Here is a 57671-nt window from a genome sequence, read left to right on the forward strand (position 1 = left end):
ATATTTTTCAAATTATCAGCATTTTGCTGGAAGAGAGCATTTTGCTTTTAAATTTTAATCTACAAAAATTATATATATATTTTTATTACCTATTGACTTTTTAGAGAATACATCCCAAACATATATAGAAAAGGGGTTTTGCAATGTATTATTTATTAATATTTTTTTCTTTTTTCCCTTTTATTACATTATATAATCTAGGAACTGATATACAACCATATGCGTTAATTATATCTTTTATTATTTTTATAAAAAATAAAATGATAGTATATAAGAAATTTTTAATGTTATTTAATATTTTTTTATATTCTTTTCTTTTATTAATAATTTTAAGAGATTTCTCTTTTAGTAGTATAAGGAGTTTTGCTAATTATGCAAGTCTTTTTTTTATATCTTCTGCATCATATACAATGATGAAAAAAAATAATGGGTTAAAAGAGTTTTATATAAAAATGATTTTTAATATATGGTTTGTAATTGGATTTATACAAACATATATAAAAAAAGATTTTTTGCTTTTTTTGGTATCGGGAGGTAGAACATCTTTAACAAGAGGAGTACCCGGTTTAAATTCAGAACCATCTTTTTATGCATATATGCTAATTTTCGGTATGCTTATATCTTTAGATTTTCATAAAAATAAAATATTGTATTTGATTAACTTAGGTATTCAATTGATTTTTTTTGCACGTTCTGCTATAGGAGTATTATACTTATTTATATATTTAATTTTATTAAGTATAAAATATATATCTAGTTTCAAGGTTAAAAATTATATTAAAATTTTCTTAATTTTTGGTATATTTTTAATTATATATATAGTAATATTAAAATTTATGGAAGGTACTAGAATTAATGCTTTGATGAATATGGCTATTAATAATCATGAGGTTTTATATAAAGATCAAAGTATTGAGTCAAGATTTTATCATATATATTTTTCTGTTATTAAAACAATTGAAAATTTTTTTCTTCCACATGGTTTTTCTGATTTTAGAATTATGAGTGGTTTAGGGTTAGCTTTATATGAGTTAGGATTTGGTGGCGTCTTATTAATATACAGCATATATAAAATAATTAATCAATCGATATATCATAAATTAAATAAGTTAAACAGTATTTTTGTTATTATTATTTTATTTTCAGCGATACAATTAGCTAATCCTATTTTATCATTTTATTTGGGATATACTTTATATGGTCAAAAAAACAAACCATTAAAATATTAGAATGTGTGCGACTTGCTCCCTGGATATTGGAGAAAAAATAAAGAAAACTCATTTTTTCACACAAACAATAAAATCATTAAATTTAATAGATTTAATTTCGTCTAAGTTAGAATCAATATCATGATTAAAAAAAAGATTAAAAACAAAATCAGGAGTAAAATAATTTAAAGAACCGTGAGGCTTTAAATTATTATAAAAAATGTATGAAATATAATAATTATAAACATCATCAATATAATCAAATTGGATTTAACCAAAAAAAGTGGGCACCAAAAAGTTAACAAAGAATAGTATAATAAAAATAGAAAGAAGGTGACCCATATGAGTAGAAATGGTAAAAGATATAGTGATGAATTTAAAGAGCAAATAGTAAGATTGCATGAAATGGGAAAAAAAGTATATGAATTAAGTGACGAATATGGCATAAGTGCAGTAACAATATATAATTGGATAAAAGAAACAAAACCAGTAGCAGACGGTGAATTTAGCAAAAAGGAATATGAAAAAATGAAAAAAGAATTACAACAATTAAGAATGGAAAATGAAATATTAAAAAAAGCTACAGCCATATTCGCACGAAAACAACAAGAGAAATAGTAAAATTCATAGAAAGATACAAAAAATATTATCCAATAAAAATGATATGTAAAGTATTAAAATTTGCAAGGAGCACATATTATAAAGCAAAAAATCATAAAAAAAGCAATCTAGAAAAGTTCAATGAAATACTGGATCAAAAAATATTAGAGATATATAATGATAGTAAAAAACGTTATGGAGCGCCAAAAATACAAAAAGTACTAGAAAAAAACGGTATAAAAGTTAATATAAAAACGGTTCAAAAAAGGATGAAAAAATTAGGAATCCACTCAATAGTAATAAAAAAATTCAAAAATCACAAAGCAAAAGAAGAAATCAAACAATTACCAAACATAATAAATCGAGATTTTGAAACAACAACGATAAACCAGAAATGGTGTGGAGATATAACTTATGTACATATACAAGGAACTGGCTGGACATACTTAGCAAGTGTAATGGATATGCATACAAACAAAATAATAGGATACTCATATTATAGAAAAATGGATAAAGAATTAGTAATAAAAGCAATGAAAAATGCATGTATAAATACAAAAGAAACACAAGGAATCATATTTCATAGTGATTTAGGAACACAGTATACAAGTAAAGAATTCAATGAATTATTAAAAGAAAAAGGGATTCAACATTCATACAGTAAAAAGGGAACACCATATGACAATGCAAAAATAGAATCATTTCATTCAATAATAAAAAAAGAAGAAATATATGTAAATAGTTATAAAACCTTTGAAGAAGCAAAAATAAAAATATTTGAATATATAGAATCATTTTACAACAGAAAAAGAATACATAGTTCTATCAATTACATGACCCCACAAGAAAAAGAAGATGAAGCATTAAAATTGTTAGAAAAAAGTTACATTGCTTAAAATGCTATTTTTTTAGTTAAACTTAGTCTGCCCACCGTTCTTGGGTAACACCAAATTCAATAGATTCAACAAATTCATATTGAACATAAACTGCTTTTCAAAGAAAATAATGTTTAAGAAAAATAAATGAAATCTATAAACAAAATAAATAAAAAAACTTAGAATTTTTTTGTAAAACCAAAAAGTATTCAATAATTTTAGCTTTAAATTGTGGATCGTTGTCAATTCTAGTAATAAGATTATCAGGAATAACGTCTTTAAATTCAATAGATTTTCTAACGGTAGCAATAACTTCACATAGATTTTCAATTTAGGTGAAAAGAATAAAAATAGATTTTATATATAAAAAAACTAAACCTCGCAAAGTTATTTAATCTTTAATATAATTACCCATATAAACACCAACAATAGATCTCTCAAAAGCATTGATTATACTAAGAATAGGAATATAACCATCATATTTAGTAGGAATAAATTTAATATCAGATTCCCAATATTGATTAGGTTTAGTGATATCATGATTTTTAGGTATTTTTCTTGGATGTTTAGGATGACGATGATAATATCTAACAAGATTTAATTCTTTTTCGCAAATTATAAATAATTTTTGAAAAAAGAGTGTTAAAATATAAAAATAAAATCAATATAGGGTGTCCAAAAAGTAAGATAAAAAAATAGGCACTCCTTAATTCAATGACGAAACATTGAATTGAGACAACAAACAAAGAAAGGAGTGCTTAATTCAATATTAGCACAAAAGAAGAATGTTTTCAAGTCTTCCTTTGTTAAAAAAGAGATTATTTTTGTCTTCAATATTATTGATATATTTTTTAAAGAACCTGATTATTCTTTTGGTAGAAAAAAGAAATTTTCTGATAAAGCTATTCTCAAAATATTAATTCTATTAAAGATGTTTGATAAATCATATAGAAAGTCTGAAGAGTTTTTCGAAAATAATTATGAATATTTGACTTTGATAGGAATTGATGAAATACCGTCTTTTCAAACTATTTCATATAGAGCTAATAAATTAGATTTTAGAAAAATAAACAATGATTTAATTAATTGGATATACAACAATATAAAATTATATAAAACGCACGTGGCAATTGATGCTAATATTATTAGTCCTTGTAAACCTAGTAGATGGGGTAAAGCTAAATCTTCTTTTAATAAAAATGAATTTGGTTTTACATATACTACTAAAGGTAAAAAATTTGGTAAAAAACTTTATTTATCTCTAGATGTAAATAATGATTTCATCTTTGATTTTACAGTAGCTAAAGCATCTATACATGAATCAAAATTATTTGATGAATTATTCATATCAATAAAATCTTTTTCAATAATCTTGTTAGATGCTGCATATGATTCTTATTATATTTTTTCTAAAATAAAATCTTCTGGTTCTATTCCTGCTATTGATTTGAATAATAGGAATACCAAATATTATGAATCATATAATAGATATGTTATGAAATCTTTTAGAATTGTCTTTAAAGATGATTATAAATTACGTTGGGAAATAGAGCATGTAAATGGCATTATGGATGCATATTTTGGAACTGAGTACGTTTGGTATGTTAGAAATAGAAATTATTTAACTTTTGCTGGTATTACCGTTGTTTTATTCAATTTAATCTTCCTTTTTAATCTTTTTAATAGTTATGAGTTAAAAAAGGTTTCTAATTTTTTCGGTCCTTAGACTTTTTGGACACTCTAAATCAATAGATTTTTGCGAAGCAAAAGAAAATGTTCATAATATTCAAGGTTTTTTAAAGCAGAATTATTCGAGTTATTATAATAATTTCTAATACTCCAGAAGATTCATAAATAAAAGGAGGAACTTTAGAAATATCAGAAATAATAAATTTAGGTCTTTCTTTTTTAGAATTGAAGATATTATCATTATAACCAGATTCCTCATATGTTTTAACCCATTTATGTAAAGTATGAGGCGAAAGGATACCATTCTTACTAGCAATATCAGATAAAGACATATCAGAATTAAGATTATTCTTTAACAACTTGAAGTTTAAAATCAGGAGAATATTTATATTGGATATAACCAAAAAAATAGAAAGAAAAAGATAGTATAAAAAACTAAGAAAAAACAGGATTCGGGAAGCTAATTAAGAATCTTTCTTTGAAGAGGAGGTAAATAATAATTATTCGATTAAATGTAGATAAATATTAAAAATAATAACAAGTCCTTAAAAAAATAAAAAGAAAAGATAATGTTTTCAAAAAAATAAAAAACAAAATTCAAGAGGCTAATTAAGAATGCTTCTTTGATGGGGTGAGAATATGAAAGTGTTAATTTTAGGAGACCTTGAGAGCAATCATACAAAAAGGGTTGTATCTCAAATTATAGAATCTCCAAAAATGGAAGTTGTTTCTGGAATTTCTTTTCAAGATACAATAGAATATTATAATGGAAAAGAAAAATCAAATAAAATATTCAATGAAAAATATATAGTAAATGTAACAAAGCTAGAAAGAATAAGAAAAATAGGATTTATTATTCAATTTTTAAGAAATAAAAATAAAATAAAAAAAATTATCCAAAAATATGATTTGTTAAATATTCAAGCGGTTAGTTCTAGAGGCATTTTTTTTCTAAACACTAATAAACCAATAATATCATCATTTTGGGGAAGCGAAATATGGGAAAAGCAAAAAATATATAATAAAATTATTCAACGTAAAATATTAAAACAATCAGTGTTAATTACTGTTATACATGAAAAAATGAAAGAAAAAGTGTTAAAAGAGTTTGGAATAGAATTTCAAAATAAAATACGGATTGTTAAATATTTTATGATGGATACAAAATTACTAGATTCAATTACAAATAATGATATTACAGAATTTAAAAATAATTATGGAATTCCTCTAAATAGTAAAATAATTACCGTTTCATATTCTTCAGCACCGAGACATAGACAAGATAAAATATTAGAAATTTTAGGAAGATTGGATGAAAAAGTAATATATGAAAAAAATTTTTATTTTATTTTTCCGATGACTTATGGGCATAGTGATTGGACTAATATAATTAGAAAAAAAATGTTACATAATAAGTATAAAAGTAGAATTATACTATTAGATAAATATCTTAATGATAAAGATATAGCTGTTTTAAGAAATATTTCAGATGTATTTATTAACGTACCAACACAAGATTCTTTTAGTGCAACAATGATGGAACATCTATATACAGGAAGTGTTGTTATAACAGGAGATTGGTTGCCATATGATGAAATATTCAACAGCAAAGCAAATATTATAAAAATAACAGATTTTAATTTAAATGAATTACATGAAATAGTCCATGACGTAATATTCAATTTAGATAGACATAAGAAAAAAAATATTATAAATAAGCAAATAGTAAAAGAAAAGGTTTTTTCCAGTAATTGGGTAGATATTTTTGAAGAGGGGATGGAAATATGGAAAAACAAGAACAAATGAAAGATATGATTCCAGTATATGAGCCTGATTTAACAGAATTAGAAAGAAAAATGCTATGTGATGCATATGATTCTAGCTGGATATCCTCAAAAGGAAAATATATAAATCTTTTTGAAGAAAAATTTTCTGAATTTTTAGGGGTAAATCATTCAATAACTGCTGGTAATGGAACAGTAACTTTACATTTGATTCTTAGAGCTTTAGATATTAGTGATGGTGATGAAGTAATAGTACCTAATTTTACCTATATAGCTTCTGCAAATGCAATAAAGTATGTTAATGCTGTACCTGTATTTGTAGATTGTGAAAATGATTCATGGAATTTGAATGTAAAAGATGTTGAGAAAAAAATTACAAATAAAACTAAAGCTATATTAGCAGTTCACATATATGGACAAAGTGTAGATTTAGATCCTTTACTAGAATTGTGTAATAAATATAATCTTTATTTAATCGAAGATGCTGCAGAAGCTTTAGGAACAAAGTATAAAGGTAAAATGGTTGGAAGTATTGGGATTGCTGGTTCTTTTAGTTTTTTTGGAAATAAGACAATTACAACAGGGGAAGGTGGAATGGTTGTAACAAACAATGATGAAATTGCAAAAAAAATTAGAAAATTAAAAAATCAAGGAAATTCTAGTAATGTGAGATATTGGCATGATATTATAGGATATAATTATAGATTAACAAATTTACAAGCTGCAATAGGATATGGTCAAATGTTAAGAGTAAATGAAATATTAGATAAAAAAAATAAAATTGCAAAGTGGTATAAAAAATATTTAAATCACGAATTAATATCTCATCCACCTGAAAAAAATTATAGTAAAGATACATTTTGGATGTATTCGATATTATTAGACAAAAAATTGGAATCATATAGAGACACTATAATGAAAATATTGGAGAATAAATATAGGATAGAGACAAGGCCTTTTTTTTATCCGATTACTGAAATGCCAATGTACAAGATGTATAAAGATGAAGAATTTATAAATATTGAAAAAATATACAAGAGAGGAATTAACTTACCAAGTTCCTCCACACTTTCGGAAGAAGTTGTAAAATATATTAGTAAATCAATTATTGAAGTTTTAAATGAAGTTGTTAAATATAAATAGAAAAAGAGGTGTTGAATTTGAAAAAAAAAGCATTTATAACAGGAATAACAGGACAAGATGGTTCTTATTTAGCAGAAATTCTTTTAGAAAAAGGATATGAAGTTCATGGTTTGGTAAGAAGAGCTAGTACATTTAATAGAGAAAGAATAGATCATCTACATTTTAAAGAGAAGAATCCTCTTATTTTACATTATGGTGATATGACAGATCAATCCAGTTTATTATTTGCCTTATCTCAAGTGAGACCTGATGAAGTTTATAATTTAGCAGCTCAGAGTCATGTGAAAGTTTCTTTTGAGGAACCAGAATATACAGCTAATTCAGATGCTTTGGGGACACTCAGACTTTTGGAAGCAATAAGAATATTAAAATTAGAAAATAAAACCAAGTTTTATCAAGCATCTACATCAGAATTATATGGAGGAATAGGTGAAATTCCTCAAAATGAAAATACTAAATTTAATCCAAGGAGTCCATATGCTGTAGCTAAATTATATGCATATTACATAACAAAAAATTATAGAGAAGCATATAACATATTTGCATCAAATGGCATTTTATTCAATCATGAATCTCCGCGTCGTGGAGAAAATTTTGTTACGAGAAAAATAACTTTAGGGGTTTCAAGAATTTATTATGGGATACAAGAAAATTTGGTTTTAGGAAATCTTGATGCTAAAAGAGATTGGGGATATGCACCAGATTATGTGGAAGCTATGTGGAAAATATTACAATATAATAAACCTGAAGACTTTGTAATAGCGACCGGGGAAACACATTCTGTTAGAGAATTTGTAGAAAAAGCGTTTGAATATATAAATATATCAATAATTTGGGAAGGAGAAGGTATAAATGAAGTTGGCAAAGATGCAAAAACAGGCAAAATATTAGTAAAAATAAATCCACAATATTTTAGGCCTACTGAAGTGAATATCCTAAAAGGAGATTATACAAAAGCAAAGAAATTATTGAATTGGGAACCTAAAGTTAAATTTGAAAATTTAATTGATATAATGATGAAAAGTGACTTAGAAAAAGTAAAAAACTTTATTAAAAGGAGATGATATTATAAAAATTTATTTGTTTGCAAAAAATAATGAATGGTCTTTAAGAGCATATAATTTTTTAAATTTAATTTTTAAAAATTCAGAAATTAATTTCATATATAGCAATGAAAAATATAAAAAATTTCCTAAGGAATATTTAGATATAACAGGAGATTATTTAATTAGTTTTTTATCTCCATGGATTATTCCAAGTACAGTTTTAAATAATTTCTCTCTAGCTATTAATTTTCATCCTGGTCCTCCAGAATATCCTGGTGCAGGGTGTTATAATTTTGCGCTATATGAAGGTTCGAAAGATTATGGTGTAACAGTGCATTTTATTAATGAAGAGATTGATGCTGGGGATATAATAAAAATAAAAAGATTTCCAATATTTGAAAATGATAATATAGTATCTTTACAAAAAAGAACATATGATTATATGTTAATATTATACTATGAAATAATTTTAGAATTATTTGAAAAAGGGCACTTAAAAAAAAGTAATGATAAATGGAAAAGAAAAGCTTTTAAAAGAAAAGATATAGAAGAGTTATGTAAATTAAATTTTTCAATGTCAAAAGAAGAAATTATTAGAAGAATAAGAGCAACATATTATCCTGGTATGCCAGGTCCATATTTTGAAATATACGGAAAAAGATTTATATATGATCCGCATAGATGAAAATATTAGGTGAAAATATGAAAAAATATCTGAAGCCTTTTGTATCATTTTCAATAGGAACATGGGTAAGAGCAATAATAAGCTTTTTTGCTACACCAATAATATCTTATTTAATAATTCCAGAAGAATTTGGTAGAGCTTCAATGTTTACACTTGTATATAACATAGCCCTTATCTTATCTATTATGGGATTAGATCAAAGTTATATAAGATATTATTATGAAATAAAAGAAAATGAAAGAAATAAAACATTCTGGACAGCATTAATTCCTTCAATTATTAGTGGAATAGCAATTTCTTTAATATTTATTATATTTGAAAAACAATTAAGTAATTTGATATATTCTCGTGAATACAAATATATTGGAATTATATTTTTAATAGCTCTATTAACAGGAATTATTCAAAGATATAATCAACTATCAATAAGAATGCAAAAAAAAGGATTATTTTTTTCTACTATTCAAATATTAAATGCATTAGGTAACATTGCAGGAACTATAACATATGCAATATTAATAAAACCAAATTTTTACGCCATTGTAGTGGGGCAAATAACAGGAAATATTACTTCATTAATATATGGATTTAGCAAAGACAAAGTTCTCAGAAAATATGAAAAAATTCAATTGAGTTTGATAAAAAAATATATAAAATACGGATTGCCATTTATTCCAACATTTTTAATAAGCTGGTTTTTTACATCGATAGATAGAATATCCTTAAAACAATATACAACATTTACAGAAATAGGATTATATAGTGCAGCATTTAAAATAGTATCTGTAATGAACTTAATTCAAGCAGGATTTACAACATTCTGGACACCAGTAGCATATGAAAAATATGAGAATAATAAAAATAATAAAGAATTTTTTAGAAAAGCAAATTTGGCAATAAGTTTCGTAATGTTTGTATTTGGATTTATAGTTTTAAGCTTTAAAGATATAATATTTTTAATATTAGCAAAATCATATAGAGAGGCAGCATATATAGCTCCATTTTTAATATTAACGCCTATAATGTATACAATATCAGAAACCACGGTTTTAGGTATTAATTTTAAGAAAAAAACATATTGGCATATGGTATTAATAAGCATATCAGCATTAATAAATTATATAGGAAATACAATTTTAGTTCCAATATTAGGAGCAAAAGGAGCAGCAATATCAACGGGGTTATCATATGTAGTATTTTTTATATTAAGGACACTAATAGCAGAGAGATTATATTATGTAGGATTTAAAATTTATAAAATATTTATTGGTATAATAGTAACAATTATAGTGGCATATATAGGCACATTTTACACAAATACAATATTAACAATTATTTCTGGAATAACCTCCATTTTTATAATGTTATTTATATATAAAAATGAAATAAAATGGATATTGAAAAAAATGTAGTTTATGAAAATTTCTGTCAGAAGAAATTGAGATAAATTACAATGCTAAAGAAAAATTTTTTACAGTACAATAAGTATTTTTAAAAACAATAAAATAAAAGCAGAAGAAGGAAGTTTTGATATAAATAAAAAAATCTTTTTTCAAAAATAATCACAAACAACGGAGGTAGTTTTTTCTTTGAACACTAAAAATAACAATATTGGATTATACATTCATATACCTTTTTGTAAAAGCAAATGTTTATATTGCGATTATCCATCTACTACGAATAATAGAATCCAGGACAAATATTTTGAATATCTATTAAAAGAAATAGATTTATATAATTTGGAAATTAAACAAAATTATATAAATGAAAAATATAAAAATACTTTGAAAATATCAACAGTATTTTTAGGTGGTGGAACACCAACATATGTTGATGTTAAACAAATAGATAGAGTATTTAGAAAATTAAATAATTTGAATATTGAATTTGATCCTTTTGAAATAACAATAGAATCAAATCCAGAAACTTTGAATAAAGAAAAATTGCATGAATATTATTCATTGGGTATAAACAGATTGAGTTTAGGAATACAAACATTTGATAATGATATATTAAAAATTATGAACAGATTATATGATAATGAAATAATAGAAAGAAATTATTATTTAGCTAGAAGATATTTTTCAAATATAAATTTTGATTTTATACTAGGTCTTCCTGGAGATAATATGAAAGTATTAGAAAATAATTTAAAACTAATAGAAAAATTAAAACCTGATCATGTTTCATATTATATGTTTGATGATGATCATGATACACCATTAAAAAGATTATTAGAAAAAGGAAAAATGAAATTACCAGAATATGAATATATAGAAAATGGTTTTAATTTAATTATAGAAGAATTAAATAAAATGGGGTATAAAAGATATGAAATATCTAATTGGGCAAAAGAAGGATATGAATGCAAACATAATTTAATATATTGGAATAACGAAAATTATCATGGTTTTGGATTATCTGCAGGTGGACATTATAATAATATTAGATATACAAAAACATGGGATTTTAAAGAATACTTTGAAAAAATAGATAATAATCAAATACCATATGATTATTATAATGAAAATATATTATTAGATGAATTAACAGAAGAACTGTTTATGGGTTTGAGATTAATATATGGAATAAGTGTAGAAAAATTAAAGAATAAATATGGAAAATTATATGAAGAATTTTCTAAAAATCTTTTTCAAGGCGCATCAGACTTAATTGAAGTGGATGAAAGAATTAGAATGAATGAAAAAGGCCTTGATTTATCCAAAATGGTGTTTGAAAAAATTTTAGAAGCGAGGGAAACTATGAAAGGATATGAAGGATAGATTTTAAATATTAAAAATAAATCCCGGATTTTCCGGGATTTTCATTCTTCAATTTCATAGTCACCAAAAGCATCATTGAAAGTATTATATAATTTCAACAAATCCTTTTCATTATAAAATCGCATACCTCTTGTTTCTAGATCACCAGTCATTGGTTGAATGTTTAAATGTTTTACCAGTTTTCTTAATAAGTCTGGATTGTTGAAATCATACTTTCTACAAAAATAAGGAATTGTAATTAAATCCATAATAAAACCTCCCCCGATTTTTTATTGTTTGGAATAATACGGTTATATTATACTACAAAATAGTCGAAAAATAATAGTTGTATATTTAATTTTTAGTAAAATCTTATTGAATAATAAATTTATATGTAATTTAATTTTCAATTTCTTCGATTTCATCCTTTATTTCATCTAATTTTTCATCTATTTCTGTTGATAATATTTTTATTTGTTTGTCGAGTTCATTGTTGAAATTTTCCTGTAACTCTTTTAATTCATTTATTTTTTCTTTTTTATCCTCTTCGTTTATAATCATTGTAAGCATTTTAAAGAATTGATCCATAATGTTTATTAATACCATTCTTAAGAAATCCCACATTATATACACCTCCAATATAATAATTGTTTGATTTTTTATTGAAAAGCAAGAATAAAAATGAATGTTTGAAATAGACCGGGCCTGGAGCCCGGTTTTGATTTAGATGATTAAATCAAAGAGTTCGTTTGATTTGGCTTAGGCTTGTAGTTCGTAGTTTTCAATTTTTTCAATTTCGATTAATGATTTTTCACATAATGAAGCAAAGTTATTTGCTGCTGTATATACTTGATCATCAGTTGCACCAGCGATAATGCTAAATGATTTTCTTTTTACAATTTGTTTTCCATTCCCATCTAAACCATAATCAAAAGAAATTCTTACTTTGTCACCCAAATTAACTTTAGTTGCCATAGTCTCACCTCCGTGAAAAATTTGATTTGGATAAAAAATTTCATTTTTTATCAGCGCTGACGATGGTAGTATAAAATATTATTTTTGCATGGGAATAGTTGATGAATTATTGATAAATATCGTTACTGAATTGTGATATAATTCAGTTATGGAGGTGGAAACGATGAAAAGATTACCAATAGGACGAAGTGATTTTAAAAGCATAATAGAAGATAATATGTATTATATAGATAAAAGCATGCTGATAAAAGAAATAACAGAAAGCGGAGATGTAATATTAATAACCAGGCCAAGAAGGTTTGGAAAAACATTAAATATGAGTATGATGAAATATTTTTTTAGAAATGATCAAGATAACAAGCATTTATTTGAGGAATTGAAAATTTGGGAAGAAAAAGAGATAATAGAAAAATATTTAAATAAATATCCTGTTATATATTTGACTTTTAAAGATTTAAAACAAAATAATTATGAAGATATGATTCTTTCAATAAAGAAAAAAATAAGTGATTTATATTTAGATTATGTATTTTTATGGGAAAGCGACAAATTAAATGAGTGGGAAAAAAATAATATGAAAACCATATTCGAAAGAAAAGGAGAAAATATATTATATGAAAATTCATTAATTGATTTATCAAAATATTTATATCGCTATTATAATCAAAAAGTAATATTATTAATAGACGAATATGACACACCAATACAGCAATCATATTTAAATGGATATTATAATGAATTTATAAACTTCATGGGAAATATATTAGGAAATGCATTAAAAGACAATGAGTATTTAGAAAAAGGAGTATTAACAGGAATAACAAGAGTAGCAAAAGAAAGTATATTTACAGGTGTAAATAATCTTGATGTATCAACAATACTAGGAAAACTATTCAATGATAAATTTGGATTAACATGGGAAGAAGTAGAAGAAACATTAAAATATTATGGATTAGAATATGAAAAAGAAAAAGTAATAGAATGGTATAATGGATATAATTTTGGAGGATTAGAAATATACAATCCATATTCAATAATAAACCTGGCAAGAAATAAAGGTGAAATAAAATATTATTGGATAAACAGCAGTGGAAATGAATTAATAAAACAATTAATAAGACAAAGTACAGCAGAAGTAAAAACAAAAATAGAAGAATTAATAGAAGGAAAAACAATAGAAAGCAGTATAGATGAAAATTTAGTATATGGCGACTTAGATAAAAGTACAGAAGAAAGCATATGGACATTATTTCTATTTACAGGATACCTAACCTGGGTAGAACATGTAGGAGAAGAAGGAGAACCAAGATATAGTCTTAGAATAACAAACAAAGAAACATTACAATTCTTCAAAAAAACAGTAGTGACAATAATAAAGGAAACAAAAATAGAACTTGAAAGTATAATACAGGATATAATATTGGGAAAATACAAAGAATTTGGAATAAAATTCAAAAAAATAGTAAAAGAAACATTGAGTTATTTTGATATAAGTGGAGAAGAACCAGAAAGATTTTACCATGGATTAATACTGGGAATGGTAGTAGGATTAAGTAAAAAATACATAGTAAAAAGCAACAGAGAAGCAGGGTATGGAAGAGCGGATGTAATATTAATACCCAAAGAAAAAACAGAACCAGGAATAATATTTGAATTCAAAAAATATAGTATAGATTTTGATAAAGATTTAAAAGAAAGTGCAGAAAAGGGAATAAAACAAATAGAAGAAAAAGGATATGAAGAAGAAATAAAGAGTTATGGAATAGAGAAAATAATAAAAGTTGCTATTGCTTTTGATAAGAAGAATGTTGAGATTATAGTGAAATAAAGGTAGCATGTAAAATTTTGTGTAAATGCCTCTTCTTGGAGGGTAATAATTAAATAAAATTAGATTATTATTCTCAAATTATTTTCGTATGAATTATTGTTTATATTGTAATATGCTTTAGTTGTGATTTTTAGAAGTTTTTAATATGGATTTTTGGAAATAAACACTCTTTTGTGATTTTGATTAAATAGAAATAATTTTATGATAGTTATAGGAACCGGGCCTGGAGCCCGGTTTTGATTTAGTTGATTAAATCAAAGAGTTCGTTTGATGTAGTATCTACAATAGTTGCATTGTCTTTTTCATATCCTGCTGGAACAATTACACCAACGAAAGAATCCATAGCGTTTTGTACTTCTGTGTCTGTTAGGTCTGGCCTTGGGTCATTTAAATATATAGTTTTTCTTTTGCCATCTACTGTGTTTACAAAGGACATTCTTAATTTTTTTGCCATAGTCTCACCTCCGTAAAAAAATTGATTTGGATAAAAAATTTCATTTTTTATCAGCGCTGACGATGGTAGTATAAAATATTATTTTTGCATGGAAATAGTTGATGAATTGTTGGCAAATATCGTTACTGAAATGTGATATAATTCAATTGTGGAGGTGAAAAGATGAGACGATTCTGTACAAGTGGACCTGTTGATAAGAAAACATGTTATTATGTAGAAAGGCCAGAATTAATGAAAGAAGCAATTGATTATATAGAAAATTGGAGATACTTTACAGTATCAGCACCAAGACAAACAGGAAAGACAACATTTTTAAATGAAATAGTGGAAAAAATAAAAGATAAACATTTACCTATATTCATATCTTTTGAGAGTTATATGAATAAAGATGAAAAAGATTTTCTTGAGACATTAGTAGAAGATATTAATAGATCATATAAAAAGATATATAAAGAAGAAAAATTAATTGAAAAAACACCAAAAAATATTGATGATATAAGAAATACAATAGAAAAATTGTATACAACAAAAAATAAAGAAATAGTGTTAATGATAGATGAATTTGAAAGGCTTGATGATGAAAGATTAATGAATCAATTTTTACATGTAATAAGAACAATATATCACAGCAGAGAAATATATGGATTAAGAAGTGTAATACTAATAAGCGTAGGATATTTAAGTGGAATATTAGAAGATAATGCAAGTCCATTTAATATAGCAGAACATATGGAAGTGCCATATTTTACAAAAGAACAGGTATATGACTTATTAAACCAACATGAAAAAGAAACAGGGCAGATATTTGAAGAGGAAGTAAAAGAACTCATCTGGCATAATGCAGGAGGACAACCTGGATTAACTAATGCATTAGCATATGATTTAGTAGCGAAAAAAGCTAAGAGTGAAAAGATAATAACGAAAGAATATTTTGAAAAAACATTAAATGATTTTATGTATGTATATATAGATAAAAACATAGCAAATATAATAAACAAAGCAAAAAAAGAAAAAGAATTGGTAATGAAAATATTATTTGAACCAGGAAGCGTTGAATTTAATATATATGATGAAAGGATAAACTACTTATATTTAAACGGAGTAATAGATAATTGTGAAGGGAAATGTTGTGTAAGAGTGCCGTTATACTACAAAGCATTATATGACAGATTTAAACCACAAATAAATGGTGAGAAAAAATATATGGCAACGTTAAAAGATACAGTAAGGGAATATATAAAAGAAGATGGAAACTTAGATTTAAATAAATTAATAAGAAGATATATAAAATATATAAAACAAAGAGGAGCAATAATGTTTAAAGGAAGGAATTACTATGAAGGAGTATATCAATATAATTTAGACCAATTTCTAAGCTTATATGTAGAAGCAGCAGAAGGAAAAGTATATCCAGAAACACAGGTTGGTGGAGGAAGAACAGATTTATTAATAAATTTAAATAATGGAGAATATTTAATAGAAGTAAAGGCAGATATAACAGGAAATGAATATGAAAAAGCGAAAAAACAATTAATAGAATACATAAAAAGGAAAGATTTAAATGAAGGATGGTTAATAGTATATTTAAGTTCAATAGATGATTTTGAATATATAACAGAAGAAAAAGATGGAATAAAAATTCATATATGGTTGATAAGAACAAATTTTGAAGCACCATCGAAAATTATGTGAATTATTATGTAGATAAAAAATAAAGATAGCAAAATCAGAGGTGGAAACGATGAAAAAATTGCCAATAGGAATACAGGATTATAAGGAAATAATAGAAGGAAATTATATATATGTAGATAAAACAAAATATATATTTGATTTAATAGATAATGGGAAATATTATTTTTTATCTCGCCCAAGAAGATTTGGAAAGAGTTTAACTATATCGACATTATATTACATATTCAAAGGTGAAAAAGAATTATTTAAAGGAACATATATATATGACAAATGGGAATTTAAAAAATATCCAATAATAAGAATAAATTTATTAGATGCAATAAGTGATAGTGAAAAAGAATTAAAAGAAGGGTTATTAAAAATAATACAAGAAGAAGGAAGAAAATATAATATAGAAATAGAATCAGAACATTACAAATATGCATTTGATGAATTAATAATAAAATTATCTCAAAAAGGAAAAGTAGTAATATTGGTAGATGAATATGAAAAACCGATATTAGATAATATAAATAACAAAGAAAAAGCAGAAAGGTATAGAGAAATATTAAGGAACTTCTATGTAACAATCAAATCAAGGGATGAATACATAAAATTCGTCTTTATCACAGGGATAACGAAATTCACCAAAACAGGAGTATTCTCTGCATTAAACAATCTAAATGATATATCATTAGACAATGATTATTCACAAATGTTGGGATACACACAAGAAGAACTAGAAAATTATTTTGCCGAATACATAAAAGAAACAGCAAAAAAATTAGAAATAACAGAAAAAGAACTATTACAAGAAATGAAAAAATATTATAATGGATTCTCATTTGATGGAGAACACTTTGTATATAATCCATTTTCAATATTAAAATTCTTCCAAAAAAAAGAATTTCAAAATTACTGGTTTGAAAGTGGATCCCCATCATTTATATACGAATATATAAAAGGAAAAAAAGTAACCTATGAAGAATTAACGAAATATCCAGTAAGTGCAATGGATTTTTCAACAAGAGAAATAGAAGATGCAAAAGCAAACATATTCTTTGCACAAGCAGGATATTTAACATTTAAAGGAATAAAAAGATATGGACTAAGAAAAAAATACATATTAGACTATCCAAACATAGAAGTGAAAAATAGTTTTTCAGAATTAATATTAGAAGCGAATTATGGATTAGAAGAAATAGAAGAAATAGAAAATAAAATATATGAAAAAATAGAAGCAAATAAAATAGAAGAAATAATAGAAGAAATAAAAAGGATAATAAGTGCAATACCGTATAACTTACATCAAAAAAGGGAAAGTTATTATCACTCATTAATATATACAATATTAGCCTCAGCAGGATTAAACGTAACGGTAGAAGAATTAACAAATCTCGGAAGAAGCGACTTAGTATTAGAACATAATGATAAAATATATATATTTGAAATAAAATTAGATAAAAGCGCAAAAGAAGCGATAAATCAAATAAAAGAAAAGAAATATTATGAAAAGTATAGTGGAAAAGAAATATATATAATAGGAATAAATATCAACTCAGAAAAAAGAAATATTGAGGATTATATGATTGAAAAAATATAAATACTTTAACTATAATTTGAACCGGGCAAAAGCTCGGTTTTGGTTTAGTATAAAACATTATTTTGCATGGGAATAATTGATGAATTATTGGCAAATGAAGTCACTAAATGGTAATGTGGTGGATTTTTAAGAGTGGAAATTAGTATATCGGCCGATATATTAATTTCAATTTATGATAATGTAACATTTTAAAATCAAAAAAAGAAATTTAAGCTTATTAATGGTAAAATAAATATGTGTTTTTTATAATTTTTTGAAGAAATTATAGAATATATATTTATCAAATAACAAAAATACTAAAATTTTTTATTTAATCAATAAATGTATAGTTAAAGAAGCTGCTTTTGAAAAATTATTTAATTTATATAATAAAAAAATTAAAAACAAATATAGATGATAATCATAAATTATTTTATGTTATTTATGTTTAGGGCAAAAAGGAATATAGATATTAGATATATATTTTTTAACTGATAAATAGATAAAGAATGTAAAAAATATGGAGAAGAGAATTTTATTGAAATAAATTACTAAATGTGTTAACCTGAAATTAGAAGAATTATTTAGTAGCTTTTAAATTATAAAATAGTTAATAAAGAAGATAATATATGTGAATAAGTTGGAAAAATAGGATTTTTGGAAACAAAAATTCAATATAAATTAATTAAAAATAGTTGTAAAGGAGTGATATAATGGCTATTTTTGGCTATCAATTTGTAATATTTTTTAGTATTTTGTTAATAGGTAGTATAAACAAAAAAGCGAGAATTGCTGTTACAGCTTTTTGGATTATATGGACCATAATAATGGTATATATGCCATGGTTAGCTGCTCTTCAAATAGGAACTATTTTATTTGCATTATATATATTGCAAAATTTTAAGAAATGACCTTTTTAAATTACTAGTTAAAAGTATTTGGAGTTGGAAATAGATGAGAGTGTAAATGGTAAAATAAAGAGTAACAAAAAGATGAAAAAACAAGAATAAAAGAGAAAGAGATGCCAAAAATGAAGAAGATGAAAAAACACTTGGAAATAATAAATAGGAATGAAACCAAAAACAAGAAACAAACCGAGTAAGTTGGATAAACATTTAAAAAAATACATAGTGTTTTCAAGTAGGGAAAGTGTAAAAAAGCAGTGTGTAAAAGATTAAAAGATGAGTATATAGGAAAATAATTTAATTATATATATTTTTTGTGTCGGCTTTTATAGAAACTATTTATATTTTTATAAACTATAGAGGGTAAAATGGAAATAAAAAAACATCTTTTTCCTAAAAATGGGCCAGAAATTGAACCAATAAAAAAGCATTTGGGCTGGCACTCACACTTTGCAAGAAAAATGATAAGGATATAATTTCATATGTTCTACGATGAATAATATTGAAGGGACTACTATAGAAGAAGTACTTGGGCAAGGCGTCATTAAAAAACTTAAAAAAAATAAATCGGTAGGATTAAGTAAAAATTATAAAATAGTTCTTAAAACTCAATGTACTTTCAGTGATAAATGGATTCTGATATTATTTTGGGAGTTTATGTTAATGAAAAGATGTTAGAAAAGCTTGATGATTGTAAATATGCAACAGCTATTATAGTTGTACCCTGGACTATGGAAGAAGTAAATTGGTGGATTAAAACATGAAATCCTGTAATTTATGGAGAAAGAAACCATCGAAGAAATGTAAAAAAATTAATTGATAATCCAATGGTTGAAGAGGTATTAAGATGTTAACAAATCAAATAAATTTATCAACAGGACTATCACATCCAAGTGATGAATGTAGTGCAAAAGAGCTTTTTACACTATTATATAAGAGAGGAGAATTGTTTAATCCCGAATCAATAAAAATATGACCTTTAAGAAATGGCTGAACGTCTGATGGTGCAAATCAACAAAAAAATTGCAGAGAATATATTAAAAAAGCAAAAGTTTGTACAATTAAGAATTCGCATTTGAATTCAAATATTATTAAAATTTTACGTGATAGCATACAGAAAAGATGAATAAAGCTTTTAAAACTAGTTATATAATTTTTTATCAAAGATTAGTCTAATAAAATTATTTAAATAGAAACAAGAGAGATGGATTTAAGGTTATTAAAAAGATGATTAATAATTATTAATATAAATTTTTTATTTTATATTTGTGATAAAATTAAAATATAGAAATAATTTAAAAGAATTATAATATAATATAACATAAAAAATAAATATAAACAATACAAATTATTTTTATTTTAAAATAATGAAAAATTTTATTAATAGTTATATTAGAACCAGCCTTTAGTAAATTATTGAAAGGAGAGAGATTAATGCCTAAAAGTGATTGGGATTATTTTAACTGTAGTGAAAAATATGAAATAGAATATGTATCGAATTTATATCCAGGAAATGAAAAAAAAGTTAAGGATTTTTTAATAAAAAATTGTAATAATGGAACTATAAAGAATTTCACTCATTCTCAAGTTTATGATTTGATTGAGAAGAAACTTGGATTAAAAAGAAAATAATATTATGAAATTCTGTAAGGCTGGTTCTTTTTTGTAATCGATTAGAAGGTATGTTAATATTATTTTAAAATAAAAATATTTTTAAAAGGGGGGATGGGATTTTATGATTCAAGATTTTCCAAGAGGTTCTGAATGGAGAAAGTGGGATTTGCATTTTCATACTCCAAGTTCATATGATTATAAAGATAAATCTGTTACCAATATGCAAATAATAGAGACTTTAAAAGAAAACAATATTTCTGTTGTTGCAATAACAGATCATCATACTATAGATATTGAAAGAATTTTAGAATTGCAAAGATTAGCTAGAGATGAAATAACAATATTACCAGGTATTGAATTTTGTTCTGAAAGTAGAGGTAAAGATCCCATTCATTTTATAGGAATTTTTCATACTGAATGTGATTTGGAATATATTTCAAATGAAATAATGTCAAAAACTAATATAAATAAACAGAGAAAAGAAGGAAGAAAGGAAAGTGAAATTTATTGTAAATTGGAAGAAACTTGTAATTTAATAAAAGAACTGGGTGGTGTGGTTTCTATACATGCTGGCAAAAAAAGCAATTCAATAGAAGTAATAACTAATTCTCTTCCGGTCAATATGGCTCAAAAACGGGATATTGTCAAAGTAATAGATATTTTTGAATTAGGGAAGAAAAGTGATTTAGAAGATTATAAAAATATTGTATTTAAAAGTTTAAATAAAAATTATCCAATGATTATTTGTTCAGATAATCACGATATAAAAAATTATCATTTAAAAGAAAATTGTTGGATAAAAGCGGATCCAACTTTTGAGGGATTAAAACAGATTATTTATGAACCTGAAGAAAGGATTAGAATTCAGAAAAATAATCCCGAATTTGATTTTGACAAACCTGTATTTTCAAAGATAATAGTTAAATCACCTATAGAAATTTTTAAAGATGAAAAAGTTGAATTTGAGAAAATGAAATTACCATTAAATAAAAATTTAGTGACTCTAATTGGCGGAAGAGGGAGTGGAAAAAGTTTGTTTTTAAACTATATAGCTAATACATTCAATAAAGAAATAATATCTTATAAAAATAAATCTACCGAATTTAATAACTCTAAAGACTTTATAGTTAGTTGGCAGAAAAATAATGTTCCAAAACCAGATATGATAGATTTTAATTCTTGGGAGAAAAAAACATTAGATTTTATTTTTATTGAACAGGGAAAATTGAAAAATATTTCTAATTACAAAGAGTTGAGCAAAGAAATAAATAAAATGTTAAAAATAGAAGATTTGCAATTTAATGTTCATTTAGACAATGAAATAGCTGATTTATTAAAAGAAATAAAATCACTAAAAGAGTGGTTTGAATATGAAAATGAAAAAGGTGAAAAAATAAATGATAGAATGTTTAACGAAAGTAAAATGAATAAGGCGAAGGAGTTGCTTGAAACTATAACAACTAAGGAAAATAAAGAAAAATTAGAAAAATATACCTTTAATATTAAAAGTATTAATAACGGTGAAAACATTTTATTGGAATTAGATTCTTTAAAAAAGAATTTAGAGGAATATCAGAAAAGTACAAATGAGATTATAGGAAATTTGAATTTTAAAATAATAAATGAGGGAATAAAAATCATAAATATCCCGGATATTGAATTTGAAGAACAATTTGATATAATAAACAAAATTAAAAATAGGTTAGATAACCAAATAAAAGTTAAGAAAAAAGAAAATGATGCAATAAAAAAAGAATTTGAAAACCAAGGCTATGTTGGAGATTTAAAAACACTTTTAAATAATGCAGAAAAGTATCAAAGGGAATTTCAATATGCAGAAGAAAAATTAAAAGAAATTGAAGAAAAGGAAAAACAATTAAGTAAAAAAATAGAAGAAAGAAGGCATATAGGCGGTAAATTGAAAGAAGAATACTGTGGCCAGGTAGAAAAAATTAATACGGCATGGAAAAATATTTTAAATTATTTTTCTGGTGAACAACAAAAAATTATGGAAAAGATTTTGTCTGAAAGAAATATTTCTGTAAATGGGAAATTATATTTTGATAAGAATAAATTTAGTGAAAAATTGAATAAATATATAGATAAACGAATTTATAAAAATCCCTTGATAGATCTTGGTATTTTAAACTTAGATAAATATTGGGATTTTATAGAAAATAAATTAGGAAATTTTATTGAAGGAGAAGAAGCAAAAGCTACAAAACATAATTTAGAAGATTTGTTTTTTGATATAAAGGAAAGACGCGAATATCTTTATGTAATATCTGAAATTAGATATATGAATAAAACACTTGAGCAATTATCGATCGGACAGAGAGGTACTTTATATCTCTTGCTCCAATTGGCAACAAATGCTTTTTCATCTCCTTTGATATTTGATCAACCTGAGGATGATTTAGATAATGAATTTATAACAAATGAACTTGTTGAGTTATTGAAAGAATTAAAAAGGTATAGACAGTTAATAATTGCTACGCATAATGCAAATCTAGTAGTAACAGCGGATGCTGAACAAATAATTATTGCTAAAAATGATAAAGAAAAATTATCTTACATGTCAGGCTCTCTTGAAAATCCAGAAATTATAGAAGAAGTTTGCAAAATCTTAGAAGGAGGTAAGGAAGCATTTGAAAAAAGAAAAAATAGGTATCATTTTATTTAATAGTAAACACTAAAATATTACATAAACAAATATCTTTCTTCTATGTGAATTGGGTATAGTTAATTATATGGAATTAACTATAAATACTGATGGGTAGTTTAATATTTGTAGATAGTAAATAAATTGTTTGCCTAAAAGGTAGCATACGAAATTTTATGTAAATACCTTTTCTTAGCTGGTAATGAATAAATAAAAATTATTATTATTTTTTGTATTATTATATGAAAAGAGAACTTAGTATACTATTTATATTTTGAAATTTCTATCAATATTTCATAGAGTTTGTGTAATTTGAACAAATAAATTAATATTAAGTCATAATTATTGCAATAAATATAGTTGAAAATAAAATGTATTTGTTATATAATAAAAAATAATAGGAAAGAAGCGAGATGATTATAATGGCAACATCATCTTTTAATAAAAACTTTACTTTAAAAAGTAAAAAAGAAGTAGAAAGTTTTATTAAAATAATACAGACACCTTCTAACCCAATAAAAATAGATAAAAAATTAGTATCACCAGAAAGGGAGAAAGAAGGTGTTGAAAAATTAAGAAAAACATTATCTCGTTAAAAAACCTTTATAGATAATATGGATTTGAAATGATAGATAAAGAATATAAAAAAGATGAATTGCGCTAATTTATAAAACTTTTAAATGAATATGATTTAATAAGTGAATCCGAGACGTTTTAAAATGCTATATTAAATAATGAAAAAACATCAAAAACTAATATGTAGATATTAAAAGATAAAAATAAAAATGAATGTTTGAAATAAACCGGGCTTGAGCCCGGTTTTGATTTAGTTGATTAAATCAAAGAGTTCGTTTGATGTAGTATCAACAATAGTGGCATTATCTTTTTCATATCCTGTTGGAACAATTACACCAACGAAAGAATCCATTGCGTTTTGTACTTCAGTGTCTGTTAGGTCTGGTCTTGGATCATTTAAATATATTGTTTTTCTTTTGCCATCTACTGTGTTTACAAAGGACATTCTTAATTTTTTTGCCATAGTCTCACCTCCGTGAAAAATTTGATTTGGATAAAAAATTTCATTTTTTATCAGCGCTGACAATTGTAGTATAAAATATTATTTTTGCACGGGAATAGTTGATGAATTATTGGCAAATATCGTTACTGAAATATGATATAATTCAATTGTGGAGGTGAAAATATGAGAAGATTCTGTACAAGCGGACCTGTTGATAAAAGAACGTGTTATTATGTAGAAAGACCAGATATAATGGAAGAAGCACTTGATAAAATAGAAACATGGAGATATTTTACAGTATCAGCACCAAGACAAACAGGAAAAACAACATTTTTGAATGATATAGTTGAAAAAACAAAAGATAAATATTTGCCTATGTTCATATCTTTTGAAAGCTATGGGAATAAAGATGAAAAAGATTTTCTTGAAACATTAGTTGCTGATATAATTGATGATATTAACTATAGGTATAATAAAAAAATTGAGTTAAAAATTCCAAAGAGTATAGATAAAATAAGGATATTATTAAAAGAAATATATAGTGAAATGGGAAAAGAAATAATATTGATGATAGATGAATTTGAGAAATTAGAAGAAAATTTGATTAATCAATTTTTACATGTAATAAGAAGTGTGTATCATAAAAAGGAAATATACAAACTCAGAAGTGCAATATTAATAAGTGTAAGCTATTTAAGTGGTGTATTAGAAGATAATGCAAGTCCATTTAACATAGCAGAACATATAGAAGTTCCATATTTTACAAAAGAACAGGTATATGATTTATTAAGCCAACATGAAAAAGAAACGGGGCAAACATTTGATGATAAAGTAAAAGAGCTAATTTGGGAAAACGCAGCAGGACAACCAGGGTTAACCAATGCACTGGCAAATGATTTAGTAGAAAAAAAAGCAAAAAATAAAAAGCTAATAACAGAAGAGCATTTTGAAAAAACATTATATGATTTTCTGAGGAAATATATAAATAAAAACATAGAAAATGTAATATCAAAAGCAAAAAGTGAAAAAGAATTAATAATGCAAATATTATTTGAACCGGATAAAATAGAATTTGATATAAGTGATGAAAGAATAAAATATTTATATTTAAACGGAGTAATAGATGAATGTAATGGATATTGCTGTGTGAAGGTGCCGTTATATTATAAAAAATTATACAATCATTTTAAACCACAAATAAATGGTGAGAAAAAATATATGGCAACATTAAAAGATACAGTAAGAGAATATATAAAAGAAGATGGAAGCTTAGATTTAAATAAATTATTGAAAAGGTATGTGAAATATATAAAATCAAGAGGAGCGACAATGTTTAAAGGAAGGAATTATTATGAAGGAGTATATCAATACAATTTAGACCAATTTCTGAGTTTATATGTAGAAGCAGCAGAAGGAAAAGTATATCCAGAAACACAGGTTGGTGGAGGAAGGATAGATTTATTAATAAACTTTAATAGCAAAGAATATTTAATAGAAGTAAAGGCAGATATAACAGGAAATGAATATGAAAAAGCAAAAAAACAATTATTGGAATATATAAAGAGAAGTGGATTAAAAGAGGGATGGTTGGTAGTATATTCAGATAGTGTAAAAGATTTCAAACATGAAATAGAAGAAAAAGATGGAGTAAAACTTAATATATGGTTTATAAAAACGAACTTTGAAGCACCATCGAAAATTATGTGAATTATTATATAATAAAAAAATGAAAATAATGAAACCGGGTGAGCCGGTAACATGTAAAATTTTGTGTAAATGCCTCTTTTTGGATGGTAATAAATTGATTAAATTGGATTATTATTCTTAAATCATTTTCATATGAATTATCGTCTATATTGTAATATGCTTTAGTAGTGATTTTTAGAAGTTTTTGATGTGGATTTTTGGAAATAAACACTCTTTTGTGATTTTGATTAAATAGAAATAATTTTATGATAGTTATAGGAACCGGGCATTAGCCCGGTTTTTGTTATTGAATTAAATCAAAGAGTTTGTTTGATTTGGGTTAGGCTTGTAGTTCGTAGTTTTCAATTTTTTCAATTTCGATTAATGATTTTTCACATAATGAAGCAAAGTTATTTGCTGCAGTGTATACTTGATCATCAGTTGCACCAGCGATGATGCTAAATGATTTTCTTTTTACAATTTGTTTTCCATTTCCATCTAAACCATAATCAAAAGAAATTCTTAATTTGTCACCCAAATTAACTTTAGTTGCCATAGTCTCACCTCCGTGAAAAATTTGATTTGGATAAAAAATTTCATTATTTATCAGCGCTGACGATTGTAGTATAAAATATTATTTTTGCATGGAAATAGTTGATGAATTATTGATAAATATCGTTACTGAATTGTGATATAATTCAGTTATGGAGGTGGAACTGATGAAAAAATTACCGATAGGAATACAGGATTATAAGGAAATAATAGAAGGAAATTATATATATGTAGATAAAACAAAATATATATTTGATTTAATAGATAATGAGAAATATTATTTTTTATCTCGCCCAAGAAGATTTGGAAAAAGTTTAACCATCTCGACATTATATTACATATTCAAAGGTGAAAAAGAATTATTTAAAGGAACATATATATATGACAAATGGGAATTTAAAAAATATCCAATAATAAGAATAAATTTATTAGATGCAATAAGTGATAGTGAAAAAGAATTAAAAGAAGGGTTATTAAAAATAATACAAGAAGAAGGAAGAAAATATAATATAGAAATAGAATCAGAACATTACAAATATGCATTTGATGAATTAATAATAAAATTATCTCAAAAAGGAAAAGTAGTAATATTGGTAGATGAATATGAAAAACCAATATTAGATAATATAAATAACAAAGAAAAAGCAGAAAGGTATAGAGAAATATTAAGGAACTTCTATGTAACCATAAAATCAAGGGATGAATACATAAAATTCGTCTTTATCACAGGGATAACAGAATACACACTAAAAAGTGTGTATTCGGGTTTAAATAATTTAATGAAAATTTCTTTTGATAAAAATTATTCAAATTTTTTGGGTTTTACCCAAAAAGAACTAGAAAATTACTTTAAAGAATATATAAAAGAAACAGCAGAAAAATTAGAAATAACAGAAAAAGAACTATTACAAGAAATGAAAAAATATTATAATGGATTCTCATTTGATGGAGAACACTTTGTATATAATCCATTTTCAATATTAAAATTCTTCCAAAAAAAGAAATTTCAAAATTACTGGTTTGAAAGTGGATCACCATCATTTATATATGAATATGTAAAAGGAAGAAAAATAGAATACGAAGATTTAGTAAAATACACAGTAAATTCATTAGACTTTACAACAAGAGAAATAGAAGATGCGAATGCGAATATATTCTTTGCACAAGCAGGATATTTAACCTTTAAAGGAAAAGAAAAATATGGACTTGAAGAAGAGTATATATTAGATTATCCGAACCTTGAAGTAAAAAATAGTTTCTCAAAATTAATATTAGAAGCAAATTATAATTTAGAAAATGATAAGATAAAGGAATTAAATAAAACGATATGGAAATTATTATCAAAAAATAAAATAGAAGAAATAATAGAAGAAATAAAAAGGATAATAAGTGCAATACCGTATAACTTACATCAAAAAAGAGAAAGTTATTATCATTCATTAATATATACAATATTAGCATCAGCAGGATTAAACGTAACAGCAGAAGAACTAACAAATCTTGGAAGAAGTGACTTAGTATTAGAACATAATAATAAAATATATATATTTGAAATAAAATTAGATAAAAGCGCAAAAGAAGCAATAGAACAAATAAAAGAAAAGAAATATTATGAAAAGTATAGTGGAAAAGAAATATATATAATAGGAATAAATATCAACTCAGAAAAAAGAAATATTGATGAATATATAATTGAAAAAATATAAATACTTTAGAGTGATTTGAACATATTATAGTGTTTTGAGCGGAATTGATAGTTTTGGAGGTGGAAACGATGAAAAAATTTAAACGATTGCCAATAGGACGAAGTGACTTTAAAAGTATAATAGAAGATAATATGTATTATATAGATAAAAGCATGCTGATAAAAGAAATAATAGAAAGCGGAGATGTAATATTAATAACCAGACCAAGAAGGTTTGGAAAAACATTAAATATGAGTATGATGAAATATTTTTTTAGGAATGATCAAGATAATAAACATTTATTTGAAGGACTAAAGATATGGAAAGAAAAAGAGATAATAGAAAAATATTTAAATAAATATCCTGTTATATATTTGACCTTTAAAGATGCAAAAAAACAAGAATTATTATCAATGAAAATAAAGATGAAAACATTGATAAAAGAAGTATATGATGATCATAATTATCTATTAAACAGTGAAAAATTAAGTGAAATAGAGAAAAAATATATAAAACAAATACTGGAACTGGAAAAAATAGATGGAAATACAATAGATGAAAAAATCAGAAAAGAGGATGAACTATATGAGAATTCATTACGAAATTTATCAGAATATCTTTATAAACATCACGAACGAAAAGTAATATTATTAATAGATGAATATGACACGCCAATACAGCAATCATATTTAAAAGGATATTATAATGAATTTATAAATTTCATGGGAAATATATTAGGAAATGCATTAAAAGACAATGAGTATTTAGAAAAAGGAGTATTAACAGGAATAACAAGAGTAGCAAAAGAAAGTATATTTACAGGAGTAAATAATCTTGATGTATCAACAATACTAGGAAAACTATTCAATGATAAATTTGGATTAACGTGGGAAGAAGTAGAAGAAACATTAAAGTATTATGGATTAGAATATGAAAAAGAAAAAGTAATAGAATGGTATAATGGATATAATTTTGGTGGGAAAGAAATATACAATCCATATTCAATAATAAACCTGGCAAGAAATAAGGGTGAAATAAAATATTATTGGATAAACAGCAGTGGAAATGAATTAATAAAACAATTAATAAGACAAAGTACAGCAGAAGTAAAAACAAAAATAGAAGAATTAATAGAAGGAAAAACAATAGAAAGCAGTATAGATGAAAATTTAGTATATGGTGATTTAGACAAAAGTACAGAAGAAAGTATATGGACATTATTTCTATTTACAGGATACCTAACCTGGGTAGAACATGTAGGAGAAGAAGGGGAACCAAGATATAGTCTTAGAATAACAAACAAAGAAACATTACAATTCTTCAAAAAAACAGTAATGGATATAATAAAAGAAAGTAAAATACATTATGAAAGTATATTAATGGAATTAATACATGAAAATTATGAAGAATTTAAAATAGCATTTAAAAGAATAGTAGAAAGAACAATAAGTTATTTTGATGTAAGTGGAGAAGAACCAGAAAGATTTTATCATGGATTAATACTGGGAATGGTAGTGGGACTAAGTAAAAAATACATAGTAAAAAGCAATAGAGAAGCAGGATATGGAAGAGCAGATGTAATATTAATACCCAAAGAAAAAAAAGAGCCAGGAATAATATTTGAATTTAAAAAACATTACATAAAAGAAGGTAATTTAAAAAACAGTGCAGAAAAGGGAATAAAACAAATAGAAGAAAAAGGATATGAAGAAGAAATAAAGAGTTATGGAATAGAGAAAATAATAAAAGTAGCAATTGCTTTTGATAAGAAGAATGTTGAAATTATAGTGAAATAAAGGTAGCATGTAAAATTTTGTGTAAATGCCTCTTCTTGGATGGTAATAAATTAATTAAATTGGATTATAATTCTTAAATTATTTTCACATGAATTATCGTCTATATTGTAATATGCTTTAGTAGTGATTTTTAGAAGTTTTTAATGTGGATTTTTGGAACCAAACACTCTTTTGTGATTTTGATTAAATAGAAATAATTTTATGATAGTTATAGGAACCGGGCATTAGCCCGGTTTTTGTTATTGAATTAAGTCAAAGAGTTCGTTGGTTGTTGTGTCAACAATTGTTGCATTGTCTTTTTCATATCCTGCTGGGACTATTACACCAACGAAAGAATCCATTGCGTTTTGTACTTCAGTGTCTGTTAGGTCTGGTCTTGGATCATTTAAATATATTGTTTTTCTTTTGCCATCTACTGTGTTTACAAAGGACATTCTTAATTTTTTTGCCATAGTCTCACCTCCGGTGTGGAATTGGAATTTTTAATTTTAATTTTTTCATATGGTTGTTTTAATAGTCAAAACATATTTTGCTCATACGCTCAGTTGCTAATCATAAAAATTTAATCATTCTCAGTCGCCGTTCAGACAAAACATCCTATTTTGCTTCACTTAAAATCACATCCATGTGATTTTAGCGACTTTCATTCATAAATTTTTATGACAACTTTCGAGTATTCACTCAATATTGTTTTGAACTATTAAAACAAGTTAAATAATATTAATTGAAAAATATACACTTCCATTCATATAGCTTAAAACAGTTGTTTACTTAAATTATTTTGTAGAACACTTGAATTAAAAACAAAAATTAAATAAATAAGAATAATTAAATTAAATAATTATGATGTCAAAAGAGTTTGAGTTAGGCTTGGAGTTCGTAGTTTTCAATTTTTTCGATTTCGATTAATGATTTTTCACATAATGAAGCAAAGTTATTTGCTGCTGTGTATAGTTGATCATCAGTTGCACCAGCAATAATGCTGAATGATTTTCTTTTTACAATTTGCTTTCCATTACCATCTAAACCATAATCAAAAGAAATTCTAACTTTGTCACCCAAATTAACTTTAGTTGCCATAGTCTCACCTCCGTGAAAAATTTTTGATGATGTTTTTGTTTTGATTGTAAATATCTGCCGGCAGAATATTTTTTTGATAAAAAATTTCATTTTTTATCAGCGCTGACGATTGTAGTATAAAATATTATTTTTGCATGGGAATAGTTGATGAATTATTGACAAATATCGTTACTGAATTGTGATATAATTCAATTATGGAGGTGGAATCGATGAAAAATTTGAAACGATTACCAATAGGACGAAGTGACTTTAAAAGCATAATAGAAGATAACATGTATTATATAGATAAAAGCATGCTGATAAAAGAAATAATAGAAAGTGGAGATGTAATATTAATAACCAGACCAAGAAGGTTTGGAAAAACATTAAATATGAGTATGATGAAAAATTTTTTTAGAAATGATCAAGATAATAAACATTTATTTGAGGGATTGAAAATATGGGAAGAAAAAGAGATAATAGAAAAATATTTAAATAAATATCCAGTTATATATTTAACTTTTAAAGATGCTAAAGCAAATAACATAGAGTTATTAAAAAGAATAATCATGGAAGAAATAACAAAAATATACATCTTAAATGAAAAAATTATAGAAAAGCTATATAAACCCGAAAAAGAAATATATAATAAAATAATGTTTAAAAAAGCGGATGAAACTGAATATATGAATAGTTTAAAAAATCTATCAGAATATCTCTACCGATATTACAAACAAAAAGTAATATTATTAATAGACGAATATGACACGCAAATACAGCAATCATATTTAAATGGATATTATAATGAATTTATAAATTTCATGGGAAATATATTAGGAAACGCATTAAAAGACAATGAGTATTTAGAAAAAGGAGTATTAACAGGAATAACAAGAGTAGCAAAAGAAAGTATATTTACAGGAGTAAATAATCTTGATGTATCAACAATAGTAGGAAAACTATTCAATGATAAATTTGGATTAACGTGGGAAGAAGTAGAAGAAACATTAAAATATTATGGATTAGAATATGAAAAAGAAAAAGTAATAGAATGGTATAATGGATATAATTTTGGTGGGAAAGAAATATACAATCCATATTCAATAATAAACCTGGCAAGAAATAAGGGTGAAATAAAATATTATTGGATAAACAGCAGTGGAAATGAATTAATAAAACAATTAATAAGACAAAGTACAGCAGAAGTAAAAACAAAAATAGAAGAATTAATAGAAGGAAAAACAATAGAAAGCAGTATAGATGAAAATTTAGTATATGGTGATTTAGACAAAAGTACAGAAGAAAGTATATGGACATTATTTCTATTTACAGGATACCTAACCTGGGTAGAACATGTAGGAGAAGAAGGGGAACCAAGATATAGTCTTAGAATAACAAACAAAGAAACATTACAATTCTTCAAAAAAACAGTAATGGATATAATAAAAGAAAGTAAAATACATTATGAAAGTATATTAATGGAATTAATACATGAAAATTATGAAGAATTTAAAATAGCATTTAAAAGAATAGTAGAAAGAACAATAAGTTATTTTGATGTAAGTGGAGAAGAACCAGAAAGATTTTATCATGGATTAATACTGGGAATGGTAGTGGGACTAAGTAAAAAATACATAGTAAAAAGCAATAGAGAAGCAGGATATGGAAGAGCAGATGTAATATTAATACCCAAAGAAAAAAAAGAGCCAGGAATAATATTTGAATTTAAAAAACATTACATAAAAGAAGGTAATTTAAAAAACAGCGCAGAAAAAGGGATAAAACAAATAGAAGAAAAAGGATATGAAGAAGAAATAAAGAGTTATGGAATAGAGAAAATAATAAAAGTAGCAATAGCTTTTGATAAAAAGAATGTTGAGATTATAGTGAAGTGAGAGATCATAAAAAACTTTGTGTAAAAAACTTAAAACCGGGCAAAAGCCCGGTTTTAATTTAGTATAAAACATAATTTTTGCATGGAAATAGTTGATGAATTGTTGGCAAATATCGTTACTGAAATGTGATATAATTCAATTATGGAGGCGAAATGATGAGACGATTTTGTACAAGCGGACCTGTTGATAGAAAAACATGTTACTATATAGAAAGAACAAAGTTAATGAAAGAAGCGATTGATCATATAGAAAATTGGAGATACTTTACAGTATCAGCACCAAGACAAACAGGGAAGACTACATTTTTGAATGAAATAGTGAAAAAGATAAAAGATAAATATTTACCTATATTTATATCTTTTGAAAGTTATATGAATAAAGATGAAAAAGATTTTCTTGAGACATTAGTAGAAGATATTAATAGATCATATAAAAAGATATATAAAGAAGAAAAATTAATTGAAAAAACACCAAAAAATATTGATGATATAAGAAATACAATAGAAAAATTGTATACAACAAAAAATAAAGAAATAGTGTTAATGATAGATGAATTTGAAAGGCTTGATGATGAAAGATTAATGAATCAATTTTTACATGTAATAAGAACAATATATCACAGCAGAGAAATATATGGATTAAGAAGTGTAATACTAATAAGCGTAGGATATTTAAGTGGAATATTAGAAGATAATGCAAGTCCATTTAATATAGCAGAACATATGGAAGTGCCATATTTTACAAAAGAACAGGTATATGACTTATTAAACCAACATGAAAAAGAAACAGGGCAGATATTTGAAGAGGAAGTAAAAGAACTCATCTGGCATAATGCAGGAGGACAACCTGGATTAACCAATGCATTAGCATATGATTTAGTAGCGAAAAAAGCTAAGAATGAAAAGATTATAACGAAAGAATATTTTGAAAAAACTTTAAATGATTTTATGTATGTATATATAGATAAAAACATAGCTAATATAATAAACAAAGCAAAAAAAGAAAAAGAATTGGTAATGAAAATATTATTTGAACCAGGAAGCGTTGAATTTAATATATATGATGAAAGGATAAACTACTTATATTTAAACGGAGTAATAGATAATTGTGAAGGGAAATGTTGTGTAAGAGTGCCGTTATACTACAAAGCATTATATGACAGATTTAAACCACAAATAAATGGTGAGAAAAAATATATGGCAACGTTAAAAGATACAGTAAGGGAATATATAAAAGAAGATGGAAACTTAGATTTAAATAAATTAATAAGAAGATATATAAAATATATAAAACAAAGAGGAGCAATAATGTTTAAAGGAAGGAATTACTATGAAGGAGTATATCAATATAATTTAGACCAATTTCTAAGCTTATATGTAGAAGCAGCAGAAGGAAAAGTATATCCAGAAACACAGGTTGGTGGAGGAAGAACAGATTTATTAATAAATTTAAATAATGGAGAATATTTAATAGAAGTAAAGGCAGATATAACAGGAAATGAATATGAAAAAGCGAAAAAACAATTAATAGAATACATAAAAAGGAAAGATTTAAATGAAGGATGGTTAATAGTATATTTAAGTTCAATAGATGATTTTGAATATATAACAGAAGAAAAAGATGGAATAAAAATTCATATATGGTTGATAAGAACAAATTTTGAAGCACCATCGAAAATTATGTGAATTATTATGTAGATAAAAAATAAAGATAGCAAAATCAGAGGTGGAACTGATGAAAAAATTACCAATAGGACGAAGTGACTTTAAAAGCATAATAGAAGATAACATGTATTATATAGATAAAAGTATGCTGATAAAAGAGATAATAGAAAGTGGAGATGTAATATTAATAACCAGACCAAGAAGGTTTGGAAAAACATTAAATATGAGTATGATGAAATATTTTTTTAGAAATGACCAGGATAATAAACATTTATTTGAAGGACTAAAAATATGGAAAGAAAAAGAGATAATAGAAAAATATTTAAATAAATATCCTGTTATATATTTGACTTTTAAAGATGCTAAACAAGATGATTTTCTAACAATGTATTCCAAAATAAAAATGATTATAAGGGATGTTTATGATGAATTTAATTATCTACTAAATAAAAATATATTAAGTGAAATAGAGAAAAAAGATTATATGAGAGTATTAGGATTAGAGGAAATTAAAGGAAATACTATAGAAGAAAAACGGTCAAATGAAAAAACAATGTTTGAAGAAAGCATAAAAAAATTAAGTGAATATTTATACCGTTATTACAAACAAAAAGTAATATTATTAATAGACGAATATGACACACCAATACAGCAATCATATTTAAAAGGATATTATAATGAATTTATAAATTTCATGGGAAATATATTAGGAAACGCATTAAAAGACAATGAGTATTTAGAAAAAGGAGTATTAACAGGAATAACAAGAGTAGCAAAAGAAAGTGTATTTACAGGAGTAAATAATCTTGATGTATCAACAATAGTAGGAAAACTATTCAATGATAAATTTGGATTAACGTGGGAAGAAGTAGAAGAAACATTAAAATATTATGGATTAGAATATGAAAAAGAAAAAGTAATAGAATGGTATAATGGATATAATTTTGGTGGGAAAGAAATATACAATCCATATTCAATAATAAACCTGGCAAGAAATAAGGGTGAAATAAAATATTATTGGATAAACAGCAGTGGAAATGAATTAATAAAACAACTAATAAGACAAAGTACAGCAGAAGTAAAAACAAAAATAGAAGAATTAATAGAAGGAAAAACAATAGAAAGCAGTATAGATGAAAACTTAGTATATGGTGATTTAGACAAAAGTACAGAAGAAAGTATATGGACATTATTTCTATTTACAGGATACCTAACCTGGGTAGAACATGTAGGAGAAGAAGGGGAACCAAGATATAGTCTTAGAATAACAAACAAAGAAACATTACAATTCTTCAAAAAAACAGTAGTGACAATAATAAAGGAAACAAAAATAGAACTTGAAAGTATAATACAGGATATAATATTGGGAAAGTACAAAGAATTTGGAATAAAATTCAAAAAAATAGTAAAAGAAACATTGAGTTATTTTGATATAAGTGGCGAAGAACCAGAAAGGTTTTATCATGGATTAATACTGGGGATGGTAGTAGGACTAAGTAAAAAATACATAGTAAAAAGCAATAGAGAGGCAGGGTATGGAAGAGCAGATGTAATATTAATACCCAAAGAAAAAACAGAACCAGGAATAATATTTGAATTCAAAAAATATAGTATAGATTTTGATAAAGATTTAAAAGAAAGTGCAGAAAAGGGAATAAAACAAATAGAAGAAAAAGGATATGAAGAAGAAATAAAGAGTTATGGGATAGAAAGAATAATAAAAGTTGCTATTGCTTTTGATAAAAAAGATGTGGAAATTATAGTTAAATAATGATAGTAATATATGAGATGAAATTCGGAGGTGTTTTTATGAAAAAAACGATGATGGTTATTATTATAGTAGTTTTTTCTTTAGTAGCATTTGGATTTAATTTTGATATAAATGGAAATGATATTTCTATTTCTAAGAATATATGGGGGGTTGGAGAGGGTTCAAATATTGGATTATGGTTGAGTTACCCTTTAAATTTTTCTGATATTAATTTGCCAGGTATTGGAATAAATTATAATGATAAGAATGAATTTTTTACATATCAAAAGGTGTTTTTTAAGAAAATAAAATTAAAGGCAGGAGAAAGATATTTCGATTTAAATGCTGGATATGATTTTAATAAAGATTCAATTATATTAACAACAAAGGTAAAGAAGTATAAAAATGATTTAATATCAAAAAGTTTTTCATATTCATATACATCTGTGTTTAAAGGCGGTAGTGAAAAAAGGGAAATAAGTCTTGATAGATTTTTGATTCCAACTGTAGTAAAAGCTTCTATTTTTTCTGCGTCATATGATAATTCAGGTTCTGGTAATGGTATTTCAAATTATGGATTTCAATTACAAAGATACTTTACTCTGCCTTTTGTTTTAGGGATTTCAGATTTAGGATATTCACTAACTATTCCAATTGGTGTGATGGATAATAAATATATTTCTGGTTATTTTGCATATGGTGTATTATATGATGGAGAATATTCTCCAGAATTTAGCTTTCAAACACCATTTAGTGTAAATAAAAAGGATTATTATATGGGACTGCAATTGAAAATGAGTGTGGATTCTAAGGTAATGTTTTATTTAACTAAGGTAGATATAAATAATCCATTTACAATAATGATTACAAATGATGGGGGTAGTTTTTTCTTTGAATACTGAAATGAAAAAAATTTAAAATTCTTTTTCAAATGGGCTCAGGCTTAATTATAGTGGATGATAGGATTAGAATGTCTAAAAAGAGCTTGGATTTATTAAAAATGGTATTTGAAAAAATTTTAGAAGTGAGGGAAAATATACATGGATATGAAGGATAGGGTGGAAAAGTATATAACAGATTTTATGAATAAGGATTTTCCTGAAAAGGATAATTCTGAGGAATGGGATCAATATTTTATGAAAATAGCCTTTCTTGTTAGTGAAAGGTCTTCTTGTACTCATAGGAAGGTTGGAGCGGTTATTGTGAAAAATAAAAGAATATTGGCAACAGGATATAATCAACCACCATCTGGATTTCCTCATTGTGATGAAATTGGATGTATCAGGGATGATTTGAATATTAAAAGTGGTGAATATCAGGAAATATGTTATGGATTACATGCGGAACAGAATGCCCTAATGCAAGCAGCAAAATTTGGTATATCTACAGATGGTGCATCAATATATGTGACTCATCAACCGTGTTCTATTTGTGCAAGATTAATAATTAATGCAGGAATAAAGAAAGTGATATATGGTGGTAATTATCCTGATGCATTAACTAAGTTATTTTTTAAACAAACAGGTGTAGAATTTAGGATGATGAAATAAATTCGGAGGTGTGTTATGCCTAATCAAAAGTATTTTGAATATGTAAGAAAAGACAGACTACCAAATGTTTGGTGTCCAGGTTGTGGTAATGGTATTATAATGAAATCATTTATCGAAGCAGCTTATAACCTTAAATTAGATAAAAATAAGGTTGCTGTAGTTTCTGGTATTGGATGTTCTTCTAGGGTTACGGGGTATCTGGATTTTAACACATTGCATACTTTACATGGAAGAGCTATTCCTTTTGCAACTGGAGTTAAGTTAGCAAGACCGGATTTAGAAGTTGTTGTTATGGGTGGAGATGGCGATATGTTAGCCATAGGTGGTAATCACTTTATCCATGCATGTAGAAGAAATATGGATATGACAGTAATATTATTTAATAATACAATTTATGGTATGACTGGTGGGCAATACTCACCAACAACACCACATGAGGCTATTGCTTCAACAGCACCATATGGTAATTTAGAAAATAATTTTGATCCTGTGAAAATGGCAATATCTTCTGGTGCAACATATGTTGCAAGGAGTACAGTGTATCATTATACGCAAAGTGTAAAATATATAGAAAATGCTATTAAACATAAAGGGATGTCTGTTGTTGAAATATTGTCTAATTGTCATACATATTTTGGTAGATATAATGGAATGAGTCAACCAGCTCAATTTATGGAATATTTTAGAAAAAATACTATAACTTTATCAAAAGCAAGAAGTATGAAACAAGAAGAAATAGAAGGTAAGATTGTTATAGGTGAATTCTATAATGATGAAAGCAAGAAAACATATTTGGAATTATATGAAGAATTATCTGAATCATTAGGTGGTGTTGCAAAATGAATTTAAAAGATCCAAGAAGTATTAGAATTAGTGGTATGGGTGGTCAAGGTAATATTCTTATGGGGCTTATTTTAGCTGAAGCGCTTGTTAGTGAAGGATATTGGGTTGTTCAATCTCAGCATTATGGAGCTCAGGTTAGAGGTGGATTATCTTTTTGTGATGTGTTATATTCAGATGAAGTTATTGATTATCCAAAGGCAGAAACATTTGATATATTATATATAATGCATGAAATAGCTTTTACTCATCTTGTGAGAGTAAAAAATAATGGTATTTTGTTTTATGATAGTTCATATATAAAAAGATTACCTCAAACGGTAGCAAGAATCACAAAAAAGATAGTAGCTATTCCTGCTTCAAAGTTAGCATATGAAGAATTAGGAAATTCAAATGTAGCTAATATGATAGGTCTTGGAGCTATTGCAAAAAATTGTGGTATAGTTAAAATTGAAACGTTAGTTGATGTAATGAAAAGAAGAGTAAATGAAAGATTTTATGAGATAGATGAAAAAGCTTTAAGAATGGGTTTTGATTATGTTGATAAGAAATATGAGATAAAAACAGATAATGGTAATGGAAGAGAGATACAATGAGAAAATTTTCGAAAAGCTTATCCTATGCTATTAAAGGGCTTTTTGAAGTTTTTAGAACACAAAGAAACTTTAAAATACAGGTAGTTTTTGCGTTGATCGCAATGAGCTTAGCTCTATTCTTGGATCTTGATGAAGGTCAAATATTATGGATTAGTTTAGCTATTATGATGGTATTAATTCTTGAAACAATTAACACCTTAGTAGAAAATATTATGAATTTGTTACATCCTGAATATAATAAAATAGTAGGAGTTATAAAAGATTTAGGTGCTGCTGCGGTTTTAATCGCAGCAACTTTTTCTATAGTAGTAGCAACAGTTATATTTGGTGGTAGGATTTTTAATTGGTCACCTAAATATGGTATAATAATAGGTATAATATTTGTTATATTTATAGCTGTTGGAAGTGTTTTTAAAGGGAGGGGAAAAAATGACCGATAATGTTATAAAAGTTTTAATAGTTGATGATTCAGGATTTATGAGAATGGTTTTGAAAGATATAATTGAAAAAGAACCTGATATGAAGATAGTTGGAATTGCCAAAACAGGCCTTGAAGGTGTAGAAAAAGCAATAGAATTAAAGCCTGATGTAATAACTATGGATGTTGAAATGCCAGAATTAAATGGTCTTGAAGCAGTTAAGTTGATAATGAAAAAAAATCCTACTCCTATAATAATGATTAGCAGCTTAACTTCTAAAGATTCAGAAATAACATTAGAAGCATTACAAAGTGGTGCAGTCGATTTTATACAAAAACCAGCTGGTAGTGTATCTTTTACATTTAGAAGTGTAGCTGGTGAATTAATTGAAAAAATAAGAAATGCAGCAAAAATTGATCCTGCTAAATTAATTAGAAAACCAAGATTAGTGAAAAAACCAAAAATTAACTTGAGTTTAAGAGGTCAAAAAATAGTTTTAATCGCTTCTTCTACAGGTGGTCCAAGGTCATTAGATACTGTAATACCTAATTTACCAAAAGGTATTAATGTTCCTGTGGTGGTTGTTCAACATATGCCTCCAGGATTTACTAAATCATTAGCTAATAGATTAGATAAAATATCAGAACTTACAGTAAAAGAAGCAGAAGATAATGAAGAATTGAAACCAGATACTGTTTATATAGCACCAGGTAATTATCATTTAGGATTAAAAGCAAATGGTTCAAGGGTTTATACTTATTTAGATTCATCAGATAAGATAAACAATGTAAGACCTTCTGCAGATTTTACGTTTAATGATGCAGCAGAAATTTATAAGGGGAATATAGTAGCTGCTGTTTTAACAGGTATGGGTAAAGATGGTGCAAAAGGAGCATTTAAAATAAAACATTATGGTGGTAAGATTATAGCAGAATCCCCTAAAACATGCGTAGTATATGGAATGCCAAAAGCAGTAGTTGAAGAAGGATATGCGGATTTTGTTTTACCAAATTATGAAATAGCAGGAAAAATAGTTGAATTGTTAGGAGGAAAGTGATGAAAGCACGGATTTTATTCTTAGTGTTGTTATTGCCAATTTTTATGTTTTCTGTGAAAACATATACTTATACCATTCAAAGTGGTGATTCTTTAGAAAAGATAGCTTATAAGGTGAATATTCCTTTGCCTTTAATTATTGATTATAATCCTGATTTTGCTTATAAGAAATATATTTATGCTGGAGAGAAGTTAATTATTCCAGAAAAGCCAGTATATATATATTCTGTGAAATCTGGAGATAGTTTAAGCTATATAGCTAAAACATTTTTTTCAGATGCCAGTTTGATTGCTGAGTATAATAATATAACAAATCCTAATTTGTTATATATTGGACAAAAATTAGAAATTCCGTATGAATATATTGGATTGAGTTTTAATAAAAATGTAGATGTGTCATGGCCGGTTTGGGGAGAATTAACTTCATTATATGGCTGGAGAATACATCCAATATATCATGATAAAAGATTTCATTCTGGTATTGATATAGCTTTGAGTGAGGGATTACCAATTTTATCAGCCGTTACAGGTAAGGTTGTTGAAGTAAAAAAAGACAGAGGATATGGTATATATGTGAAAATTAAAGCTGGCAGCCATTATTATATTTTTGCACATATGTCCAAAGCTTTAGCTGTACCTGGAAGTATAGTTAAAAAAGGCGAATTGATTGGTAGGGTTGGATCTACTGGAATATCAACAGGGCCACATGTCCATTTTGAAGTGAGAACATTAGCAGAAAAATCTATTAATCCATTGGAATTATTACCTTCATTTAGATATGCACATGTTCCAATAAAAAAGAAGTATATGGGTGGTAATTGAGAATGAGAAGAAATTTTATTTTTATTGTTTTTATATTGTTAATATCAATGATGTTTTCCAAGGATCTTTTTCTTCAATGGAAAAAAGTTGATAGTAATAATTATATTGAGAAAAATAATAATGTTTTTCTCAATATTTCTTATTTGGAGAAAATTGGATATAGTATTATGGGGACATCAGAAAATTTATTTATCATAAAATATGATGATACATGGTCTGCTGTTGTTTTTCCAAAAGCTGGTGTTGCAATTATTAATTCTTCTGAAAGTATTAGTATAGATAATGATGAATATATATATATGAATAAAAAATATTATGTAAGTTTGAATTTATTAGCAAAGTTAGCTAATTTAGAGTTTTTTCAAAATTCTAAAGGATATTATTTGAATTTCAGATTAGCTAAATTAAAGAGTATTGACGGTTTTTTAATGAAGGATAAACTGAGAATTATTATGGAATTTACATCAAAACCAGAAAAATTTGAGGTTTATAAATTAACAGCTGTTCCAGGTTATTTAATTAAAGTATATGGAGTTGAAATACCTGAGGTTTCTTTTTCTAAGACATATAGCAATAAGTTTTTAAGTCAAATAAAAGCCATGCAACATTCACAAAAGGAAATATGGATAACGATAACCTTAGGTGGAGAAGCAAAAAAATATACAAAAATAGAAGAGGATGGACGAATTATCATTGATGTGGAAATGAAAGAGAAATTCACAAAACCTGTAGTAGTTCTTGATCCTGGTCATGGTGATTTTGATCCTGGAACTTTGGGATATCTTGGAACTAAAGAAAAAGATATGGCTTTAAAAGTTGCATTAAAGACAAGGGAATTATTAAAAGATAAACCAATAAATGTGTATTTAACAAGGGATACAGATAAGTTTGTTGAGCTTTATAACAGAGCGAAAATAGCAAATGATTTACATGCAGATTTATTTATTAGCATTCATTTGAATTCATATTTAGAAAATAGAAGTATCAGAGGATCTGAAATTTATTATTTCTCTTTTTCTAATGACAAATATGCTAGAAAAATCGCTAGAAAAGAAAATTTAGATATGGATGATAATAAGGATATTATACAATCGAGGGTTGTTGAAAAGAAGAATTCTATACCAGAAAGTAAGAAAATGGCAAGCCTTTTAGAAAAACATGTGAAAGAGAATAAAATTCCGTTTAGAAATATAAAAGCGGCTGAATTTGCTGTTTTAGCTTATACAAAATGTCCTGCTGTTCTTTTTGAATTGGAGTTTTTATCTAACCCAACTGTTGAGGTTAATTTTATATCTGGAAAATATGTTGATCTTTTTGCAAAAATTATTGCTAATTCTATCTTAGAATATTTTAATATAAAGTAAATTAGAATATCGGTATAGATAAAATTAACAATTTAGTAGCGAAAAATTTTCTTGATTTATAATGTTTCTTATGTTATAATATATCTTGGTTATTCCGGCGTAGCTCAACGGTAGAGCGGGTGGCTGTTAACCACTAGGCTGGGGGTTCGAATCCCTCCGCCGGAGCCATAAAAAGTCCAGCGCAAGCTGGACTTTTTTATTTTTCTAAAATTATAGATAATATTGTACCTTTATTTTTTATAGAATTAATTTTTAATTTTGCATTTTGGAAAATAATAAATCTTTCTAAAAATACTGTTCCTAATCCTGTTCCGTTTTCTTTTGTTGTAAAAAACGGTTTTAAAAACTTCTCTTTTTCTGTATTATTCATTCCAATTCCATTATCAGCAAATATTATCTTATAGTTCTTTTTCTTTTCTAGAATTTTTACCATTATACAGCTTTTGTCTTTTTTCATTAAGACTGCATCGACAGAATTTTGTATTATATTAAATATAGCTGATTTGAATAACCATTTATCGCTTATTATATTAACATATGCTTTGTTTTGTATTTTAAATGATATATCTGGATAATTATCCTTAAAATTAGAGATTATCTCATCTATTAATATATTTAAATTAAATTCTGTTTTTTCTTCTGAAATTTTGAATAAATCCAATGTTTCTTGTATTATTCTTTGTATATTATCTATTTCTTGATTTAATTGTGTTAGATATTCTTCATCTTTTGTAATTTCATACATTTGAAATGTCATTTTTAATCGAGCAACTGGAGTTTTTAATCCGTGAGCAGCATCAGCTAAAATTTCACCCATTCTTGCAAAATGTCTTGCGCTTTCAAGATTTTTCTTTAATTTCTTATACTTTGTTATATCATTTACAGCAACTATTGTAAAATGACTTTTTTTGGTAACTATAAATTGGAGATTTTTTCTGAGCTTTTTAGAATATACTTCATATATTCCAGACTCAAGTGTTGATTTTATTCCACTTTTTATGAATATCTTCGACAGTTGCATTCCATATTTTAAAGGTACTGTATAAAATATTTCTTTGGCTTTTTTATTTGATCTTTGTAAGATACCATTTTCATCAAATACTAATAGTCCGGAACCTATGCTGTCAAAAATGGCATTGAATTTATCATAATAATCTTTTAATCCTTCTCTTTCTTTTGATAATAATATCGCGTATGTTCTTATCATTTCATCTAATTCACGAAATAATCCAGAATATTCTAAGTTATAATATTTGTTATTATATGCATTTCCTTTATGTAAAATACGTCTTAAACGCTTTTCTATGAATATGTCAATTATGAAGTAAAGTACAACAAAATTTATTGGTATTATGTACCAATAATTAAAAATATGGAATATATAGAAAAGTATAATTAAAATAATGGTATGAATAATAGAAATTTTTTCTGATAAATCCCAACCTAATAATTTTCTTTGCTTAATATGATTTCCACTCCTTCATTATCTAATTCTAGCATTTCTTTTGCGCTTCCTTGATTAACAGCTATTTCTAAAAAGCCAGAGCTTTCTGGATGAATCAATAATTCCCCTGGTAATACATCAGAGAAAACTCTTTCATAATATGCTTGTACTTTTTTGTTTGCATAATGAATATTAATTTTATCATCTTTTTTAAATAATGTGTCACCTAATTCCGCTGGTATATTAGTTTGTATATTTCCAAAGGTATCAAAAAATATAATTTCTCCTTCAATGGAATCATCTTTTATTTCTGGACTTTTATATCTGAATAAATTAATAGAATTAATTTCTTGCCCAAACTCTTCTATAGGGATACCTTTTGAGAGATATGCAGCAATGGGTGAAAAGATATCTCTTCCATGAAACGTAGTAGAATAGCTTTTTCTAAAGTAATATTTTTCATTATTAATTTCAATTAATTTATCTATCCCGTATTCTTCTGCAACTAAGGTTAAAAGGCCATTATCTGGCGCGACAAAATAGAAGTTTCTGCTTTTTGATTTTAAGATTATAGGTTTTCTATTACTACCAACTCCTGCATCTATCACACTTAAGAATATTGTTCCTTCAGGGAAATCCTTTGAAAATCTATATAATATGTGTGCATTAACCTTTGGATCGAATTTTTTTGTATCATGTAAAACATCAATAATTTCAACATTTTTATTAATAGTTTTCATGACAGCTTTACATATACCTACATAATAACTATCATTTCCCCAATCTGTAAAGAAAGCTATCATTTTTATATACCCCCTCCCGAATAATCCTCTCTTTTTTTGTCAATGTTTAATAATTTAGCATCTCCTTCTGTGGATTTAAGTCTTATTGTTTTATATTTTAAATCATGATATGTCGTTATTCTTCTAATTGTTCTAGTCTTTGAACGCATAACTATACTTTCTGTGATAGCTTTACCTTTTGAGAAATGAACACCTTTTAAAAACTCTCCATCTGTAACTCCTGTTGCAGAGAATATAACATTTTCCCCACCAGCTAAATCTTCTGTATAGTATACTTTATTCATATTCCAACCTTCTTCAATAAGTTTTTTCTTTTCTTCTTCTGTTTGTGGCCAGAGTTGTACTTGTAATTCACCACCTAATGTTCTTAAAGCACCAGCAGCGAGAACAGCTTCTGGGGAACCACCGATTCCTATATAAATATCAACACCACTTTCGGGCATTGCAGTGGCGATAGCTGCAGCGATATCACCGTCACCAATTAATTTAATTCTTGCACCAACTTCTCTAATTTCATTAATAATCTTATTATGCCTATCTCGATTTAATACAACTACAGTTAATTCGCTAATGGGTACTTTAAGAGCTGCAGCAGCAACTCTTAAATTTTCTCTAATACTACTTCTTATGTCTAATAATCCTTTTAATTCAGGTCCAACAGCTAATTTGTATGAATAAAAAGTTGGTAAATAAGCTAATTTACCTTTTTCTGCTAATGTCATAACACTAATTGCATTTGGTAATCCGTATGCAACGAGCCTTGTACCATCTATTGGGTCTACAGCAATATCAAATTCCTCATCTCCATCATTCCATGTTCCAACTTTTTCACCTATATATAACATCGGAGCTTCATCTTTTTCACCTTCTCCAATAATAACCGTACCTTTTATTTCAATGTAATCTAACATACCTCTCATAGCATCTACAGCAGCTTGGTCTACGGCATTTTTGTCACCCATTCCAAGATGCAAACTGCTGGTTAAAGCAGCAGCTTCTGTAACCCTAACTAAATCCAATGTAATTTCTCTATCGATTTTATCCACCATATTTTCATCCCCCTTTAATGTTTTATTATATTACTATTATACTAAAAATATAAGATTTTTAAAACCTTGTTTTTTCATAATGTAAATTAAATAATCTTCATTATTATTGACCATTAAAATAATAAAACTTTTTATGAACTTTGAAAAGAAAGAAATATATGATAAAATTAATTTGGAAAGCAAAGTAAATTATGGAGGTGATATTTGTGGAGATAAAAAAGTTACAAGAAAAATTAATGAGAAAAAAAGTTACAGTGTGGGAAAAAAGGGATAGAAATGTTATCGATGAATATTCCAAAGGTTATAAGAAATTTATCAATTATTCCAAAACAGAAAGAAGGGCCGTTGAATATACGGTAAAAGAGTTAGAAAAACACGGATTTAAGCCTTTGGATTTTTATCTTGAAAAGGGTAAAATAGAAGATGGAGATAAAGTGTATTATGTTAATAATAGCAAAGCTATTTTTGCAATAAAAATAAAAGGTAGTTTAATAAATGGAATTAATATCGTTGGTGCACATTTAGACGCACCGAGATTGGACTTAAAACCAGAGCCAATTATTGAAGATACTAATATAGCTATGGCAAAAACCCATTATTATGGTGGTGTAAAAAAATACCAATGGTTAAATATTCCTCTTGAATTGCATGGGGTTGTTATAAAAGATGATGGTACAAAAGTAGATGTTTCTATAGGAGATGCAGAAGATGATCCAGTATTTGTAATTTCTGATTTATTACCTCATCTCGATAGAAGAAAAGGTGAAGTTTCTGAAGTATTTAAAGGAGAAGATTTAAACTTACTTTTAGGAAGTATTTCAATTTCATATGATGAAGAAGTAAAAGATGGAGTAAAATTGAATATATTAAATATTTTACATGAAAAATATGGAATTATTGAAGAAGATTTAATTTCAGCAGAATTGGAGGTTGTTCCTTCATTACCAGCAAGAGATGTTGGTTTAGATAGATCATTAATTGCAGCATATGGTCATGACGATAGAATTTGTTCATATACAGCATTAACTGCATTAATAGAGTCGGAACCTATAAATAGAAGTGCATCTATTCTTTTAACAGATAAAGAAGAAATAGGAAGTGATGGAAATACAGGTGCAAAACATCATTTCTGGATTACAGTTGTTAAAAAATTATTAAAATTGCAAGGAAGTTCTAATATCGAATTGGATATAGACGATACTTTATTAAATTCAACATTACTATCAGCAGATGTTACTGCAGGATATGATCCAAACTTTAAAGATGTTCATGATCCAGCAAATGCAGCAAGGTTGGGTTATGGTATAGCTATTGCAAAATATACAGGTGCTAGAGGAAAAGCAGGAACTAATGATGCAAATGCAGAAGTTTTTGGGAAAATTAGAAAGATTTTTAATGAAGAAGGCGTTGTTTGGCAAACTGGAGAACTTGGTAAAGTAGATCAAGGTGGAGGCGGAACAATAGCTAAATTCTTCTCTGAAAAAGGATTAAGTGTTATTGATGCTGGAGTAGCTCTTTTTGGAATGCATTCACCATATGAAATAGCTTCAAAAGGTGATTTATATGAAACGTATTATGCATACAAAGTATTTTTGAATAAAAATTAATTTTTTCATAGGAGTGAAAATTTGAAAATTTTCGCTGGTGATCCTATCCATTTAATGGAGTTTGAAAATGATAATGTGAATATTAATATTACATCCCACTCCTGGTCTTTTTTAGGCCAGAGTGGGGTTTCTGTAATTTTAAATAGTGATTCTGTTAATATTTTTGATGGTATTGCAGAAGAAGAATTAAGATCTTTTGAAGATAGAATTATTAATGTTAATGATGAAAATAAGTTAATTTTTTTGTTGCAAAGTGAAGGAATGAAATTTGAAAATTATTTTTATGCTAAAATGCGACATGCGGATTTAATTGTTTTGAGAGTAGATCTTTTAAACAAATCATCATATGGATACTTATTAAATGTAATTATATCTAATATGTTTTTAGTTAATATACCCATATTATTGTTTAAAATATATAAGGATAAACATGAAATTTCATATTTTTATCCAGATAAAAAGGAATATGTTATATTCAAAGATTCCCCTTATGCTTACATAGAAATAGAAAAATTTAATGATAACATTATAATGCTTCATGGGTATTATAGAAATAAGATTCATAATAAATTACAGGCCTTTTTAAAAAAGGTTGGGGATTTCAAATGAAAAATTTTTTAGATATTATTGTAGAGAAAATTTTGTTCAAAAAAGTAAAGAATGCTTTTTATAGTATTAAAGATAATTATCCATATGATGATAATAATTTTTATTTTATCAATTTTGGTGATGTTTCATTAAAATTATTTAAATTAAGGCATTTGTTTTATTTGATTTCACATTTTAAAGATGCAGTTAAATTTAAAAATAAGATAGGTTTTTTAAAGGTAAATAGATTTTCAAAAAAGTATTTGAACTATATTTCTGAAATTTCTGAAATATTTGATATAGTAATTTTAATGGAGTATAAGAATGGGTTATATATCATTAGAGAAAATACCGTAAACAAAGTACATTCTAATGATAATTTTTATTTTAAAACAACGAAATTTTATTTTCTTAATGAATCCACTGAATTATTGTATCAGTTAATGGATATAAGATTAGAAAATCCCCATTTTTTGTTAGTTAATAATATTTCTTGTAATTTTCAAGATTTAGAACTTAATTCCATTTCTTCTGCACTTTCTATTTATACTATTTCAATGAATGATAATACATTCAAAATTTTTAAACCGGAAAATAATAAATTTGTTGAATATAAAATTAAGGAACATTTTATTTTGAAATTTAATTTGAAGAATTTAGAGAATTTGAAAAATGGACTTACTAAATTTGATGATAAAAAGGTTGAAATGTTATTAAAATATATATAGTAATAATAAAGAAAATTATAAAATAATGTTCTTCACCAGGTGAAAATTTTGAGTCCTTAAAAATGCTCATTCTAACCTGTCGCTCAAACTCATATCCATATTCGGTTTCGCTCAATTTTGCATCCATGCAAAATTGTCAGGCTCCATTTGCATTTTTTCGGAAATTTTCAATGGTTCATCACATTATTTTTATAAATTTTCTTTATGACAACTAAACAATCTTCGAGTTTTCATTTGTTTTATTTTTGAATTCCAATGATATATATGGCTTCATTTAGATTTTTCTGGAGCTTCCGAGTATTTATTCATATTATTTTTTTAAAATATTTTGTCAATAGTGAAAGGGCCGGAAGGCCCTTTTTTATTTAACTATGTAGAAATAGAATCTATTTCTATTATTTACAAAAAATATACATTTAAATTTGACTTTTTTTGTCTAATTTAGTATAATAACATTAGGTAAATATGACAAAAAAAGGAGGAATTAAAATGTTATTAGAAGTGAAAAATCTTAGAGCTAAGGTTATTGAGGATGATAAAGAGATATTAAAGGGTGTTAATTTAAATATAGAGTCTGGTGAAATACACGTTTTGATGGGACCAAACGGTTCTGGAAAGTCAACATTATCAAATGTTATAATGGGGTCACCAAAATTCGAGGTTATAGAAGGCGAAGTATTATTTGAAGGAGAAAATATTTTAGATTTAGATACTAATGAAAGAGCAAAGAAAGGTATATTTTTAACCTTCCAACATCCACAAGAAATAGATGGAGTAAAAATGAGGCAATTTTTAATAAATGCATATAGATACATGCATCCAGATGAAAAGATTTCACCAATTGAATTGAATAAGAGATTAGTTAAATTATGTGAAGAAATAAATATTAAACCAGAATTTTTGGATAGATATGTAAATTCGGGATTTTCTGGTGGCGAAAAGAAAAAGAGTGAAATATTACAACTATTTTTCTTGCAACCGAAATTAGTTATTATAGACGAAATTGATTCAGGACTTGATGTGGATGCATTAAAAGATGTTGCAGAGGCTATTAATAAATTAAAAACAGATGATATGAGTATATTAATGATTACACATTATCAAAGGATATTAAAGTATCTTCAACCAGATTTTGTTCATGTATATGTTGATGGAAAAATTGTATATACAGGCGATGCTAAATTGGCAGAGGAAATTGAAGAAAAAGGTTATAGTGTTTTAAGTGAATATACAGACGTAGAAGCTGTTAAGGAGTGGTAATATGAAAGATGTTAATGAAATAAATTATGAAGATTTAATGATAAATCAATCCAAATTTGATTTTAGAAATGAAGCAAAATATGCGTATAAGACACCACCTGGATTGGATGAAAAAGTTATTAGAGAAATATCAGAAGCTAAAAATGAACCAAAATGGATGTTGGAGCATAGATTGCAAGCGTTTAAGATATTTGAAAATTATCATGAACCACATTTTGGTGTTGATATAAGAAATTTAGATTTAAGTAAAATAGTGGCATATATGAAACCAGATGCAAAGAAATCCAATTCTTGGGACGATGTTCCTGATGAAATAAAAGACACTTTTGAAAGATTGGGTATTCCAGAAGCAGAAAGAAAAGCTCTTGCCGGTGTTGGAGCACAATATGATTCTGAAGTTGTTTACCAACATATTCAAAAGGAATTAAATGATTTAGGAGTTATATTTTTAGATATGGAAACAGCAGTTAAAGAATATCCAGATTTAGTAAAAGAATATTTTATGAAACTTGTTCCATCTCATAATCATAGATATGCAGCAATTCATGGTGCTTTATGGAGTGGCGGATCATTTTTATATGTTCCAAAAGGTGTAAAAGTACCATTACCTCTTCAAGCTTATTTTAGAATGAATAATCCTGGTATGAGTCAATTAGAACATACATTAATTATTGCTGATGAAGGATCACAGGTTGAATTTATCGAAGGTTGTTCTGCACCATTTTATAATGTAACTAATCTTCATGCTGGTATGGTTGAAATATATGTAAAAAAAGGTGCTAAAATGAAATATTCCACAATACAGAATTGGAGTAAAAATACATATAACTTAAATACAAAAAGAGCTATTGTTGATGAAGATGGATCTATGGAATGGGTATCTGGTTCATTAGGTAGTTTCAAAACTATGTTATATCCGATGACAATTTTAAGAGGAAAAGGAGCTAAAAATAGTTCTGTTACTTTAACATATGCTGGACCAAATCAACATCTTGATACAGGATCTAAGGTATTTCATTTAGCCCCTTATACAAGTTCTGTTGTAAATGCAAGAAGCATTAGTATCGGTGGTGGTTGGGCATTTTACAGAGGTTGGGTAAAGATTGGTGAGAATGCTAAAGGAGCAAAATCTTCAGTAGAATGTAATGCTTTAATGTTAGATAATAAGTCAAAAAGTGATACTGTTCCATTAATAGAGGTATTTACTGATGATGCTGATGTTGGACATGAAGCTAAAATAGGAAGAATTTCTGAAGAACAAATATATTATTTAATGTCAAGAGGATTATCTGAAATAGATGCAAAAAATATGATTGTTAGAGGATTTATAGAACCATTAGTAAAAGAATTGCCACTTGAGTATGCACTTGAATTGAATAAATTAATTAATTTAGAAGTGGAATCTTCAATAGGATAAAAGAGTTTATTAATATTAACGGAGGTGTATTTATGTATGAAAAAGCACTAATTTTAAATCATAATGATTTTTATGCTACAGAATGGATAGTGCCAGAGGTAAAATCTGATAAAGATTATGGTATAATAGAAATAGAAGAATCAAAGAAATATTTCACAAATGAAAAATTAAATAGATTTCGTTTAAATAGATTTGAAGAATATAAGAAAATGGGATTTCCGAAATGGAAAAGGTCAAAGTTAAATGGGTTTGATCCTATTAAGTTTGTTCCTGATTTTAATTCTTTAATATCGGATAATTTAAGAAGTTTAAATGATCTTGATAATGAAGGTATATCAATTTTGGAAGATATGGATTTTGATGGATCTCATAGGAAGTTTTTATTGATGACAGATGTTTTTTTTAATACAGGATTTTATTTAAAAACTGAAAGAAATCAAGAAAATGAAATATATTCAATTGAAGCTGGTATTGATGAGAGAAACCCAATTTATGATTTAGGTATAATTAATTTAGCAGAAAATAGTAAAGCAACTTTAATTAGATTTGTTCATTCTAATGGCAATGGTTCAAAAATTTCTTCTTTAAGAGGAAAATTAAAAGAAAATTCTGAATTAACTGTTATTAATATTAATCTTTTTGAAAAGGATATTTCTACAGATAATATTTTTTTTGATGTTGGGAAAGAAGCCAAATTAACTGTATATGATATTAACATAGGTGGAAAAGTAACTGCTCCACATGTTGTAATTAGAATGGCAGAAGAAAAGGGGAATGTAAACATTTATCCATACTATTTAACTCAAGATGAAGAGATTATTGATATGTTTTATTTAATTAGATATTATTCCCCAGAAACATTTGGTCATATTTTAGGACATGGGGTATTAATGGATGAATCGAGAGTTATATTTAGAGGAAATTTAGATATTAAAAAAGGTTCAAAGAATGCAGATGCAAGCGAACAAGATTTTAATCTAATATTATCAGAAAAAGCAAAAGTTATGGCTTATCCTTCATTATATGTTGATGAAAATGAAGTGAATGCAGGTCATGCAGCAAGTATTGGTAGTATAGATGAAGATAAATTATATTATATGATGGCAAGAGGATATTCAAAAAGCGCAGCTAAGAAAGAGATAGCTTTAGGGATTTTTGAACCAGCTGTAAGTATTATAAAAGAATATAATTCTAAGATTGCGGGGGATTTATATGATGTTATCCAAAAAAGATTTGATAGAAAATTTTCCGATTCTGAATAGAAGTATAGAAGATAAAAAGATAATTTATTTTGATAATGCAGCAACTACATTAACTCCAATTAATGTAACTAACGCAATTAAAGATTTTTATGATTACCATAATGCAAATGTGCACAGAGGGGCACATTTGCTTTCTAATGAAGCAACAGAAATGTATGAAAATGCAAGAAAAAGTATAGCTAAATTTATTAATGCGAAAACGCAAGAGGTAATTTTCACAAGAGGAACAACAGAATCGATAAATTTATTTGTATATTCTATTGGTAAAAGCGATTGGATAAAAGGGAAAGATGTTTTAATTACTACTATTGAGCATCATTCTAATTTTGTACCTTGGCAACAATTAGCAAAGACATTTGATTTTAATGTAATTTATTATAATCCGGAAAATGGTATTTTTAATTTAGATGAATTTATATCTAATATAACAGAAGACACTAAGTTAATAAGTATAACAGGAATGTCAAATGTTACTGGTCAGGTTATACCAATAAGAGAAATAATAAATTATGCACATGAGAAAGATATACTCGTTCATGTTGATGGTGCTCAATTTGTGCCGCATTTTGGAATAGATGTTAAAGAAATCGATGTAGACTTCCTTTCTTTTTCTGGACATAAAATGTTAGGACCTATGGGTATAGGTGTTTTTTATGGGAAAAAGAAATTGTTAAAAAAATTACCACCATTTCATTATGGTGGTGAAATGATTAATTGGGTTAGTATAGAAAATACAGATTTTGCAGAATTGCCAGAAAAATTTCAAGCAGGAACACCTAATGTTGGTGGAGCAGTTGGCTTAAAAGCAGCAATAGATTATATAAATGAAATTGGCATGGAAAATATTAAAGAACATTCAAAAATTTTAACTGATTATGCTATGAAAAGAATAAAAGCACTTGATTTTATAACCTTATATAATCCAGAAGATTCTTCTTCTATAATCACTTTTAATGTTGATAATGTTCATCCGCATGATGTTGCACAAATACTTAGTGATAAATTTGGAATAGCTGTGAGAAGTGGTCATCTTTGTGCTCAACCTCTTTTAACACAATTAGGAACAAAGTCAGTTTGTAGAGCTAGTTTTTATTTTTATAACACAGAGGAAGAAGTGGATAAATTAATAGAAGGATTGAAATTTATTAAGGAGTGGTTTAAATGAGTCTAGAGGATTTATATTCTGAAATAATATTAGATTATGCTAGAAATCCACGATTTCAGGGTGAAATACCAGATGCGACGATAAAAGAAGATGGAAAGAATTTATCCTGCGGAGATGAAATAACCCTTTATTTAAAAGTTGATAATGGAATAGTTAAAGATGCTAAATTTAGCGGACATGGGTGTATTGTGAGTCAATCTTCTGCTGCATTACTATGTGAAGCTATTGAAGGAAAAACATTAGAAGAAGCAAAAGAAATTTTAGAAGAAGTAGAAAAAATGGCTCAAGGTGAAGAATTTAATGAAGAAATAGTTGGAAATGTAGCAGTATATTCTGAAATATCAAAGTTTCCACTTAGAGTAAAATGTTTTACACTTGCCTGGCATACACTTGAAAATTCAATAGAAGAACTTAAAGACTAAAATTACTTTTTCATATTTTATTTTGAATTTTGTCTATAAACTAAAACTCCTTTGGGAGTTTTATGTTATTTATGTTAAAATTTAAAATTATAAATTTTTGATTTGACAAAACCATATAATTATTGATATAATAAATATAAATAATTTTTTATATGGAGATGGTTAAAATAATTAATAGAAAATTCATAAATATTTTTTCAAAAGTATTTGAAATGATTTCTGAAAAAGAATATAATGAATTTTTAGATATGACAAATATATTTGAATATATATTAATATCCATAATGGATTTTGATAGCAGATTAACTACAGGTAGTGTTATTTTGAGAGATGATGATGGATATTTTAGATATGTTGCTGTTAAAGGTCATGATATGAATATATTAAAGGATATTAGATTCAAAAAGAATGATATTTTTGAAGAAAAATTTTATGGTGCTCAAATTATAACTTCTCGGATTGAAAGGGAAACTAGAGAACAATTAGACTTATTAGTAAAAGGTGGAAATTTATTGAAATTAAAATCATATCTTTCAGTTCCAATTTCTACAAAAAATGAAGTTGTAGGTTTTTTAAATATAGATAATTATTCAGAAAAAAACATATTTATTGATGGTGAAATAATAAATATTGCTAAATTTTTTGCTAAGTTTATGGGGCACATATATGAAAATATAAATGATAAGAGAGATTTAAGGATAAAAGAGAAACTTTTGAATAAATCAAATATTTCAAATGGTATATTGTATAATAAAGCATTTCTACTTGGATCTTTAAAAGAATTTTTTGAAAAATATGAAGAATTTGTTTTTGCAATAATAACCATAAAGAATAAGTTAGATGAGAAAAGTTTAGAATCAATTTTTCATAGAATAAATAAATTATTTGATGAAGATATTGTTGCATATGAAGACAATACTTTTTATATTTTATCTGAATATATTTCTGATTATTTTTTCAAAACAGAATTAAAAGAAGTGTTAGAAAAACCAATTTTATGGGATACTGAAATTTATCCAAAATTTGAATATAATTTTTATAATATACCAGGAGATTTAAAGGATATAGAAGAGATAAAAGAATTAATTTAAGAGGAGTTCGTAAGAACTCTTTTTTTTATAATTAGAAGAATTAAAGATTTTTATATCTAAAGCGTTTATTGCGGTTGTGGTAACTTTTAATTATTTTAAATCAAGTTTTTTGTTATGTTACTTTTTTGTTATAATTAACTTACTTAATAAACTTAATTAAGTAAGTTGGTTGTTAGGGGATGGAATATGAAAAACAATAAAAATTCTACAATATCTCAACTTTATAAATTTATATATTATAATAATGAAGTTTCAAAAAATGATATAGCTAATGAATTAAACCTATCCTTGACTATATCTTCTCGATATGTTAATCACTTAGAAGAAAGAAATATTATAAAATCTTTTAAAATAGGAAAATCTTCAGGTGGAAGAAAACCTGTTTTGTATAAAATTAATGAAAATTATAAATATATTATTGGATTAAATATTACCAATACTTATTTATATATTTTTATATCTAATTTAAATGGAGAAATTATTGGAAATAGTTTAGAAAGAATTGGTGATTACAAATATAGCAAATATATAAGAATTATAGAAAAAAACATCTCAATGCTTTTGAAAAATTACAATTTATCATCAGAAGATATTCTTTCCATTGGTATATCAGCATCATGTATAACTGATATGGATAATAAAATTATAAATTATTCAAGGCAACTTAATTGGAGAAATGTATATATATGTGAAGATTTAGAAAAGTATTTTAAAATACCTGTATTCGTAGAAACAGATGTTAGAGTATATGCATATAATAAACTTGAATACAATAATGAAAAAAATACATCAATCATTTTATATCTTGAAAAAGGTGTGGGTATTGGTATTATAATTAATAATTATATTGTTAGAGGGTATACAAATAGAGCAGGAGATAATAGATTTTTAGGAAAAGATATACATAAGTTGATTGAAAATATTAATAAAAATAAATATATAAATATTTTAAATAACGAACCATATTTTTCTGATCGCTTTCCACGTAAACAAATAAAAGAATTAAATAAAAAATATATAGAATCTATAAATTCTTCGATAAAAAATAAAAAAGATTTTAATATTTTTATTATGGAAGTATCTTCTATGCTAATTTCATTAGTAGCATTATTAAACCCTAAAGATGTAATTTTAACCGGTAATATATTTAATTATAATGATTATATATTTGAAAAAATAAAAAAACAAATATTAGCATATAAAAATTTTTATTATACACCAGATATTATGAGATTTAGTTATAAAGAAAAACCTTTAGAAAAAGGCATTTTAAATATGCTTATTCATAAAAGTTTAGAATATTCATTGTTTGATTTTTAACTACACTTTAAAAAGGGGGGTACAATTATGAAAAAAGGTATTTTGGTAATGCTATTAGTTGTATTGGTAGTGAGTGCTTTTGCAAAGACAGTTACATTAAATTATTGGATATGGGATCCTGAATTAAGGGACAAAACACAAACTCTTATAAACAAATTTGAAGCATCACATCCAAATATTAAAGTTGAATTAACTACATTAGAACCAAAGAATTATTGGACTAAATTAAGAATTGCTGCTTCTTCAAAACGATTACCGGATGTTTTTAATATGAGTTCGG

At 25.9% G+C, this 57671-nt stretch carries 54 protein-coding genes, 1 tRNA gene and 1 pseudogene (1 of these 56 running past the window's edge); 44 read left to right on the forward strand and 12 right to left on the reverse strand.

The window, feature by feature from the left end:
• Positions 1 to 143 precede the first annotated feature (143 nt).
• From ACZ5CK_RS00005 to ACZ5CK_RS00015, 3 genes are all read left to right on the forward strand, one after another.
• Positions 144 to 1229, forward strand: coding sequence for a hypothetical protein (locus ACZ5CK_RS00005; protein WP_464581858.1), 1086 nt, complete (start codon positions 144 to 146; stop codon positions 1227 to 1229).
• Positions 1230 to 1550: 321 nt separating this feature from the next.
• A protein-coding gene (locus tag ACZ5CK_RS00010) for an IS3 family transposase (protein WP_464581859.1) occupies positions 1551 to 2704 on the forward strand; the annotation gives its coding sequence in 2 pieces (ribosomal slippage) (positions 1551 to 1788 and positions 1788 to 2704; 1155 coding nt in all).
• Positions 2705 to 3437: 733 nt separating this feature from the next.
• Positions 3438 to 4409, forward strand: a complete 972-nt coding sequence (locus tag ACZ5CK_RS00015; protein WP_464581856.1) for a transposase — start codon at positions 3438 to 3440, stop codon at positions 4407 to 4409.
• 70 nt (positions 4410 to 4479) lie between these two features.
• Here the strand turns inward: ACZ5CK_RS00015 and ACZ5CK_RS00020 are convergent, their stop codons facing one another.
• Entirely contained in the window at positions 4480 to 4731 is a 252-nt protein-coding gene (locus ACZ5CK_RS00020; protein WP_464581860.1) for a hypothetical protein, read from the reverse strand.
• Positions 4732 to 5011: 280 nt separating this feature from the next.
• Here ACZ5CK_RS00020 and ACZ5CK_RS00025 point away from each other — a divergent pair, with 280 nt between their 5' ends.
• The 6 genes from ACZ5CK_RS00025 to hemW all read left to right on the forward strand — a co-directional run bounded on the left by ACZ5CK_RS00025 (position 5012) and on the right by hemW (position 11813).
• Positions 5012 to 6178 carry a glycosyltransferase family protein gene (locus tag ACZ5CK_RS00025; RefSeq protein WP_464581861.1) on the forward strand — a complete coding sequence of 389 codons (1167 nt, stop codon included), beginning with the start codon at positions 5012 to 5014 and terminating at the stop codon, positions 6176 to 6178.
• A 5-nt stretch (positions 6179 to 6183) separates the two neighbouring features.
• A complete protein-coding gene (locus tag ACZ5CK_RS00030) occupies positions 6184 to 7299 on the forward strand; it encodes a DegT/DnrJ/EryC1/StrS family aminotransferase (RefSeq protein WP_464582993.1) in 1116 nt (371 codons plus the stop codon).
• 17 nt (positions 7300 to 7316) lie between these two features.
• A complete protein-coding gene (gene gmd / locus ACZ5CK_RS00035; protein WP_464581862.1) occupies positions 7317 to 8363 on the forward strand; it encodes a GDP-mannose 4,6-dehydratase in 1047 nt (348 codons plus the stop codon).
• Between the two features lie 16 nt (positions 8364 to 8379).
• The gene (locus ACZ5CK_RS00040; protein WP_464581863.1) at positions 8380 to 9030 is read left to right on the forward strand and encodes a formyltransferase family protein; all 651 of its coding nucleotides are present in this window, start codon (positions 8380 to 8382) and stop codon (positions 9028 to 9030) included.
• Positions 9031 to 9047: 17 nt separating this feature from the next.
• On the forward strand, positions 9048 to 10442 hold the full coding sequence (locus ACZ5CK_RS00045; RefSeq protein ID WP_464581864.1) for a lipopolysaccharide biosynthesis protein: 1395 nt from the start codon (positions 9048 to 9050) through the stop codon (positions 10440 to 10442).
• Positions 10443 to 10619: 177 nt separating this feature from the next.
• Complete coding sequence (gene hemW / locus ACZ5CK_RS00050; RefSeq protein ID WP_464581865.1) at positions 10620 to 11813, forward strand: radical SAM family heme chaperone HemW; 1194 nt, start codon at positions 10620 to 10622, stop codon at positions 11811 to 11813.
• A 41-nt stretch (positions 11814 to 11854) separates the two neighbouring features.
• On the opposite strand, the gene ACZ5CK_RS00055 is transcribed toward hemW, so the two are convergent.
• From ACZ5CK_RS00055 to ACZ5CK_RS00065, 3 genes are all read right to left on the reverse strand, one after another.
• Positions 11855 to 12061 (reverse strand): hypothetical protein, encoded by a 207-nt coding sequence (locus ACZ5CK_RS00055; protein ID WP_464581866.1) that lies wholly within the window; start codon positions 12059 to 12061, stop codon positions 11855 to 11857.
• A gap of 130 nt (positions 12062 to 12191) precedes the next feature.
• Positions 12192 to 12416: a hypothetical protein gene (locus ACZ5CK_RS00060; RefSeq protein ID WP_464581867.1), complete on the reverse strand. Its 225-nt coding sequence runs from the start codon at positions 12414 to 12416 to the stop codon at positions 12192 to 12194.
• 135 nt (positions 12417 to 12551) lie between these two features.
• Entirely contained in the window at positions 12552 to 12767 is a 216-nt protein-coding gene (locus tag ACZ5CK_RS00065) for a DUF1659 domain-containing protein (RefSeq protein WP_464581868.1), read from the reverse strand.
• A 163-nt stretch (positions 12768 to 12930) separates the two neighbouring features.
• Here ACZ5CK_RS00065 and ACZ5CK_RS00070 point away from each other — a divergent pair, with 163 nt between their 5' ends.
• Positions 12931 to 14595, forward strand: coding sequence for an AAA family ATPase (locus tag ACZ5CK_RS00070; protein ID WP_464581869.1), 1665 nt, complete (start codon positions 12931 to 12933; stop codon positions 14593 to 14595).
• A gap of 241 nt (positions 14596 to 14836) precedes the next feature.
• On the opposite strand, the gene ACZ5CK_RS00075 is transcribed toward ACZ5CK_RS00070, so the two are convergent.
• Positions 14837 to 15049 carry a DUF2922 domain-containing protein gene (locus tag ACZ5CK_RS00075; protein WP_464581870.1) on the reverse strand — a complete coding sequence of 71 codons (213 nt, stop codon included), beginning with the start codon at positions 15047 to 15049 and terminating at the stop codon, positions 14837 to 14839.
• A gap of 162 nt (positions 15050 to 15211) precedes the next feature.
• Between ACZ5CK_RS00075 and ACZ5CK_RS00080 the strand changes: the two genes are divergently transcribed.
• The 8 genes and pseudogenes from ACZ5CK_RS00080 to ACZ5CK_RS00115 all read left to right on the forward strand — a co-directional run bounded on the left by ACZ5CK_RS00080 (position 15212) and on the right by ACZ5CK_RS00115 (position 24079).
• Entirely contained in the window at positions 15212 to 16741 is a 1530-nt protein-coding gene (locus tag ACZ5CK_RS00080) for an AAA-like domain-containing protein (RefSeq protein ID WP_464581871.1), read from the forward strand.
• 49 nt (positions 16742 to 16790) lie between these two features.
• A complete protein-coding gene (locus tag ACZ5CK_RS00085; RefSeq protein ID WP_464581872.1) occupies positions 16791 to 18323 on the forward strand; it encodes an ATP-binding protein in 1533 nt (510 codons plus the stop codon).
• Between the two features lie 692 nt (positions 18324 to 19015).
• Positions 19016 to 19213, forward strand: a complete 198-nt coding sequence (locus ACZ5CK_RS00090) for a hypothetical protein (RefSeq protein WP_464581873.1) — start codon at positions 19016 to 19018, stop codon at positions 19211 to 19213.
• Between the two features lie 623 nt (positions 19214 to 19836).
• Positions 19837 to 19971, forward strand: coding sequence for a hypothetical protein (locus ACZ5CK_RS00095; RefSeq protein ID WP_464581874.1), 135 nt, complete (start codon positions 19837 to 19839; stop codon positions 19969 to 19971).
• An 83-nt stretch (positions 19972 to 20054) separates the two neighbouring features.
• Positions 20055 to 20183, forward strand: coding sequence for a hypothetical protein (locus tag ACZ5CK_RS00100; RefSeq protein WP_464581875.1), 129 nt, complete (start codon positions 20055 to 20057; stop codon positions 20181 to 20183).
• Between the two features lie 458 nt (positions 20184 to 20641).
• Positions 20642 to 20839, forward strand: a complete 198-nt coding sequence (locus tag ACZ5CK_RS00105) for a hypothetical protein (RefSeq protein WP_464581876.1) — start codon at positions 20642 to 20644, stop codon at positions 20837 to 20839.
• A gap of 103 nt (positions 20840 to 20942) precedes the next feature.
• A pseudogene (locus ACZ5CK_RS00110) lies at positions 20943 to 23483 on the forward strand (TrlF family AAA-like ATPase); the annotation flags it as partial.
• Positions 23484 to 23905: 422 nt separating this feature from the next.
• Complete coding sequence (locus ACZ5CK_RS00115) at positions 23906 to 24079, forward strand: hypothetical protein (protein WP_464581877.1); 174 nt, start codon at positions 23906 to 23908, stop codon at positions 24077 to 24079.
• 230 nt (positions 24080 to 24309) lie between these two features.
• Here ACZ5CK_RS00115 and ACZ5CK_RS00120 read toward each other — a convergent pair whose 3' ends face one another.
• Positions 24310 to 24522 (reverse strand): DUF2922 domain-containing protein, encoded by a 213-nt coding sequence (locus ACZ5CK_RS00120; RefSeq protein ID WP_464581878.1) that lies wholly within the window; start codon positions 24520 to 24522, stop codon positions 24310 to 24312.
• Between the two features lie 162 nt (positions 24523 to 24684).
• Between ACZ5CK_RS00120 and ACZ5CK_RS00125 the strand changes: the two genes are divergently transcribed.
• Positions 24685 to 26208, forward strand: coding sequence for an AAA-like domain-containing protein (locus tag ACZ5CK_RS00125; protein WP_464581879.1), 1524 nt, complete (start codon positions 24685 to 24687; stop codon positions 26206 to 26208).
• 319 nt (positions 26209 to 26527) lie between these two features.
• Here the strand turns inward: ACZ5CK_RS00125 and ACZ5CK_RS00130 are convergent, their stop codons facing one another.
• Positions 26528 to 26743: a DUF1659 domain-containing protein gene (locus tag ACZ5CK_RS00130; RefSeq protein WP_464581880.1), complete on the reverse strand. Its 216-nt coding sequence runs from the start codon at positions 26741 to 26743 to the stop codon at positions 26528 to 26530.
• Positions 26744 to 26906: 163 nt separating this feature from the next.
• Between ACZ5CK_RS00130 and ACZ5CK_RS00135 the strand changes: the two genes are divergently transcribed.
• Positions 26907 to 28445, forward strand: a complete 1539-nt coding sequence (locus ACZ5CK_RS00135) for an ATP-binding protein (RefSeq protein ID WP_464581882.1) — start codon at positions 26907 to 26909, stop codon at positions 28443 to 28445.
• A gap of 68 nt (positions 28446 to 28513) precedes the next feature.
• Entirely contained in the window at positions 28514 to 30220 is a 1707-nt protein-coding gene (locus ACZ5CK_RS00140) for an AAA family ATPase (protein WP_464581883.1), read from the forward strand.
• Between the two features lie 239 nt (positions 30221 to 30459).
• Here ACZ5CK_RS00140 and ACZ5CK_RS00145 read toward each other — a convergent pair whose 3' ends face one another.
• Complete coding sequence (locus ACZ5CK_RS00145; protein ID WP_464581884.1) at positions 30460 to 30672, reverse strand: DUF2922 domain-containing protein; 213 nt, start codon at positions 30670 to 30672, stop codon at positions 30460 to 30462.
• Positions 30673 to 31084: 412 nt separating this feature from the next.
• The gene (locus tag ACZ5CK_RS00150) at positions 31085 to 31300 is read right to left on the reverse strand and encodes a DUF1659 domain-containing protein (protein WP_464581885.1); all 216 of its coding nucleotides are present in this window, start codon (positions 31298 to 31300) and stop codon (positions 31085 to 31087) included.
• A gap of 209 nt (positions 31301 to 31509) precedes the next feature.
• Here ACZ5CK_RS00150 and ACZ5CK_RS00155 point away from each other — a divergent pair, with 209 nt between their 5' ends.
• The 12 genes from ACZ5CK_RS00155 (at position 31510) to ACZ5CK_RS00210 (ending at position 43403) form a co-directional block, all read left to right on the forward strand.
• Positions 31510 to 33174, forward strand: a complete 1665-nt coding sequence (locus tag ACZ5CK_RS00155; protein ID WP_464581886.1) for an AAA family ATPase — start codon at positions 31510 to 31512, stop codon at positions 33172 to 33174.
• Between the two features lie 155 nt (positions 33175 to 33329).
• Positions 33330 to 34859 carry an AAA-like domain-containing protein gene (locus tag ACZ5CK_RS00160; RefSeq protein ID WP_464581887.1) on the forward strand — a complete coding sequence of 510 codons (1530 nt, stop codon included), beginning with the start codon at positions 33330 to 33332 and terminating at the stop codon, positions 34857 to 34859.
• A 49-nt stretch (positions 34860 to 34908) separates the two neighbouring features.
• Positions 34909 to 36609: an AAA family ATPase gene (locus tag ACZ5CK_RS00165; RefSeq protein WP_464581888.1), complete on the forward strand. Its 1701-nt coding sequence runs from the start codon at positions 34909 to 34911 to the stop codon at positions 36607 to 36609.
• Positions 36610 to 36647: 38 nt separating this feature from the next.
• A complete protein-coding gene (locus tag ACZ5CK_RS00170) occupies positions 36648 to 37490 on the forward strand; it encodes a hypothetical protein (protein ID WP_464581889.1) in 843 nt (280 codons plus the stop codon).
• Between the two features lie 144 nt (positions 37491 to 37634).
• Positions 37635 to 38138, forward strand: a complete 504-nt coding sequence (locus ACZ5CK_RS00175; RefSeq protein WP_464582994.1) for a deoxycytidylate deaminase — start codon at positions 37635 to 37637, stop codon at positions 38136 to 38138.
• 15 nt (positions 38139 to 38153) lie between these two features.
• Entirely contained in the window at positions 38154 to 38981 is an 828-nt protein-coding gene (locus ACZ5CK_RS00180; protein WP_464581890.1) for a 2-oxoacid:ferredoxin oxidoreductase subunit beta, read from the forward strand.
• Entirely contained in the window at positions 38978 to 39574 is a 597-nt protein-coding gene (locus ACZ5CK_RS00185; protein ID WP_464581891.1) for a 2-oxoacid:acceptor oxidoreductase family protein, read from the forward strand. The genes ACZ5CK_RS00180 and ACZ5CK_RS00185 overlap by 4 nt, the downstream gene beginning before the upstream one ends.
• The gene (locus ACZ5CK_RS00190) at positions 39571 to 40014 is read left to right on the forward strand and encodes a diacylglycerol kinase family protein (RefSeq protein ID WP_464581892.1); all 444 of its coding nucleotides are present in this window, start codon (positions 39571 to 39573) and stop codon (positions 40012 to 40014) included. The genes ACZ5CK_RS00185 and ACZ5CK_RS00190 overlap by 4 nt, the downstream gene beginning before the upstream one ends.
• Entirely contained in the window at positions 40004 to 41050 is a 1047-nt protein-coding gene (locus tag ACZ5CK_RS00195; protein WP_464581893.1) for a protein-glutamate methylesterase/protein-glutamine glutaminase, read from the forward strand. The genes ACZ5CK_RS00190 and ACZ5CK_RS00195 overlap by 11 nt, the downstream gene beginning before the upstream one ends.
• On the forward strand, positions 41050 to 41871 hold the full coding sequence (locus ACZ5CK_RS00200) for a M23 family metallopeptidase (protein ID WP_464581894.1): 822 nt from the start codon (positions 41050 to 41052) through the stop codon (positions 41869 to 41871). The genes ACZ5CK_RS00195 and ACZ5CK_RS00200 overlap by 1 nt, the downstream gene beginning before the upstream one ends.
• A 2-nt stretch (positions 41872 to 41873) precedes the next feature.
• Positions 41874 to 43235 (forward strand): N-acetylmuramoyl-L-alanine amidase family protein, encoded by a 1362-nt coding sequence (locus ACZ5CK_RS00205; RefSeq protein WP_464581895.1) that lies wholly within the window; start codon positions 41874 to 41876, stop codon positions 43233 to 43235.
• 93 nt (positions 43236 to 43328) lie between these two features.
• Positions 43329 to 43403, forward strand: a tRNA-Asn gene (locus tag ACZ5CK_RS00210).
• 28 nt (positions 43404 to 43431) lie between these two features.
• Here the strand turns inward: ACZ5CK_RS00210 and ACZ5CK_RS00215 are convergent.
• The 3 genes from ACZ5CK_RS00215 to glpX all read right to left on the reverse strand — a co-directional run bounded on the left by ACZ5CK_RS00215 (position 43432) and on the right by glpX (position 46531).
• Positions 43432 to 44442: a sensor histidine kinase gene (locus ACZ5CK_RS00215; protein ID WP_464581896.1), complete on the reverse strand. Its 1011-nt coding sequence runs from the start codon at positions 44440 to 44442 to the stop codon at positions 43432 to 43434.
• Between the two features lie 236 nt (positions 44443 to 44678).
• A complete protein-coding gene (locus tag ACZ5CK_RS00220) occupies positions 44679 to 45482 on the reverse strand; it encodes an SAM hydrolase/SAM-dependent halogenase family protein (RefSeq protein WP_464581897.1) in 804 nt (267 codons plus the stop codon).
• Between the two features lie 2 nt (positions 45483 to 45484).
• Complete coding sequence (gene glpX / locus ACZ5CK_RS00225) at positions 45485 to 46531, reverse strand: class II fructose-bisphosphatase (RefSeq protein ID WP_464581898.1); 1047 nt, start codon at positions 46529 to 46531, stop codon at positions 45485 to 45487.
• A gap of 206 nt (positions 46532 to 46737) precedes the next feature.
• Here glpX and ACZ5CK_RS00230 point away from each other — a divergent pair, with 206 nt between their 5' ends.
• The 11 genes from ACZ5CK_RS00230 to ACZ5CK_RS00280 form a co-directional block, all read left to right on the forward strand.
• Positions 46738 to 48138, forward strand: coding sequence for an aminopeptidase (locus tag ACZ5CK_RS00230; RefSeq protein ID WP_464581899.1), 1401 nt, complete (start codon positions 46738 to 46740; stop codon positions 48136 to 48138).
• A gap of 21 nt (positions 48139 to 48159) precedes the next feature.
• On the forward strand, positions 48160 to 48747 hold the full coding sequence (locus ACZ5CK_RS00235) for a hypothetical protein (RefSeq protein WP_464581900.1): 588 nt from the start codon (positions 48160 to 48162) through the stop codon (positions 48745 to 48747).
• On the forward strand, positions 48744 to 49454 hold the full coding sequence (locus ACZ5CK_RS00240) for a hypothetical protein (protein ID WP_464581901.1): 711 nt from the start codon (positions 48744 to 48746) through the stop codon (positions 49452 to 49454). Before ACZ5CK_RS00235 ends, ACZ5CK_RS00240 begins: the two co-directional genes overlap by 4 nt.
• 489 nt (positions 49455 to 49943) lie before the next feature.
• The gene (sufC, locus tag ACZ5CK_RS00245; RefSeq protein ID WP_464581902.1) at positions 49944 to 50714 is read left to right on the forward strand and encodes a Fe-S cluster assembly ATPase SufC; all 771 of its coding nucleotides are present in this window, start codon (positions 49944 to 49946) and stop codon (positions 50712 to 50714) included.
• 1 nt (position 50715) lies between these two features.
• On the forward strand, positions 50716 to 52131 hold the full coding sequence (gene sufB / locus ACZ5CK_RS00250; RefSeq protein WP_464581903.1) for a Fe-S cluster assembly protein SufB: 1416 nt from the start codon (positions 50716 to 50718) through the stop codon (positions 52129 to 52131).
• A 32-nt stretch (positions 52132 to 52163) separates the two neighbouring features.
• Positions 52164 to 53393: a SufD family Fe-S cluster assembly protein gene (locus tag ACZ5CK_RS00255; protein WP_464581904.1), complete on the forward strand. Its 1230-nt coding sequence runs from the start codon at positions 52164 to 52166 to the stop codon at positions 53391 to 53393.
• Positions 53344 to 54558 carry an aminotransferase class V-fold PLP-dependent enzyme gene (locus tag ACZ5CK_RS00260; RefSeq protein ID WP_464581905.1) on the forward strand — a complete coding sequence of 405 codons (1215 nt, stop codon included), beginning with the start codon at positions 53344 to 53346 and terminating at the stop codon, positions 54556 to 54558. The genes ACZ5CK_RS00255 and ACZ5CK_RS00260 overlap by 50 nt, the downstream gene beginning before the upstream one ends.
• The gene (gene sufU / locus ACZ5CK_RS00265) at positions 54555 to 54980 is read left to right on the forward strand and encodes a Fe-S cluster assembly sulfur transfer protein SufU (RefSeq protein WP_464581906.1); all 426 of its coding nucleotides are present in this window, start codon (positions 54555 to 54557) and stop codon (positions 54978 to 54980) included. The genes ACZ5CK_RS00260 and sufU overlap by 4 nt, the downstream gene beginning before the upstream one ends.
• A gap of 158 nt (positions 54981 to 55138) precedes the next feature.
• A complete protein-coding gene (locus tag ACZ5CK_RS00270; RefSeq protein ID WP_464581907.1) occupies positions 55139 to 56071 on the forward strand; it encodes a GAF domain-containing protein in 933 nt (310 codons plus the stop codon).
• 186 nt (positions 56072 to 56257) lie between these two features.
• On the forward strand, positions 56258 to 57391 hold the full coding sequence (locus ACZ5CK_RS00275; protein ID WP_464581908.1) for an ROK family protein: 1134 nt from the start codon (positions 56258 to 56260) through the stop codon (positions 57389 to 57391).
• Between the two features lie 27 nt (positions 57392 to 57418).
• Positions 57419 to 57671, forward strand: partial view of an ABC transporter substrate-binding protein gene (locus ACZ5CK_RS00280; RefSeq protein WP_464581909.1) — the start only. 1031 nt of this gene lie beyond the right edge of the window; only the first 253 of its 1284 coding nucleotides appear in the window; it begins with the start codon at positions 57419 to 57421; the stop codon falls past the right edge of the window.

The organism is Marinitoga okinawensis (genome assembly GCF_055387075.1).

Excerpts from the sequence above, each read along its gene's own strand:
- ACZ5CK_RS00005 (WP_464581858.1), top strand. The coding sequence starts at position 144 with ATGTATTATTTATTAATATTTTTTTCTTTTTTCCCTTTTATTACATTA.
- ACZ5CK_RS00025 (WP_464581861.1), top strand. The coding sequence starts at position 5,012 with ATGAAAGTGTTAATTTTAGGAGACCTTGAGAGCAATCATACAAAAAGG.
- ACZ5CK_RS00030 (WP_464582993.1), top strand. The coding sequence starts at position 6,184 with ATGATTCCAGTATATGAGCCTGATTTAACAGAATTAGAAAGAAAAATG.
- ACZ5CK_RS00045 (WP_464581864.1), top strand. The coding sequence starts at position 9,048 with ATGAAAAAATATCTGAAGCCTTTTGTATCATTTTCAATAGGAACATGG.
- ACZ5CK_RS00055 (WP_464581866.1), bottom strand. The coding sequence starts at position 12,061 with ATGGATTTAATTACAATTCCTTATTTTTGTAGAAAGTATGATTTCAAC.
- ACZ5CK_RS00060 (WP_464581867.1), bottom strand. The coding sequence starts at position 12,416 with ATGTGGGATTTCTTAAGAATGGTATTAATAAACATTATGGATCAATTC.
- ACZ5CK_RS00065 (WP_464581868.1), bottom strand. The coding sequence starts at position 12,767 with ATGGCAACTAAAGTTAATTTGGGTGACAAAGTAAGAATTTCTTTTGAT.
- ACZ5CK_RS00070 (WP_464581869.1), top strand. The coding sequence starts at position 12,931 with ATGAAAAGATTACCAATAGGACGAAGTGATTTTAAAAGCATAATAGAA.
- ACZ5CK_RS00075 (WP_464581870.1), bottom strand. The coding sequence starts at position 15,049 with ATGGCAAAAAAATTAAGAATGTCCTTTGTAAACACAGTAGATGGCAAA.
- ACZ5CK_RS00080 (WP_464581871.1), top strand. The coding sequence starts at position 15,212 with ATGAGACGATTCTGTACAAGTGGACCTGTTGATAAGAAAACATGTTAT.
- ACZ5CK_RS00085 (WP_464581872.1), top strand. The coding sequence starts at position 16,791 with ATGAAAAAATTGCCAATAGGAATACAGGATTATAAGGAAATAATAGAA.
- ACZ5CK_RS00090 (WP_464581873.1), top strand. The coding sequence starts at position 19,016 with ATGGCTATTTTTGGCTATCAATTTGTAATATTTTTTAGTATTTTGTTA.
- ACZ5CK_RS00095 (WP_464581874.1), top strand. The coding sequence starts at position 19,837 with ATGGATTCTGATATTATTTTGGGAGTTTATGTTAATGAAAAGATGTTA.
- ACZ5CK_RS00100 (WP_464581875.1), top strand. The coding sequence starts at position 20,055 with ATGTTAACAAATCAAATAAATTTATCAACAGGACTATCACATCCAAGT.
- ACZ5CK_RS00105 (WP_464581876.1), top strand. The coding sequence starts at position 20,642 with ATGCCTAAAAGTGATTGGGATTATTTTAACTGTAGTGAAAAATATGAA.
- ACZ5CK_RS00115 (WP_464581877.1), top strand. The coding sequence starts at position 23,906 with ATGGCAACATCATCTTTTAATAAAAACTTTACTTTAAAAAGTAAAAAA.
- ACZ5CK_RS00120 (WP_464581878.1), bottom strand. The coding sequence starts at position 24,522 with ATGGCAAAAAAATTAAGAATGTCCTTTGTAAACACAGTAGATGGCAAA.
- ACZ5CK_RS00125 (WP_464581879.1), top strand. The coding sequence starts at position 24,685 with ATGAGAAGATTCTGTACAAGCGGACCTGTTGATAAAAGAACGTGTTAT.
- ACZ5CK_RS00130 (WP_464581880.1), bottom strand. The coding sequence starts at position 26,743 with ATGGCAACTAAAGTTAATTTGGGTGACAAATTAAGAATTTCTTTTGAT.
- ACZ5CK_RS00135 (WP_464581882.1), top strand. The coding sequence starts at position 26,907 with ATGAAAAAATTACCGATAGGAATACAGGATTATAAGGAAATAATAGAA.
- ACZ5CK_RS00140 (WP_464581883.1), top strand. The coding sequence starts at position 28,514 with ATGAAAAAATTTAAACGATTGCCAATAGGACGAAGTGACTTTAAAAGT.
- ACZ5CK_RS00145 (WP_464581884.1), bottom strand. The coding sequence starts at position 30,672 with ATGGCAAAAAAATTAAGAATGTCCTTTGTAAACACAGTAGATGGCAAA.
- ACZ5CK_RS00150 (WP_464581885.1), bottom strand. The coding sequence starts at position 31,300 with ATGGCAACTAAAGTTAATTTGGGTGACAAAGTTAGAATTTCTTTTGAT.
- ACZ5CK_RS00155 (WP_464581886.1), top strand. The coding sequence starts at position 31,510 with ATGAAAAATTTGAAACGATTACCAATAGGACGAAGTGACTTTAAAAGC.
- ACZ5CK_RS00160 (WP_464581887.1), top strand. The coding sequence starts at position 33,330 with ATGAGACGATTTTGTACAAGCGGACCTGTTGATAGAAAAACATGTTAC.
- ACZ5CK_RS00165 (WP_464581888.1), top strand. The coding sequence starts at position 34,909 with ATGAAAAAATTACCAATAGGACGAAGTGACTTTAAAAGCATAATAGAA.
- ACZ5CK_RS00170 (WP_464581889.1), top strand. The coding sequence starts at position 36,648 with ATGAAAAAAACGATGATGGTTATTATTATAGTAGTTTTTTCTTTAGTA.
- ACZ5CK_RS00175 (WP_464582994.1), top strand. The coding sequence starts at position 37,635 with ATGAAGGATAGGGTGGAAAAGTATATAACAGATTTTATGAATAAGGAT.
- ACZ5CK_RS00180 (WP_464581890.1), top strand. The coding sequence starts at position 38,154 with ATGCCTAATCAAAAGTATTTTGAATATGTAAGAAAAGACAGACTACCA.
- ACZ5CK_RS00185 (WP_464581891.1), top strand. The coding sequence starts at position 38,978 with ATGAATTTAAAAGATCCAAGAAGTATTAGAATTAGTGGTATGGGTGGT.
- ACZ5CK_RS00190 (WP_464581892.1), top strand. The coding sequence starts at position 39,571 with ATGAGAAAATTTTCGAAAAGCTTATCCTATGCTATTAAAGGGCTTTTT.
- ACZ5CK_RS00195 (WP_464581893.1), top strand. The coding sequence starts at position 40,004 with ATGACCGATAATGTTATAAAAGTTTTAATAGTTGATGATTCAGGATTT.
- ACZ5CK_RS00200 (WP_464581894.1), top strand. The coding sequence starts at position 41,050 with ATGAAAGCACGGATTTTATTCTTAGTGTTGTTATTGCCAATTTTTATG.
- ACZ5CK_RS00205 (WP_464581895.1), top strand. The coding sequence starts at position 41,874 with ATGAGAAGAAATTTTATTTTTATTGTTTTTATATTGTTAATATCAATG.
- ACZ5CK_RS00215 (WP_464581896.1), bottom strand. The coding sequence starts at position 44,442 with ATGATAAGAACATACGCGATATTATTATCAAAAGAAAGAGAAGGATTA.
- ACZ5CK_RS00220 (WP_464581897.1), bottom strand. The coding sequence starts at position 45,482 with ATGATAGCTTTCTTTACAGATTGGGGAAATGATAGTTATTATGTAGGT.
- glpX (WP_464581898.1), bottom strand. The coding sequence starts at position 46,531 with ATGGTGGATAAAATCGATAGAGAAATTACATTGGATTTAGTTAGGGTT.
- ACZ5CK_RS00240 (WP_464581901.1), top strand. The coding sequence starts at position 48,744 with ATGAAAAATTTTTTAGATATTATTGTAGAGAAAATTTTGTTCAAAAAA.
- sufC (WP_464581902.1), top strand. The coding sequence starts at position 49,944 with ATGTTATTAGAAGTGAAAAATCTTAGAGCTAAGGTTATTGAGGATGAT.
- sufB (WP_464581903.1), top strand. The coding sequence starts at position 50,716 with ATGAAAGATGTTAATGAAATAAATTATGAAGATTTAATGATAAATCAA.
- ACZ5CK_RS00255 (WP_464581904.1), top strand. The coding sequence starts at position 52,164 with ATGTATGAAAAAGCACTAATTTTAAATCATAATGATTTTTATGCTACA.
- ACZ5CK_RS00260 (WP_464581905.1), top strand. The coding sequence starts at position 53,344 with ATGATGTTATCCAAAAAAGATTTGATAGAAAATTTTCCGATTCTGAAT.
- sufU (WP_464581906.1), top strand. The coding sequence starts at position 54,555 with ATGAGTCTAGAGGATTTATATTCTGAAATAATATTAGATTATGCTAGA.
- ACZ5CK_RS00270 (WP_464581907.1), top strand. The coding sequence starts at position 55,139 with ATGGTTAAAATAATTAATAGAAAATTCATAAATATTTTTTCAAAAGTA.
- ACZ5CK_RS00275 (WP_464581908.1), top strand. The coding sequence starts at position 56,258 with ATGAAAAACAATAAAAATTCTACAATATCTCAACTTTATAAATTTATA.